Here is a 42,690-nt window from a genome sequence, read left to right as displayed (position 1 = left end):
CTGCATGACCTACTCCTCGTCTTTCCCCCGTACACTGTTCTGGTTGTGGGTTCACACCTACGGAGTAAATATACTCAGTTGTTCCACTTCCAATATCGATATGCATAATTTTGGAGTTCGTGAAATGTGAACCATCAACTTTCTTCATTCCATACTCTTTACAAAACTCTTTAAACATATCATTTGGTCCTTCAAAGATCGCATATAATGCCGGAATACCTTCTTTGGTAACCTTCACTTGTGAAAAGTTTAATTCTACGCTTACCTGTTCTTGTCCTACATACACAATGACCACATGAGAAGTTTCCATAAAACGCTCTTCTAACTGTCTTGCTGTCTCTATATTGTGTTGACTAGCTGGAATGGCACTACTCATACCCACCTCTGCTTTTATGGATTGAGGAAGGTTTCCTTCTGCATCGTAATGCTTTTGTACAGCTCTTCCTGCTACATAACCTAACGTATTAATTAAAGGTAAATCGCTGCTATGTTTTTCATGAACGGCAATATCCATATTGCTTACGCCTTCTGTTGTTTGAATTGCTCGTTCTCCAATCATATATAAACCATCACGACGAATCGATGAGCTTGAAATATGTACGAGTAATTGGTCAATGAGATTTGTTACGTTCTTTTGTACATCATTTTCATGAACCGAAGGTTTTCGATTAATTCTTTTATAAGCACTTGGAACTTTCACTACCTCTTCCATGCCTGGTTCAAGAATCTTCATTTTATCGTTTCCGATATCATTCGCAAGGATCATCTTCATTATTAAATCCCACTCCTCTTATATTTTATAATGAAATTATAACATTTTTATATAATAAAAGGATAAAAAACATATAAAAAATGTAATCAAATATAAAATACACCTTTTTCATACAATTTTATATTAAAAAAGGTTCCTTTTTTATAAACGGGAGATAAAAACAATCAAACATCTTAAAATAAAACAAAAACCAATCCTTAATTATATAAAAAACATATAAAATAGGTATGGTTTTTGTTTTAAATAATAAAAATATAAAAATTCATTTGCTTAGGGACCACTTGGACTCCACTAATTCTATATAGAGCACAAATTTCTCCTTACAATAGAAAATGTTATTAGATCGTTAAACTCTATTACTGCTTTATATACGAATATAGTAGAACATGCAAATATAATATTTAATAAGATTTTTATATATCTAATCTTAATCTAAGAAATTCAAAAGAAGCTATTTCCTGTATTTATACAATGGCTGCAATTTTCACAAATAACATCTCAATTACTTATGTTTACATACCTCTCTATTATTACTGACGCATTTAGATAAAAATCTACTCTAAAACATTTATCTGCTATTCCCATATATATCTTGTACACCATATGTTCTCTACAAAACAGAATAGAATTTACAGGTATGATTATATAAAGGATTCATTATTTATCGGTTGCATAGACAATAAGGTACAAATTTCATCTTGTAGACCATATAGAGAGTTAGCTCTATATGAATATTGAAATCTCTCTTTTTTATATTCTTAAACACAATAGAAATCATAATTTAGGTAAAGTAATAAAATATGTACTCTACTTATAATGGGCTAAGATAGCTCTCATTTGAGCCATTTCAGTTTCTTCGGATTTATCCTCTATTTTAGAAACTTCTTGTTCTGCTACTTCTTGTGTTTCTTTGAACCAGGCAGGTAACATTTCTTTTCGTACAATTCGATATGGTACATTTTGGTCACCAGAAATCTCTTCACATTCTAATAAAGTATTAAATTTATTAAATGCAATACGATATACGAGTTTACATTGTTCTTCTAAGCTCATAGAGCTCGTTTTTAGGTATGTAAAAAGAGTATGTATAGATTCATAAGCTACAATATGGATTTCCTTAATAGAAAGCGAATGTGAAGTATTTCTAAGTACTTTATGATAAGCCATTCTAACTCGTAAATATAAATCTCTTAATGAATCTTTAAAAATATCTTTAAAAGTTTGATTAACTAATTTAGGAACACCTTTTATAAAAGGTATGGTTTTATACATAATATGATCTTTAATATTATTTTTAGGTAAATAATAGGTAGAAACTTTTTTTGCTTCTTCATTCTTACTTGCACAAGGTTTTTCGGCTTTTTCAGCTTGGACATCTGTTTGGACATTAAAGTTAAAATACTGGTCCCAAATAGAAAAGTAAGGGTGATCCACAAAGAAATATACAGCTGCTCCTCGACCATTATGTCTGGCTGAAGAACGATGCTTTTTAACTACTTTTCCTGCTTCTTGTAAAGTTTTCATCACACGACGAATAGTACGGGTAGAGAGGTTATGTAATTGAGCAAAATATGTGTCCTTAGCATAGATAAATCCTTTATCTGTTGCTAAAAAGCATAAAGTATCAATAGCATGTCTCGTTTCAGCTTTTAGTCGATTAAATGTTTCTCCATACGCTGCTTCAACAACATCTAATAATTTGTACTTCATTTGTTTCTGCTGTTGCTTAGATTTAATACAAGAGTCGTATTGCTGCATATAATTAAAATCAGAATTTAGAATCAACATTTTTCTCTCCCTTTCATTATGGGAAAACGAAAAAGGTATGTTTACCGTATTATTAAACGGTAAACATACCTCCCATAAAAAAAGAGAATTATGCAATAAACCCTTGAAATATCATAAAATATATCGTACAATACAGGTACAAAATTATGATAAGTAACAAGAGGTTTAAGGCAGGTTGTTTACCGTGGGTCTGTCACGGTGGACCGTCGTAGGATGTTGGCGCATCACTACGATTGTCTTGAGCCTTTTTTATTTTCCGAACTTATTTAGTTGGTGTTATTATAGCAAACCCTACCATTTTAAACAATCAATTTTTTAGATATTTTAATAGACTGTAATAAATTCTCTCTAAAACGGGTTGAATCACCTTAGTTACAAGTAAGTATGTTCTATTTATTCTTTAAGATCAATGTTCTAATTGAACATTGATCTGGCAATCGTGTCGGATTTGTTTTTTTTACTCATAAACGAAGGTTTCCTTGCTTACTTATAGAATTTAAGATGTAATATCCTTTCTTAAATGTGGTGTACATGTAGTTTGTGTTCTACTTATGGACTACAAACAAATATGCTATTATGCACTAAACATATGTACAAGCTATATTTTAGTCTGCATATGTGGACTACATTCCACAAGTGGATTACAATTGATAGTATAATTCAGATAAACTTATTTTCTATCCTTGTTGCTTATTAGAGTTTTATGGTTCACATGTGCAGCACGTGACACATGTAGAGCACAAAATATTATATTTATATTTTCAATATAATCAATCCTTTTTCTTTTCATATAGACTACATGTAGGCAACTGAATACATATGGACTGCATTTCAAAAGGAGGTTACCATGGATAATTATTGGAGAATCAGTGATTTTGCTAAACAAGTTAACAAACATACTAATACAGTAGATGGTTGGTTTAAAAACCTTGAAGACAAGAAAATTCATTTTATTAATCGTACAGATAATGGGGAAAAGGTCTATGATCAAACAGATTTAGATATAGCCTTATATATTAAAGATAAAAGGGACAATAAATGGTCTCTAGATGCTATATTTGACGATTTACATAACTACTTTGATTTAAGAGCTGCACCTTCAGATTATGAAACGAACTCTACAAGTGTTCCATATGTTGTTGACATAGAAGCTATAAAAAAAGAGATCTTAACTGCAGCAGAACAAATTGCTGTTACACAAACTGAAGAAATTAAGAGCTATTATAAAGAATTAATTAATCAATTACCTAAACCTAAAACAAGACAAGAGGAAAGGGAAGAGAGAATAGAGTTATTACTTCTTCAAAAGAAAGTGGAAAGATTTTTGACACAAGAGGCTAAAGATAAATGGAATCAAAAACCGGAGAGTGAACGTTTTAAAAGGGTAGGTTTTTTTCGAAAAGAGGAAGATACATTTAAACGAGAAGAATTTATCAAAGATTATATAAACGAACATTTCGAATCCAGATTAAAAGATTCTTTAGATACAAATAAATAAAGATCTCAATTTATATTATCAACTACATGTGGACTACAAAATATACTATTTGTTTAACATTAAACCAGGGACTTTTTCAGTCCCTGGTTTTTCTATTCTATGTCTTCTTTTATCAATACTTCTGCATTTACTTTATATTCTTGACACCAGGTTAGGATTCTTTCTTTCCTCACTTGAGTAGTCGTATAGAAGATTAATAAAGCTTGTTGTTCTCCTAGGGCTTGAAAGAGGGAACGATATAACCTAATTTTCTTCTTATTTTCGAGCATTTTCTGTTTGAGATCCACTTCCACAAAACAAATGACACCGTGAAGGAAAAAGCGAGCATCACTAATGAGCTTATAGGTTTCTCCCTGGATTCTCCATTCATTCGGTCGTTCCACTTTCCAATCCTTCGGACACCCATAATGCAAGTAAATATCATTCCGTCTCACTTTATGTTCTAACTGTGTTAAATGAGGTTTGTTCTTTTCCGATCCAATATGTTGGCGTCCTTTCTTCGATAGATAATAGACGTTTTCATGGAGACGTTTATGGTTTAAAAAAGGACTCATATTGTAGAGAACACGATTGGCATTTCGTACACTCTTTAATTGAAATAGGGCTTGTAATTGAGAGCGACTCATACATTCCAACTTATCCAAGGCGTACATAATCTTCTCCTGTCTTGTCTGGCACAGCTGTTTGTTTTGCAATTTCATACCCTCCAATCCGTTTCCAGATTTCCTCATGATTGAGGTAGGGGACTTGCACTTCTTTCACTTCATGCGTTTTAATCAACGCACGTCCTTTGATATCTGAAGGTAAGGTTTCGGCTCCATACGCATCAAGGGCTACCTTGGACGCATAATCACTTCCCAGCCGAAAACTAACCTTTAAATCCGCATTTTGCTTGATCGAGCCATTCAATACATTCGAGGTAGGGTATTGGGTTCCGTACACCAATCGAACGCCCAGAGCGCCTCCTAGGCGTGCTATTTCACTGAGGATCGATTGACACTGTGTTAACGTCTTCTTTTCTTCTTTCTCCATAAATTTTTCAGGTGTCAGTTGGGCGGCTTCATCAATCAACACAAACAGACGTTGAGAAAGGGGAGTGTCCACAATATTGGACCACCCTTGACGCTTAAAAAGGGCCATTCGTTCCTTCATGTCTTTCTGTACCTGTTTCAAGGCATATAAGGACTCTATTGGATCACTGGCTATACGTTTGACCTGTTGTAGGTTCTTATATCGGTCAAACTCTAATCCACCCTTTAAATCGATAATAACGAATTGAGCATCCCAGGGATGATGCTCAATCAGATAGGTCATCATGACTTTCATCATGACCGTTTTTCCAAAGCGAGTCGTCCCCGAAATCGTGGTATGCGGTGTATGGTCAAAATGATGAAAATGCCATCCCTGATGGTTTTTCCCTAATGGGACCATCCATCCTTTACGATAGGGGACGTCTTGGTACGAAACGTAGGAAGGCATTTTATGTTTTGAAATCTCAATGATGAGCCATTTCTTAAAGGATACGTTCACTGCTTGATCTAACATGAGGGATAAAACCTGTTGTAAGGTTCGCAGTGTTTTTTCTTCTAAGGCTAAAGGTGTGCGGTAAATCAACTTGATTTGTTTTGTACTTTTACATTCTCGAACAAGCTGAGGATATCGATTGTTTTTTCCATCTTTCACGTGGATATGGTATTGCTCAAATATTTGCTGTACGACTCGATGTTCCTCACTGGATGTATTCCTTCCAAACCACAAGGCAGCCGCACTCGTTACAATCGGAATCGCCATAAGCTCCCACATCGTTTTCACTCCTTCTTTTATCTTTTATAGATAGTTCCATAAAAAAGGAAGCTTCCAAATGTTATTCTGATCACCATGAACCTATTCCTTTTGCTCTTCTAGCCTGGTTGAAACCCTGGTCATAAGAAGGGAAGGAAAGAAGACAAGGTATACAAAAAATAGAGCAAGCTCCCCAAGATACCAACATTCATTCCAACCTGCATGATGACTCTTACCTTTTCTTTATCGACCCATCCTTTTCTCTCTGCATAAATCACCATGAATAACACCATGCTTGTTCCTAAGATTGTAGCCATTTAAACGCCTCCTCAATTGGTATAGTGGAGTGTATGTAGTATGGGTTGTTCAACTTATCTTGTCCTGTACAAAAACTTAAAGATTTCTGTATAAAAACTTAAAGAAATGGACATAAATGAAGCCATAGAGCCATAATATAGAGGTGTAAAGAATGGGAGTCAAAAAAACAAAGTTAAAAAAATGGTTAGCAAAAGAAGGAAGAACTCAAGTTTGGCTGGCGAGGAACTCAAAACTCTCGGAAACAGCAATGAGTCAAATTTGCTCAGGTAAACGAGAGCCCAACGTATCTACGGTTAAAAGGATTATGACAGCTATTAGAAAAGTGGATAAGAATGCAAAAGTTGATGATTTCTTTGATATTTGAATGAAGGTAGAATAATGTCGTGAAAAAGAGAATAGTTATATGTAATGAATATACATAAGACCGCCTTATACACTTATAGATAGTGGGCGGTCTTTGCTATCGGTATGCTTATTATTTTAAAAAGGCTTAAGCCTTTATCTATCGTCTTAAGGCTATATAACCATAAAAAAGGTTTTATCTATCAATCTCGTATTAAAAGCGTGAAAAAGGGGAATACTTTTGACAAAAGAGCAAAGATAAAGGGGTTGACGTTTGATGGAAAACAATTTGTCTAATGGAATGAACCAAGTTGAAATCCATATACATGACGAGGTAATAGCTGAATTGTTTTTGAATCAAGTGATGAAGGATTTCAAAAAAATTAAGGTCCTTGAGAAAATTGACCAATCATTAAAAAATAGAGATAAGGAAACTTTTTTACGTTTAACGGAAGAACTTAAATCGGTTTCTTGATAAGAGCCTACTATATAAAAGAATTTTTAAATAAAATATTATTTCATGTCTAAAAAATACGGACTTCAACCATGAATCAGTATCTGTCACCATTATCTAAAGTCTAGAGTAAGCATAGGTAGAACTTCACTAACCTTCATATAGCAAATAAAAAAGAAACCCTTTGCTTAGAACTAGCAAAGGGTTTTTACATATGGGGAATACATCAGTAGTATAAACAGTTTTGTAGATTGGTATATATCTATGTTTAAGTATCTTATTCTTTGTTAAAGGTATGACAAGGGTGATTGTGGTAGGTGTAGGGAGGTTTTCCATGTTAAAAGAAAGCATGAAAAGAGCATAAAAGGATTTCTTTTTATGTACAAGCGAAGTAAATGAGCAACAAGGGAAATTGTGGAAAATATAAGGAATACTCCCACAGGCATATACTAGTTATTATCATGAAAATAAAGTAATATAGGGCCTGATTTTGCATTTATCTTCTGTTTGATGGGTAATACCCCACTAAATGTAAAATTTGATTAGGGTATATAGTATATACAAAAAAGAATCACCTCGCCCTAGCTTGTTTGATTATTAATTTATTAGACAATAATGGGAAAAATTGAGGAATTTTGATACTATGTTTCTTCAAAAAGCTAAGAGTTTTTATGATATTGACATAAATCAACGAAGCTTATATAATCGTCTAGGACATTGCGGGGAATCAGTTTTCTTGAAGGATTTTCAAGGACGTTTTTTAACTAAAAATGATTTTATGAGGAAAGTAGAGAATAAACAATTATCGTAATTCTTTCGTCTTAGAAATTGATTGTGTTTTTAAAACAACAATTTCTAAGGCGTTTTTTATTTCATTTTCTATTTTTTAAAAAATAATCCTATTTATTAGGGGAGGAGATTCATATAATGAAAACTGCTTACAAAGATATCCTTTTAATTATTATTGGGACATTTCTAATAGCTGCATCTATTGAGTTTTTTGTTATTCCAAACAAATTAGGTGATGGAAGTACAGTTGGTATTGCTTTGGTTTTATTTTATCTATTTCATATTCCTACAAGTATAAGTACATTTCTAATTAACCTTATCTTTATCGCTGTAGCTTATAAATTTTTAACAAAGAAAACAATCATTTATACTGCAATTGGAACAATCATGACATCTATTTTCCTTAAAATCGCAAGCTTTATTCCATTTAGTATTAATGACATGATTTTAGGGATCGTGTTTGGTTCCTTATTGATGGGAGCAGGTTTAGCATTAATCTTTATTGCTGATGGTTCTACTGGAGGAACTACTCTTATGGCTTATTTATTAAACTACACCAAAGGATATAGTTTTTCAAAAAGTCTGTTTTACATGGATAGTTTGATTATACTGGCTTCTATATTTGCTATAGGATTAAATAACACATTATACACATTTATTTTTGTTTATTTATGCATTAAAATCGTTGATTTAATGATAGAAGGTTTTCACAATAAAAAAGCAATGACCATTATGTCTGATCAATATGAAAAAATTGCTCAGTTCATTACTCGTGAGTTCGGTAGCGCTGCAACTATATTTTATGGATATGGTTATTATGCTAGTAAGGATAAACGTATTATTTACGTAGTAATTAAAAAGAACGAACTTTTAAAAATTAAGAAGAGTGTGCAAGAAATTGATCCGAACTCATTTATTGTTATCCATGAGGTTAAGGAAGTTGTGGGTGGTAAATTTGGGTTTATGAGCAAGAAATTAATTAAAAAGGAACGAGGTTAAGGAATATTAACTATTTTTAAGTAGAATCAATTATAAAGAGAATGTTAATCAATATTCGCTAGATAATATATTTTTTAAAAAACGTAGCTATTTGTGATTAAGGTCCTTTTTATTCACATTATAATCACTACTATATAGTTCTTATCTTTGTGTAAGAATATATAAATAAAAAGAAAAAGCGCAAATTCGTTGTTAATGAACAGATTTGGGCTTTTTTACTTCCTTTAACTTTAACAAAATAAAAATTAAAATACACCATGTAAAATTACCAATGATAAAAATTTGAAATAGTGGAAATATTTTAGTAATTGAGGAGTTTTTTGATTTCCCAATAAGCAGCATTATAATAGCTACTCTTATTTATTTAATTAGAATTTATTATTTATCATATGAGCATCCTTCTTTTTTATAGGAATTTAAATCTTGCCTTTAAATTCTTTATAAAAATTTTATTTTATACCTTCGAAAACTATTGACTTTTCTGAAAATTATAACTATATTGGGTTTATGTCGACATTTATAAAATCGACAATAAGATGAAGGGGGAATTTTATATGGCAGCACCTAAAGCAGTGACTTTTGATAATTTTGGAACATTAATTGATTGGGAAGGCGAAATACAAAAGGAGTTTAGTAAAATCTTAGCGAAGCACGGGATTGTTGGTGTCGATGTTAAAGCTTTACAACGTCATTGGGAAAATCGTCAATTTGACTATATTCAAGAAAAGTATCGCCCATATAAAGAGGTCTTAAAAAATACTTTACCTATGGCCTTTAATGATTTTGGATACCCATTCACAGAAGAAGATTGTATTGAGTTCTCTGAATCTATGGGGAGATGGCAGCCCTTTGCTGATACAAAACAAGCATTATTAGAACTAAAGAAATACACTAAAATTGTGTTAATTACAAACACTGATGATGCAATTATTAAAGAATCTGTAAAACAAATTGGTGTGGAATTTGACGAAATTATTACTGCTGAGCAAGCAGGTGCTTATAAACCAAGCCATAAAGGTTTCCATTTAGCTTTAGAGCGTTTAGGATTAGATAAATCAGAAGTTTTACATGCCGGATTTGGCTTTAAATATGATGTGGTACCGGCTACTGAGCTCGGTTTTCAGACATGCTGGATCAACCGTCAGGGTGAAGTACGCCCAGTAGATGTTAAAGAGACCTATCTAGTGGGAGATATGAAAACCTTTACACTCCTTATAAAAGCTATGGCACAAACTGAAAGCATTAGATGGGAAAAAGAGATGGTTAAATAGGAATGGGCTTCTTTTATGAAGCCCATTTAACAAATTTAACACAGAGTAGTACATAAAAAGAAATGAAATACGATGAAGGAATAATTGATGACTACAACGATTAGTTTGCATTATACTATAATGGAAAAGGTTCAATTTCCAAAATTGAGGGCGATAATACTTTAAAGTTTTTAATCCTTGGAATAATGAAAAGTTAGTAATATTGGTAGAGCTAACTCAACAAGAAATTCAAGATTTGATTACAAATCCTGTACTGTAGAAACGTTTAAAAATAAAAGATTAACTCCTCAAGAACAATTAAACGCTTTAAATCCGTAATAAAGAGCTCTCTTTAATTTTTTTATTCTTATATAATGTGAAAGGTAGAACTAGAATGATTAAACCATCAAAAGTGAACATTGATTCCAGTATTAGTAAGGTTTCACCTAATATTTCATTAGGTATCATTACATACAAGGTTCAAGAACTAACTGAATCTAGTAATGATTTTAAGCAGAAGTTTGCATCTCTTAAGGAAACTTTAATTAATAAGTACTCTACAATTAAAGTTACAGATCAAGATGAAGTAAAAGCCTGGAGAGGACTCCTAAAACAATTAAAAATTGATCCTTCTCGCTATAAAGTATCATCTGAAGCACTTATCAAGAGAACTATTTCAGATAAACCCTTATTTTGGGTAAATGGTGCGGTGGATGTTAACAATTTCCTATCTATTTTACATGCTACTTCTATGGGGATATACGACATGGATCATATTCAAGGTAGTATATCCTATGGTTTGGGTAGCGATGAAGCTAGCTATGATGCATTAAATGGAAGAATAGTATCTATGCAAGGAAAACCACATCTCTCTGATGAGCTTGGTGGTTTTGGTAGTCCTATTGTTGATTCTCAACGAGCAAAGGTTACAATGGAAAGTAAAAATTTGATGCATGTTCTATATTTTCATCCAGGAATATCTCTCGATGAAAAAGCCTTGATTATAAATAAAACAGCTGAAACATTTTCAGAAGAATTAGGTGCTGAAATAACAAGTAATAATGTAGTTAATTAATTTATCAGATTTAAAAGTTAATTAGGACGGATACATTTTAAATAATGAAAAAAATTAAGCATTAATTACTACTATTTAATGAACTAAGTAAACTCCCCCTTAACTGATGCGGCAATGGGAACTGGTAATTGTGCGGATACTATTGCCGTTTTTTAAAATTAATATTTGCTGAATATTAACAGGAAAATTTTTATTTGTATTGTAAATCAACATAATATTTTTCAACCCGGATAAATAATAGCAGCCTCTTATATATTTAAAAATGACTCCTGACCATCATAAATCTATCGATACTTTTAATGTATCAGTATTTTCTAACTATTGACTCTACATGTCATTATGTTTAAAATTATCAGAAAGTACTTGTCGACATTCGGAAATTATACTTTTTAGAAAGAAGATCAAACTTTAAATGTATGATATTTCGTAGTGGTTAAGGAGGGATAGACTATGAATAAAAAATCAAATTTAATACAACCTCCGTTAAGTGAGATTGTTGCGAATGAATTAAAAAGAAGGATATGGGAAGGTGAAATTGAATTTGGTGATCGTCTAATGGAACCTGACCTTTCATCTAATTTAGGTGTCAGTCGTAGTTCTCTACGTGAAGCACTGCAATTACTTGAGCATGAAGGATTAGTTGTTAGTGCCCCAAGAAGAGGAACTTTTGTAAATAAATTCGAGAAAAAGGATTTAAAAGAAATCTATGAGGCTCGATTACTGATAGAGGTATATGCTTTTGAAAAAGCTGTACACAATATCAAAGAAGAAGATATAAAGGAACTAGAATCCAAAGTTCAACGTATGAAAGAAAGTATGCAAAGTGATAAATGGGATGAAATTCTCAATCTTGATTTAGAATTTCATGCATACGTGGTTAACTTATGCCATAATGCAACGATGATAAAGTTTTACAATTTAATCCTTGTTCAAATACGTACTTTCTTATCAAGGTTATCTCGCCATTATTCAAATCTTGAATCTCTTTATCAAGAGCATAAAGAAATGTTAGAGGCTATTAAGACACGAGATGAAAAAGTAGTAAAAGAAAAGGTTGTAGAGCACATTCAGGATGCTGGTTTGAGATTATTTGGTGAAAAGTAAAAAGAATAATGCTGTTTCTTCATTACTCAATAAAGGAACAGCGTTACCAGCATTAATTTTAAAACATCAATGTCGACAATCGACAAAAATATTTATAAGAACCCTTATGAAAGGAATTTTAGGTTTTGATTTTGATAAATGCCAAGTGAATATAACTGAATATTTTAAATAATAAAACCTTAAGTAATCATATTTCTCTTCCTAAGTTTATGATTACTTAATTAGAATTTTGAATAATATTGATTCAAAATTGAGTTTATCGTTAGGGGATATTTAGTATGAAGTATTGGCAAGCAATTTTATTATTTTCAATGGGGGCATCAAGCTTTGGAGCAACTCCTGTTTTTTCTAAATGGGGGTTTACTGCTGGATTTTCTCTTAGTGAAATCATTTGGATACAAATGTTACTAGCTTCAGCAATTCTCTGGAGTATAGCTTTAATTAAAAAGCCTAACTGGGGAAATATAAATCGAAAAAAGATTTTATCGTTAATGCTTTCTGGAACATTAGGGGGATTAACGAATGTACTTTACTATGCATCCATGCTGTATTTACCGGCATCAATTGCCGTCGTTTTAGTATTCCAATTTGTATGGATTGGAGTCTTATATGAATTTCTTTTCAGTAAGAAACTGCCTTCTAAGACAACACTTCTTTCAGTAATATTAACTTTAGTTGGAGTATTTCTAGCATCCAATGTCATAGAAGGTAACTTTTCCAATGTACCTATGATTGCAATAATATTAGGATTTGGTTCAGCTTTTTGTTTTGCGGGCTTTATTTATTCAAGTGGTCGAGTAGCCAAGGATGTAGATCCATTTCTACGTTCATCTTTTATGGTTTCAGGATCTCTTATTTTGATGACATTTCTATTCCCACCAACCTCTATTGCAGCAGAAACTATAACAAGCTCGGTTTGGTTTTATAGTCTGGGAGTAGCTGTTTTTGGCTCTATATTACCACCCTTACTATTCGCAATTAGTGCCCCTCATCTGCCTAACTCCTTATGTACAATTTTAGGCGCAATAGAATTGCCTGTGGCTATAATTATAGCCAAGTTAGTATTGAAGGAAAACGTAAGTCCTTTGCAGTGGATGGGTGTCATAATTATTATGATTTGTATGTCTATTAATGAAATTAAAGTTATGATTACTAGATTGTTTAATAAAAAATTGAACGAGAAAATTGATAGATCTATACCATAAGATTCTTGCTTATATGAAGGAATAGTTCTAAGTACTTTTTAAAGTTAGGTTCTCTTCACCCCTAAAAATCAATTAGTATCTCAACTTTAAAAGCGTAATATAAATAAAAAGAAAGAAAGGCAGAGGAATTTATATGAAAAAATTTAAAGTTGCTGTCATTGCGGGAGATGGAATTGGTCCTGAAGTAATTAATGAAGGCATAAAAGTATTAAAAGAAATAGCAAATTTAAGTAAAGAGTTCACAATTGATTTTAATCATTTTCCGTGGGGATGTGAATATTACTTAAAAAACGGAAAAATGATGGATGATGATGGAATAGATCAGTTGAAAAATTATGATGCCATTTATTTAGGCGCTGTTGGATACCCAGGAGTACCTGATCATATATCCCTATGGGATCTGCTTCTACGAATTAGAAAAGAATTTGATCAGTATGTGAATATACGTCCTATAACTCTTATGCAAGGAACTCAAAATGTTTTATCCGGGGCAAAGAGAGAAGATATTGACATGTTGTTTATCCGAGAAAATAGTGAAGGAGAATATGCAGGAGCAGGAGATTGGCTCTTTAAAGGTCAACCAGAGGAAGTAGTTTTACAAACTGGTGTTTTTTCTCGAAAGGGAACAGAAAGAATTATTCGTTATGCTTTTGAAACTTCTAGAAAACTAGGGAAATCCTTAACAAGTATCAGTAAAGGTAATGCACTAAACTATTCAATGGTTTTCTGGGATCAAATATTTGAAGAAGTAAGTAAAGAATATCCTGATGTGAAAACGCATTCTTACCTTGTGGATGCAGCAAGTATGTTTATGGTCAAACAACCTCAACGATTTGAAGTTGTGGTTACATCTAACTTATTTGGAGACATTCTCACTGATTTAGGAGCTGCTCTAGCTGGGGGATTAGGATTAGCAGCAGGGGCTAATATTAACCCTGAGAGAACTTATCCTTCTATGTTTGAACCAATACATGGTTCTGCACCAGACATCGCAGGGAAAGGAGTTGCAAATCCACTTGCGGCTATATGGTCAGCTAGTCAAATGATGGAATTTTTCGGATATAAAGAATTAGCTCAAAATATATTAAAAGCTATTGAATCTCTTTTAATTGAAGGAAAAGTACTAACACCAGATATGGGAGGAAAGGCATCAACTTCAGAAGTCGGAGATCGTATTATACAAATGTTAGCACAAATCATAGATCAAGGTAGAACGCCAGTATAAGTAAGATACACATTATTTGCATTGTAAAGCATCTATTTAAAATAGATGCTTTTTTTGATGAAATCATACCTTAGATAAAATTATGGTATATAAATATAACGAAATATTTTAAATGCTAAACGATAAAGTGTTTTTTAAGTGCCTTCAACTATTAGTTGGATATTAGCACACAAAAGGTTTACTCGATACGACAAACCATGTATAATGAGGACCGAAATTAAACTTGAGGTGAAATAAAATGTTCTTAGCTCCATTATTTGAAAATGATGTACCAGTAGCACTTCTCCGTCCTTAATGGAGTAAAGTGACTACTTCTCTCCGTTAGGGCATTCATTGACCTAATTTTTAAATACGGAGGGTACAAAAAATGAAAAACACCTTATTAGGTTCGATATATTTAGCGTTAGCTGCCAGCATTTGGGGTGGCATGTATGTTGTAGTAAAAGTGGTTGTAGATGTCATTCCACCATTAGAGTTGGTGTGGATGAGATATTTAGTGGCTCTTGTTGCTCTTCTCATCATTGGGCTCATAAAAAGACAGTCGTGGAAAGTCCATAGAAAAGATTTCCTAATAATTGCCCTTATTGGTATAGTGGGTAATACAATTTCTATTGTTACGCAAGAATATGGGACTATGTTGTCTTCGGCTCAGATGGGAGCGATTATTACATCTTCTACGCCAGCATTCATGGTAATCTTTGCTCGGCTCCTTCTTAAAGAACGATTAAATATGAAAAAAGGGATATCGGTTTGCTTAGCTACAATAGGAGTATTTCTCATTGTAGGGAACGGGCATATTGATATGTCTGGCCAGCTTGGCGGTATTTCACTTCTGGTGGCAGCTTTAACATGGGCTCTTATGTCTGTTCTTATCAAACGAGTTCCAAGCAGTTATTCACCAATAGTGATTACCACTTATTCTATCCTAATTGCTTTTGTCATCTTAACACCTTTTGTTCTAAAAGGATTAAGTAATATTTCTGTTCCACAATTAGCTCATCCAACGATTTGGGGCGGCCTTTTATATTTGGGCATTGTTTCAACAGCTTGTGCATTTATCCTTTGGAATCGTGGATTACAATTATTGAATGCTTCAAGTGGTGGGTTATTTTTCTTCTTTCAACCTTTAGTAGGAACATTGCTTGGATGGCTCCTGTTAGGAGAAAGTATAGGTGGAACGTTTTGGATAGGCTCATTCCTAATTCTTAGTGGTGTTTTATTAGTAATCAAAGAAAAAAACAACTAGTTCAAAATAAAAAAGCCTTTATTTAAAGGCTTTTTTATTTTTTATTAATATAAAGATCTTGATATAGTCAATTTGATGAGTGAGTCTGATTCATTCTTCACAACTATCATTTACTAGGAATGCATCCACAACGGCATAATTATCATCTGTAAAACTAATCACCTAATTGCTCAGTCAAAACTGCTTTTACAGTTGTTACAATCTTCTCAAAATCATCTTCTGTGATATTAAGTGGTGGGCAAATCTGCAAAATGTTATTGTAGCCTGCTACTGTATCAGCTGTCTTACCAATAATTAATCCCTGTTTTTTACACGCTGCTACGATGCTTTTGACCATACTTTCTTCAAGTGGTTTTTTTGTTTCTTTACTTTCAACTAACTCAATTCCAATAAGCAGTCCTTTTCCTCGTACGTCACCGACATTAGGTAGAAGCGTTTTTAACACTTTTAATTCAGCCAACATTCTTTCTCCTAATTCAGCAGAACGTTTGACTAGATTTTCTCTTTCCATAATTTCTAAGTTTTGTATTGCTGCAGCACAAGAAGCAGGGCTTCCACCGAAAGTGTTCACATGTCGGAAATGATCATATTGATCAGATCCTTGGAATGCCTCATATACTTCCTTTTTGACTGCCGTTACGGATAAAGGCATGTATCCACTTGTAATTCCTTTTGCCATCGTAATAATATCAGGCTTTACGTCATAGTGCATAAATCCAAATGGTTTACCTGTACGCCCAAACCCACAAATGACCTCATCTACAATCATTAGTACATCATTTTCATCACAAATTTCTCGTACTCTTTTTAGATAATTATCATGTGGAACAAGAATTCCCCCGCCTGTTATAATCGGTTCCATAATAACAGCAGCAATTGTTTCTTTCATCTCCCAAGTTATAACTTTATCAATTTCATCGGCACAAGCTAGATTATACTCAGCTTCATTCAAATAATCTGGACAACGATAGTTATCTGGAGGAGATACATGGATGAATCCTTGCGTTAAAGGCTCGTACTTAAACTTTCTTTGTGCCTGACCACCTGCAGATAGTGTTGCCATCGTATTGCCATGATAAGAGCGATAACGAGAAATAACCTTATTTCTACTTTGTTCACCTTTTTGATGGTGATATTGACGGGCGATTTTAAAGGCTGTTTCATTTGCTTCTGAGCCACTATTGGAGAAAAAGTAAACATAATCACCATCAAGCCACTCATTTAATTTTTCTGCAAGCTCAATTGCCGGTTTATGGCTTTGAGTTAAAGGATAAAAAGGCATTCCTAATAATTGTTGATATACCTTATCAGCAATCTCCTTTCGGCCATAACCAGCATTTACGCACCATATCCCTGACATGCCATCTAAATATTCATTTCCATCTATATCTGTAATCCAAGCACCACTTGCTTGCTCTACAATCATGGAAGGAAAAGTATTTGCTGGCCTCATGCCATGCCAAATTAATTCCTCATCTTTTTGCTGGATTGTTTGAATCTCTTTAACCTTCATCTTAATTCCTCCTCGAATAAAATTTGATGAGATAAATTCTGGAACTTTCTTTATTAAATAGATTAGACGTGGGTATTTTTTTGAGACTCTATTAAATTATTAGATACATCTCCTTCTAAAGTATATTTTCCGACATTCATAATGTCGACATTTGAACTTGAGTTTATTTACTCATAAATTTAAAAAATAGTCAATAATTTCTGTTAATTATTATTTTTTTGAAAAGTGAGTTGACAAATATAACGTTTGAATTTTATGATTATTTACAACATTATTAATGTCGACATTCGATTTTATAGTCTTCGAAAGGGGTTGTTTCATGTTAAAGTAAATTAGTTTCTGGAGGAATCTATAAAAATGTTTATTGAACAAAATCCATCACAGGCGATAAGAAAAAAGCCCCTTGGTCAATTCATAGCAGATGAATTAAGACAAAGAATTTGGCAAGGGAAGTTTCAATTAGGAGAAAAGGTCTCTGAAACAGAACTTTCAAATGAAATGGGAATTAGCCGTAGCTCATTACGTGAAGCATTGCAAATATTAGAGCATGAAGGTTTAGTTGTAAATAAAGCTAGAAAAGGTACATTTTTAGTGGAATTTACGAAAGAAGATATACAGGAAATAAATGAACTTCGTTTGCACATAGAGGTTCCTGCAATTATGAAAACAACTGAGATAATAGAAGACAATCAAATAAATGATTTAGAAGAAATGATTCAAGAAATGAAACGATGTATTGCCTCTGAAGATTGGTTTGAATTGTTTGCAGTGGATATAGCTTTTCATGTTTTTTTAGTGCAACTTTGCGGAAATTCAAGAATGATCAGGGTCTACAGTATTATGCAGAATCAGATTAGAACAGTTTTATCACAGCTAGTAAACTACTATGAAGATCATAAATATGAATTTTGTGAGGAGCACGAAGCATTATTAAAAGCAATTAAAACAAGAAATCCATTGAAAGTACAAGAGGTTGCAATCTCACATATTAATCACCTCTATCATCAAATCACTAGTACCTTATAAGATATACTATGTTTTTGGAAATTACGTAATTTATGTAAAAATTCTTGTGTTGCAAATTAAAGTTAATATCAAACCAAATAACGTAGAAAAAAGAATATAACTTCTAAATTAAGATTGAAAGGGTGTTCAAGATGGCTGTGACAATGAATCTAAAAGAATTAAATTATATTAATGGAAAGTGGGAAGGAGAAAATGCTGAAAAACTTCCAGTCTATAATCCCTCAACAGAAAGACTAATCGGCCATGTTCCAAAGTTAGGTAGGGCAGAAACTATAGAGGCAATTAATGCTGCTCATAATGCCTTAGAAGCCTGGTCTAATTTAACGGCATATGAAAGAAGCACTTATTTAAAAAGACTAAATGAGCTAATGTTAGAAAGTATAAATGAATTAGCTCAAATTATGACGATGGAAATGGGAAAACCGTTCCAAGAAGCATGTGGAGAAATCAGATATGCTGCGTCTTATATTGAATGGTTTGCTGAGGAGGGTAAACGGATTTATGGGGAAACGATTCCTTCTCATCATTCAAATAAACGACTGCAAGTATGGAAAAAACCAATTGGTGTTGTAGCTGCAATTACTCCTTGGAACTTTCCTGCAGCCATGATTACTAGGAAATTAGGGGCTGCACTTGCCGCCGGTTGTACTGTCGTTGTTAAGCCAGCGTTGGAAACTCCTTTTACCGCGATTAAACTAGTTGAGCTTTGTGAGAAAGCTGGTATCCCTGATGGGGTCATTAACTTAGTTACAGGAACCTCTTCAGAAATTGGAAAGGCCTTCATGAGTGATGAAAGAGTACGGAAAATCACATTTACCGGTTCAACGGAAATTGGAAAACTCTTAATGAAACAAGCAGCTGATCAAATGAAACGGGTATCCCTGGAACTAGGAGGCCATGCGCCAATTATTGTTCTTGATGATGCTAATTTAGAATTGGCTGTGAAACAGGTAATTGCCTCTAAATTCAGAAATGCCGGCCAAACTTGTGTTTGTGGAAACAGAATTTATGTTCAAGGAGGTATATATGAGGAATTCATTAAAAAATTGACAGCAGCTGTAGAAGATTTAACAATAGGCGATGGAATGGAACAGGGTGTACAGATAGGCCCATTAATTAATCATAAAGCTGTGGAAAAAGTAGATTATCATGTTAGAGATGCACTATCCAAAGGAGCCAAAGTACTCACTGGTGGTAAAAAGCCAGATATAGGTTCAGGAAGTTTTTATATGCCAACCGTTCTTGGAGAAGTAAATCATGAAATGGTTGTAATGAATGAGGAAACTTTTGGTCCTGTTGCTCCAGTTCAAAAAATCACGACAGATCAGGAAGCAATAGAACTGGCAAATCAATCTCCATATGGATTAGCTGCATATGTCTTTACCGAAAATGTATCAAGAGGGACTCGCATAATTGAAAAGCTTGATTGTGGAATTGTTGGATGGAATGACGGAGCTCCTGCTGCTGCACAGGCTCCCTTTGGTGGGATGAAAGAAAGTGGACTAGGACGAGAAGGCGGTCACCAAGGCTTAGAAGAATTTTTAGAAATTCAGTATGTGTCCATTGGAATATAAATACTGTAAACTCTAACGGGAGTTACTTGATTACATTAGATAATTTAATCAAAATAAAAGACGTTATTTTTATTGAACGTTTATCCTAATCATTATTTCAATCATTTTTATTATGCATACGGAAATAGCAAAACTGCCCCTTCACTTCATTATTTTTTGAATAACAAAGAGAATATTATGGTTTGATGAAACTGGGTAAGATTTTAATTTTGGGAGGATGATACCATCCTTCTGAAATTAAAATAGGCACAAGGCAAGGTCTGAAAGTTAAAAGAAATTTTGGTTCTGGTGTAAAAAGCATATGTCTTATAAAGTGCTAGAAACCAAATTAGTTTGGCTAGATCGGAACAACATATTTTATATTAGAAAATTACTTACTTTAGGAGGATGAGGAAAATGATTATTGGGGTACCGAAAGAGGTTAAAAATAATGAAAATCGAGTTGCTCTTACACCAGCTGGAATCGTTTCTTTTATAAATGCTGGGCATGAAGTTCTAGTTGAGAAAGATGCAGGAAGTGGAAGTGGGTTTACAAATGAAGATTACAAAGTTGTTGGAGCACAAATAATGACGAATGCCGAGGAAGTATGGAGTCGGGCTGAAATGATTATGAAAGTAAAAGAACCACTCCCAAGTGAATATCGTTATTTCCGTGAAGGACTAATTCTATTCACTTACCTACACTTAGCTGCTGAACCAGATCTAGCTCAAGCTCTTAAGGATACAGGGGTTATTGCCATTGCGTATGAAACAGTTGTAGAAAATGGTACTCTCCCTCTTCTTACTCCGATGAGTGAAGTGGCAGGACGGATGGCTGCACAAATTGGTTCTCAATTTTTACAGAAATCAAATGGAGGCAAAGGTATTCTTCTATCTGGGGTCCCAGGTGTTAATCGCGGTAAAGTAACCATTATTGGTGGAGGAGTCGTAGGTACAAATGCAGCGAAAATCGCAATAGGGTTAGGGGCGGATGTTACCATTCTAGATTTAAGTGCAAGTCGTTTACGTCAGCTAGATGATATTTTTGGTAATCAAATTAAAACACTAATGTCTAATCCATCTAACATCGCACAAGCGGTAGCAGAAGCTGACCTCTTAATTGGAGCTGTACTAATCCCAGGTGCAAAGGCTCCTAAGTTGGTAAAAGAACACATGGTAGAAGCTATGAAGCCAGGCTCTGTTATTGTAGATGTAGCCATTGATCAAGGTGGTATTGTCGAAACGGTCAATCAGATTACTACACATGACAATCCAACATACACAAAATACAATGTAGTTCATTATGCAGTAGCAAACATGCCTGGAGCAGTTCCAAGAACATCCACAATTGCTTTAACAAATGTGACGGTTCCTTACGCCTTACAGATTGCAAACAAAGGGGTATGCAAAGCAATCTTCGATAATGAATCGTTAAAACTTGGATTAAATACAGCAAAAGGTAAAATCACATACGAAGCTGTCGCAAAAGATCTCGGCTATAATTTTGTCTCACCGGAAAAAGTTTATGAAAAGGAACTTACAATCGTCTAAGAAGGATTTATAAACTAAAATTTCTTTTGAATAATGGTATGTAGAACTGATTTCTGTAGTGTTGATAAAAGAGGTGCAAAAATAAAAAATCAATAGAGATATTTTATAGCGTGCATCGGCCTTAGAGAAAAATAAGGATAACTTTTATCTTACTAAATAAAGAGAAAAAACAGCCAGGCATATATTCGAGAGACTTGGCTGTTTCTCTTACTTCTCGGATTATAATTGTTAATATTCAACCCTCACATAGGCAATGAAAACAGTACTATTGCAAAAACAATGTTGTTATCTTGAAATATTTGTACCACAACCTATTATGATGAAGATTTATAGTATGTTTTCCGATAAAATAATTGACTATTCTAAAAATTCACATTATATTTATGTTATGTCGACATTAAGAAAATCGACTTAAAAAGGGAGGAATTTTATATGGCAGCACCTAAAGCAGTGACTTTTGATAATTTTGGAACATTAATTGATTGGGAAGGCGAAATACAAAAGGAGTTTAGTAAAATCTTAGCGAAGCACGGGATTGTTGGTGTCGATGTTAAAGCTTTACAACGTCATTGGGAAAATCGTCAATTTGACTATATTCAAGAAAAGTATCGCCCATATAAAGAGGTCTTAAAAAATACTTTACCTATGGCCTTTAATGATTTTGGATACCCATTCACAGAAGAAGATTGTATTGAGTTCTCTGAATCTATGGGGAGATGGCAGCCCTTTGCTGATACAAAACAAGCATTATTAGAACTAAAGAAATACACTAAAATTGTGTTAATTACAAACACTGATGATGCAATTATTAAAGAATCTGTAAAACAAATTGGTGTGGAATTTGACGAAATTATTACTGCTGAGCAAGCAGGTGCTTATAAACCAAGCCATAAAGGTTTCCATTTAGCTTTAGAGCGTTTAGGATTAGATAAATCAGAAGTTTTACATGCCGGATTTGGCTTTAAATATGATGTGGTACCGGCTACTGAGCTCGGTTTTCAGACATGCTGGATCAACCGTCAGGGTGAAGTACGCCCAGTAGATGTTAAAGAGACCTATCTAGTGGGAGATATGAAAACCTTTACACTCCTTATAAAAGCTATGGCTCAAACTGAAAGCATTAAATGGGATAATAAGACGCATCAAACGTCGTAAAGCTGTTAATTCATCATAACTTGGTCTTAGGACATGTTCAATTATGAAATAACTAGTTAGTTAATAAGGATTGGGCTTTTTTTACAAAGCCCTCCTTACAAACTCAAGAGAAAAAACTAATAAAATAGCGATGAAATAGGATTATAAAATAATTTAGCTTTTGTAGAAGGAGATGGATGGATATAAATAAGGATCCAAATCTTAACAAGGTGCTTTCAAGACTAGACATTTTATTTTTATCCTTTGGAGCAATGATTGGTTGGGGATGGGTTGTTTTAACAGGAAATTGGATAACTACAGCTGGAACCATTGGTGCCATGGTAGCATTTGTTCTGGGAGGTCTATTAGTTACTTTTGTAGGCTTAACATATGCTGAATTAGCTTCATCTATGCCGAAGACAGGAGGAGCGCTAATTTATGTACTTAGAGGAATCGGTCCAAGAGCTGCATTTATTGCTTCATGGGCTTTAGCCTTGAGTTACATTTCAGTTGTAGGCTTCCAGGCGGTAGCTTTCCCCACTGTTATAGAATATGTTTTTCCAAATTATAAAGTAGGTTATATATACACAATTACTGGTTATGATGTGTATTTATCTTGGATGCTTGTGGGAGTATTAGGTTCTATATTTATTACTATTTTTAATTACTTTGGCGTCAAATCTGCAGCTATTCTTCAAATGGTTTTAACCATTGTCATAGCCATTACGGGTTTAATGTTAATATTTGGAGCAAGTTTTACTAGTAACTTCACTTATGTAGAACCCTTGTTTGCTGGTGGAACAGTAGGTATTATTAGCGTCCTCATCATGACACCATTCATGTTCTCAGGCTTTGATGTTATCCCGCAAACAGCAGAAGAAATGAATGTGGCGCCAAAATCAATAGGAAAGATTCTTATCTTATCTGTAGGATTAGCTGCAGTCTTTTATATAGGTATTATTTTTGCAGTAGGAATTTCTTTAGATAAGAGTGTAATCGGCAGTTCTATTCTACCCACGGCAGATGCTATGGCAAAAGTCTATGGTTCTAGTCTTTTTGCAAACATCTTAATTTTAGGTGGTATAGCAGGAATTTTGACAAGCTGGAATGCTTTTATTATTGGTGGAAGCCGCATTCTCTATACTATGGCAGAAAAAAAGATGATCCCAGCCTGGTTTGGTAAGTTACATCCCAAAAATAATACACCAATCAACTCCATTTTATTTATAGGTTCTTTAGCTACTGTAGCCCCGTTACTAGGAAGACCAATGTTAGTATGGCTGGTTAATGCCGGAGGAATCGCTATTGTAGTTGCTTATCTTTTTGTTGCAATAGCTTTTATTCAATTAAGAAGGAAAGAACCACAGATGGTACGACCTTTTCGTGCTGGTAAATCGAGTACTATAGGTTGGATCGCCTTAATATTGAGTATAGGGTTTATTTCCTTGTATTTACCAGGAATGCCTGCAGCATTAGTTTGGCCTTATGAATGGTTGATTTTTGCAGGATGGTGGATTATTGGTTTTTCCTTAATGTTTAAAATGAGATCTAACTATACCAAAGGGAAAATGATACGTATTACAGAAAAAGAGAAATTTATTAATCAAAATAATGATCGTTAACTTAGCCTTATGTGTTACGGTAAGTCTCTATTTTTGAAGAATCTTAAATAAACAGCTTATAGACTTGTAAAAGGACTTTGATAAACACTCATTTAAAGCTTATCCGGCAGTATATGAGTGGTTAAAAGAACTTCTTTGCTTATTAACTGTCCGTATTCCCATTAATGTGATAGAACGGTGATCTGATTCCCCTATATTATTGAGATAACTAGATGCCCTTAGTTGTATGCCTTTAGGTATACTTTTCTTTTAACTTTTGATTCACTTAGATAAAAAGCAATGGTATTCCACTCTGAATCGACTTCATAATATAAATATATCTATTAATCTTTTACTTTGACATACGTTTCATCGATTGTCTAAGAATCATTTGGTGTTTTAAGATAACCTTGTATTCTTTCACCTCATTCACATTTATATGGATGCATCAACGCATAATTGTGATATGAGCGAAGACACGCTTCATTGTTTTAATATTTCTCCAAGATCATCAATGCCTAGGTTGTACTGTAGATACCATCTTAATGTTAATAAAATAACAGTTAAATGATAACGCTTACAACGAGGTGAATTTTTCTTTTTCGTATCAATCATACATTTTTCAAAGTAATAGTATTAGCATCTTCAAAATTTAGAGATTATTTTCTTTATATAGGAGGGATAGATTTTGAATCATCAACAAACTGACTTAAAAAAAGAGTTAAAAGTTCGTCATATTACCATGATTTCTCTCGGAGGAGTAATTGGGGCGGGGTTGTTTGTTGGGAGTGGATCCCTAATTAATATGGCAGGACCAGCTTCGATCTTTTCATATGCATTAACAGGACTACTTGTGGTTTTAGTGATGCGTATGCTAGGAGAAATGGCTACAGTCAATCCATCCAGTGGTTCTTTTGCTACGTATGCCCGAGAAGCGATGGGACCGTGGGCTGGCTACACAATCGGCTGGCTATATTGGTTTTTCTGGGTAATTGTAATTGCAGTCGAAGCAATCGCAGGTGCGAACATTATTCAGTACTGGTTTCCTTCTTTACCTTCCTGGTCAGTTAGCCTTGTACTTACGTTTTTATTAACCCTTACCAACATGTATTCCGTTAAGTCATTTGGTGAGTTCGAGTACTGGTTTTCTCTTATTAAAGTAGTAAGTATTGTCCTATTTTTAATTATTGGAGGAGCCATAATCTTTGGCCTTATACCTGGTGTAGAATCACCTGGAACTTCAAACATTTTACATAGAGGAGGATTTCTCCCCAATGGAATAAGTTCTGTATTTTTAGGAATTACTCTCATTATGTTCTCGTTTATGGGGACTGAAATTGTAGCGACTGCAGCAGGGGAAACATCTCAACCTGAGAAAGCGATTGTCACTGCAACAAATAGTGTTATTTATCGCATCGTATTTTTTTACCTAGGTTCAATTGCTATTCTCGTGACTGTTCTTCCATGGAACTCTACTAATTTGATGAAAAGTCCTTTTGTTTCCGTCCTTGAACTTGTAAATATACCTGCTGCACCCCAAATTATGAACTTTATTGTTCTAACAGCTGTGCTTTCTTGCTTAAATTCTGGTCTTTACACAAGCTCCCGTATGTTGTTTTCTATGGCACAAACGGGTGATGCCCCCCACATGTTTTTAAAGGTAAACAAGAAAGGGGTACCACTTAATGCTATCTTAGGATGTACCGTTATTTCCTATATAAGCGTGATATTCAATTATCTATCTCCTGATAAAATATTTCTCTTTTTGCTCAATGCTTCTGGAGGAGTAGCACTTCTTGTTTATCTAGTAATTGCTATCTCTCAATTGCGTATGAGAAGAAAATATGAAAAAGAAAACCCTGAAGCATTAAAAATAAGAATGTGGTTATTTCCTTATTTAACCTATGCCACCATTATAGCAATCACATGTGGAATTGTATCAATGGCATTTATTAATTCACTACGTTCACAATTCTTTCTAACGCTAATTATCATTATAGTAGTGGTTGGTTCCTATTTTGTCACCAGGAATAAAAGATCAACGGGTTTACTATTAGAGGAGAACCAAACAACTCTTCATTATAAATCAAAAGGATAAAAACAAAGCTAAAAGGCTTGAACCCTGTACAATATAGAGTTCAAGCCTCAATAGCTGCTTAATAAATTAAATTACTTTATTGTTTTTCAAGAGAGCGTTTCTCCATTAATCGCTTCAATTTATTCTCCGTAGCTGTTTCTTCCCCAGGTGTGTAAATACTGCATCTTAAATCTATATCCCCTTGAACTTGAAGAGAAGTTAGATTAAATAACATTTTCCCTGCTTGGGCATGTCTAAATTCAATCATCATTTCTGGAGCTTTACTAACTTGACTTTCCTGCCATAAAGCTTGGAATTCAGGATGAGATTCACTCATTTCTTTAATGAACTGGTTATACCATTCATCGCCTAAATAATGACCGTAATAAGTACGGAAAATGGCGAGAAAGCCTTTAACAAAATGGTCCCAATTAACAGCTAATGTTCTTAATTCCTTTCGAGTAAAGACTAAACGAATCAAATTCCTCTCATTATCTGGTACTTGTTCAAAATCTAAAAATACGTGAGTAGCTGCAGGATTCCAGCCTACAATATGGCAATGTCGATCTGTAATAATAGTGGGACAGTAAGTTAGTTCGGATAATATATGTTCTAAAGAAGGCGTAAGCTTTGATTGTTCTTTTTTAGGATGGGTAATTTCTGTTTTTACTTCTAATGCTAAATCATAAAAATAGTCTCTTTCATCATTATTTAATTGCAGGGCTTTGGATATACATTCTAAAACAACTGAAGATACTTTTATATCCCTTCCCTGCTCCAACCAAGTATACCAAGTCGTACTCACTCCTGCTAATTGGGCAACCTCTTCTCTACGTAAACCAGGCGTTCTTCTCCGTACACCAGTAGGTAAACCTATAGACTCCGGCTTAATTTGGGCACGTTTAGATTTTAAAAATGTAGACAAAGCTTCAAGCCTCGTTTTCTCATTCATTTTTTAACCTCCTCCGTTATCTCAACTTAGCCTAGTACTAATTATAATAGGATAAACAATAACTTGTAATAGGATAAATTACATGTAAAATACAAGTATATTATTTATTTGGAGGGATGAAAAGTGGAACGTGTTGTAGTTACTGGTATGGGAGTGGTATCCCCTATAGGAAGCAATATAAAAACATTTTGGAACAACCTCATTGAAGGGAAATCTGGTATTTCCTCCATCAATACTTTTGATGTTAGTGATTATAAAACGAAAATTGCTGGTATAGTTCAAGATTTCAATGCGGATGAGATTCTTGGAAGAAAAGAAGCAAGACGTTTAGATCGCTTTTCGCAATTTGCTTTGGCTGCTGCTGAGCAAGCGTGGATAGATTCTAAATTAGATATTAATGATATAGATGAAGAAAGATTAAGTGTATACGTAGGTTCAGGTATAGGAGGGCTTGAGACCTTAATTGAAAACGTTGATGTGCTTCGCGAAAAGGGTCCAAGAAGAGTAAGCCCCACTCTAGTCCCAGCCATGATTTCTAATGCTGCTGCTGCACAAATTAGTATTAAATATAATGCCATGGGTCCCTCAATATCACCTGTTTCAGCTTGCGCCATTGGAAATACAGCCATCGGGGAGGCATTTCGTCTGATTCGTTCTGGAGAAGCTGATATTGTGTTTGCAGGTGGGACAGAAGCAGCTATAACAGACTTATCCATAGCCAGCTTCAGTAATGCTACAGCGTTATCAACAAGAAATGATTGTCCCACTGAAGCTAGTCGCCCATTTGATACAGATCGAGATGGATTTGTCATGTCAGAGGGAGCTGGAATTTTAATCTTAGAATCTTTATCTCATGCTTTACATAGAGAGGCAAAAATATATGCGGAAGTCTTTGGATATGGTGCAAGTTCTGATGCATATCATATGGTAGCTTCCCACCCGGAAGGTAAAGGTGCCTATCTCGCTATGAAAGCTGCTTTGAAAAATGCAGGTATTATTCCTGAAGAAATCGATATTATTAGTGCTCATGCAACAAGTACAAAAGTGGGGGACTTATCTGAGACAATGGCTATTAAAAAGTTGTTTGGAGATCAATCTTATAATATCCCCATAACGGCTAATAAATCTATGCTTGGTCACATGTTAGGTGCAGCTGGTGGAATTGAAGCAATTGCTCTGACAATGAGTTTAAAGGAAGGAATAATCCCTCCAACAATTAACTTAAAAACTCCTGATTCATTATGTGATTTAGATTATGTACCGGGTGTTGCTCGCCAGATGAAGATCAGTACTGGTTTATCTAATTCATTTGGCTTTGGAGGACATAATTCAGCTATTATCTTAAAAAAATATGAGTAAATGAATTAACACTCGTGTTCCTTTATTACAATTTGGTAAGTTATCGGAAGGTATTATAATCTGTTGTATAAATAATATTAACAGAGAGGCTTCAGCATCAAGTAGTATTACTTCTTTTTGAATCGTTTATTATAATCTAATAAAAGAAACAGGCTTCCTATGGAAAGCCTGTTTCTTTATTCTATATTCTTAATTAAAGGTATGAGAAAACCTCTAAGAAGCCTCAACTTATTTCTTATTAAAATGTTAATTGCTTCATTAAAGAGTTCGCTTCTGTAATTTGTTTCGGTCCCTTTTCGGTAATAATAAATGTATCAGAATGTCTAAATCCCCCTACTCCTGGAATATAAATACCAGGTTCAATAGTAATTACCATACCTGTTTCTAACTTATCGTAATTATCAAATCTAATAGAAGGAGCCTCATGTGCTTCTAAACCTATACCATGTCCAGTTCTGTGAATAGCATAATCCCCATATCCGGCTTTCCTTATAATAGAACGGGCTGCTTCATCAATGTCTTTAAGTAAATTCCCAGATATACATTTTTTCACAGCTGATTCTTTAGCCTCTACCATGATACTAAATACTTCAGCCTGTTCATTTGTAGGATGTCCAATAAAGAATGTTCGTTCACATTCAGCTCGGTATCCATGAAGACCAATTTGCCTAGTATGAATACCAATATCTTGTTCCTTAAAACGCCTTGTTGAGGATAAGAGATGGGGCATAGTACTACGTTCTATTCCGGAAGGAGTCATAGTAAAGAAGTCAACAGTTGAATCTGGATATGAACGAGAAGCTTGTTCTAAAACATACCTGTTCCCCGTATCCTCTACTTCTAATTCTGTTTTCCCTACTACTAAACTTGATAAGGTAGCTTGTACAGCACCACTCACCAGTTCACCTGCCTTTTGAAGCATAATAAATTCATTTTCATCTTTTATTAATCGCATTCTTAAAATAAAATCTGTAACTCCGGTAGTATCATATTTTGTTGACAATTGATCTCCCATACCATAAGAAAGAAACCCATCTTCAATCCCAATTTTTCGAATGGCTGGGGTGTTTAATAACTTCATCAATATATCATTTGCAGCTTTTTTATCTTCTTCCATACTTTCTGGATGTTCATAATAAACGTGTATATTGTCTACGTTTGCTTCTTTTATAGCATGAGTTTCTTCTATTCCGGGTACAATTATACTAACCTCATTACGAGTAATTACTGTAATAATAGGTCTAGAATACATAAGAGCACGAAAACCAGTTAAATAATATTGATTCTCTGGATTTGAAACGATTACACTATCTATACACTCTTTGTCCATATAATTTCTAAATTGATTAATTCGATTTTGAGTAAACATATTTATATTCTTCCCTTCTAGAATATATATTTTCTATTTAAAAATAGATTTTTTAAAACATATATTGGAATATAAATTCTTCAATAATAGTAAGGAGGTCCTTTAAAAAGCAGATACTCTTGTTCAGCTACTTAATTTTTAGATTCCCTTGACGATCTTCCATTACATCCGTAATTTCTTTTGTTTCTTCTCTATGTGTTATCTCCTCTAAAGCTTTTCCTTTAGTCTCTTTTCCAATAATCAGGATTACAATAGCACCCACCATAAGAACTGATGTAATTAAAGTAAAAACACCATCAAAACCGTAAATTGGTAGCATAAATCCAATGGTAATGGGAGCAATAATTCCCCCTATTCGACCAAAAGAAGAGGCTGCGCCAGTGCCAGTAGCTCGTATGACTGTAGGGTACTGTTCAGGTGTATAAGTGTAAATTCCAGCAGTTGCTCCATTCATAAAGAAAGACATCAAGGACCCAAATAATACAACAGAAAAAACTGTTTCTGAGCCACTCATAAAATAAGCTGAAATAGCTGCACCAATAAGGTAAAAAGAAATTACTTTTTTACGGCCAATTTTTTCATTTAAATAAGCGCCAGTAAAGTAACCAGGTATTTGAGAACAATAAATGATTAATGAGAATTCTAGAGACTTAGCAATTTCTAATCCTTGCTTATACATTAGAGTGGGAATCCATGTGAAAAATCCATAATAGGAAAAGACATAAGTAAACCAAAGAATCCAAAGCATAGAGGTCTTTTTTAAAAATGAACTTTTAAAGATATCGATAAATTTCCCTTGTGCTCCACTGTCATAAGATACACTAGTATCTAAAGGTGGATTTAATTTCTTACCTAAACTCTTTTCTACTTGCTTTTCTATTTCTAGCATGGCTATATTCGCTTCTTTATGTCTTCCTTTTGATTCGAGCCAACGAGGGGATTCAGGTAATGATCGACGCCACCATATAATTAAAAAAATAGGCAGAGCCGTTATAATAATCGCTATCCGCCAACCTATATCTGATATTGGAATAACGAAATAGGCCAATAAAGATGCCCCTACATATCCGAATGAGAAAAATGCGGCAAGAATACCAACGTATCTTCCTCTATACTTACTAGCAACCATCTCTGCTAAATATGGAGCTATGATAGCACTTTCCCCTCCTGTTCCAATTCCTGCTATCACTCTTAACCAGAAGAACTGATACCAATTTGAAGCTAGTGCACTAAAAAAAGTAGCAATACTGAAAACTAAAAGGGTCCATATGATAACTTTTTTTCTGCCAAATTTATCTCCAAAATAACCAGCTAATATTGCTCCTATGAAAAAACCTATAAGTAGTGAACTACCCAGAATACCTGTTTGTCCAGATGTTAATTCCCAAGGTCCAGCAATAGCAGTAAGAACAAATGCTACAATAGCTCCATCCATAGCATCAAATGTATAACCTAAGCCACACATTGTTAACAACTTCTTGTTATACCTGTTATCTGGTATCCTTTCAAATCTGGAACCAATACTCATACCTTCTCCCCTTTCGGAAAATATTAAATATTCCGAATATTTAATATATGATCCTTTCTTATTTATTAATATTATGTTAAAACAGAAGAAGAATATTGTCTAATATATAAAATGGACTACTTTAATATTTAAAAAGTATTAAGTTTGTTTATAAGCTATCTATTTTATCCTTTTCAAAAATTTAAAAGGAGGTATTATTTATATGGAGTTAAGGCATATTAAATATTTTATAGCTGTTGCAGAAGAACTAAATTTTAATCGGGCAGCTGAACGACTAAATATTTCTCAGCCCCCTTTGAGTCAACAAATCCGGAAACTAGAAGAAGAGCTAGATATCTTGTTATTTTATCGTACAAAACAAAAAGTACAATTGACAGATGGAGGGAAAATTTTCCTGAAACATGCTTATCAAATTCTCAAAGAAGTAGATATTTCTGTAAAAAATGCAAGAAGGGCAAGTCAAGGACAAACAGGTCAACTCTTAATTGGTTTCACTGGAACATTAACTTACGATATCTTTCCAAGAATATTAAAATCATTTCGAGAAAAGTATCCATCTGTAAATGTAATACCACGTCAATTAACTACTACGGACCAAGTTAAGGCCTTAGAGGATAAAAAGCTTGATGTTGGTATCGTCTGTACTCCTGTAGAAAGTACTGTCTTAGACTTTAAGGCTGTACATCAGCAGCCGTTCATTGTTGTTTTACCTGCCACACATCCCTTAGCTACATCCATTTCTCCCTGTGATGTCCGTAATTTAGCAAAAGATTCATTTATCATGACACCTAGAAAAAGTGGGCCAGGGTATTATGATCGCTTTATTAATATTTGCTATGAGGCAGGATTTAGTCCCAACATTACTCAAGAAGCCCATGAATTGCAAAATGTAATTTCACTTGTCGCCTCAGGCATGGGAGTAGCCCTTGTTCCTTCCTCAATGAAAAACTTGCAAATTAAGGGAGCATTATATAAAGAAATCTTGGATAATAACTTAGTAGTTGAAACCACATTTGTATGCAGAAAAGGTGAAAATTCGCAGGTCGTAAATGCTTTTTTCCTTATTGTAAATGACGTACTTTCTAATTTAAAAGATATAAGTAAAACTCTATAAGAACATACAAACAATTACCTTAATATTTACTTTTAATAATATATTTCACAGTCAATATTTCATCCTAATCATCTTCCATAAAAAATCCTTTACTTGTTCGTAGCAAAGGATTTTTTTATAATGTTAAAGTCTATATAAATAATAAAAAAAGGAGGTTATTGACTTATGTTCTCATGCTGTTTCCGGTGACCATGAATAAAATTTAACTCTGCTATCACATTCTTAATATAAGATTCCTCTTTGCGTAAGATAGTTATTTGTTGTCGAATTTCAGTCAGCTTCATTGTGCCTTTTTCAATTCCATTTCTTATACATGCATCTTTGCTTTCTTCGTTGATTTTGCAGTAAAATAATTCAGCAATTTCAGTCGTTTTCAACCCGATACTTAAGTAAAGTTGAATCATTCGAATTTGTTCAATATTAATTTCACTATACTGACGATAACCATTTTCCGACCGTTTTGGCTGTAACAGTTTCTTTTCTTCATAGTATCGCAGACAACGAAGGCTTACACCAGTTTTCCGAGCTAGTTCACTAATTTGAATCATAATCACCTGGTTCTGGTGCAAGGATTAAATTAACATTTTACTATATACCTTTCAAATGTCTCCTCATTCAGTTCAACTCCAAACCCCGGACCGTCAGGTACCTTAACACACCCATCTTCAATCTCGATCGTTTGTTTCAAAATATTGGCCTTTAGTAGTGTGAGTTCAGTAAATTCACTGGCTAACGGATGCTCTTTTAATGAAGCCGCAAAATGTAACTTTGCTATTAATGAAAAGCCAGGTTCAATTTCCGTACCTGCAATACAAGGAATTCCAACTGTTTCTGCTACAGTCTCTATCTTTTTGCCAAGATTTAATCCACATGATTTAGCTATTTTGATGTTGATGAGATCTGCTGCCTCATATTTTGCAATTTTTATGACATCCTGGGGTGTCCATATACTTTCATCGGCCATAAGGGGAATACTGATTGAGTTACGAATATGGGCCATCCCCTTTAAATCCCAACCAGGTATAGGCTGTTCAAGCAATTGGAGCTTGCAATCTTCTAACTGCTTCATAGTTTTTATCGTACCAATCGTTGTCCAAGCAGCGTTTGGATCTAGACGTAAATCAACTTCGCCACCAACAGCTTCACGAACAGAATAAATTCTTTTAATATCAAGATCCATGTCTTGAGAACCCTTAATTTTAATAACTTTGATTCCCATATTAACTACACGCAATGCATTTTTTGCCATTAATTCTGGGGTATCAATACCAATCTCAGAAGCAACTGGTATTTTATCTCGAAAACATCCGCCTAACAATGAATACACTGGAACACCAAGAAGTTTACCCACTAAATCATGCAAAGCAAGATCAATACCTTCTTTTACACAAGTTAATCTTGCGATTTTGGCATCTATAATTGACATAATGCGATTGATATTAAATGGATTTTGACCAATTATATGTTTCGATAAATATTTCTCAATTGTTGAACTAATTGATTCCATTGTTTCCCCGTAGAACTCAGGTTCCCAAGCACATGCTTCTCCGAATCCTATTGTTCCGTCTTCAGTTTGAAGTCTGACCAAAACAGCGTTGGAAGATGCAAAGCCAGTATAGGAATCTGCAAAACTATTAATTGGTACGCTAAAAGGGATCACTTCAACTTTGGTAATTTCCAATTTTCACTCCTCCAATAATTAGTTATTCATTCCTGCTACAATATTGATTTAAAAGCAACCAGACATAGTATTGCGATTATTACACCAATTATATATATCTTATTTCATGAATATTTAGTGTACACTTTTTCCTCTACCATCTTATTCTACATTTATAATTTGCCCAAGCCCTCCACAGATATCATTTGCCTTAAAAACACCTTCTTTTATTAAAACTAGCAAATCACCAATTTCTTATAGAGCTGCTTCATTTAAATCTGAATATATTTGTATACGCTTACAAATTTAACTTCTAATACAATCAGCAAATTTATGTGCTTTCTGTTCTGTTATATGTTACAAAGGAGAAGCTCTTCAATGTCCCGAACAGCTAGTATGGCTTCAACTAGACCTTTTGCTTGTTCTCCAATACCGATAATACATAACTTTTTTAAATCTTTAGGGTATAAATATTTCGTTGCTACACTTGATAGAGCGCCAGTTCTAAACATGGTTAAATAGGAGCCTTCCAAAAGAGCAATTGGTTCTTCCGTTTTAGGGTCCGATAGCATCACCACTCCTGTTATCGTTTTCTCATTTAATTCTTTGTTATTGGTTGCTACTGTTTCTAAGTTTAATCCAACACTACCAAGCCCTTTAGTTACAGAAGGCATGGTTAATATATATTTTGACCATTCCCAAAAGGAAGGGCTGCAGGAATAGGCATAATAGTTTTTTCGTCTGAAAATCCCTTCAAGGCAACAGCTACACATTCAATGATTTCATTTATATCTATTAAACTTCTTTGTTCATCAGTATTTGTAACTAATATAATTCTTCATCTTTTCCTGTTCTCGGCATACCCGCATCTTTTTCCCTTGAAAAATTGGAAGTTCTTTGATGGACGATTTGCGTTCCTGTTAAATCACCAGTGATATTGACAACCGTATTCCCCATATCCACAATTGGAGAAACCGCCGCAATGATTGGTATTAACGTAAGAGGAAGACCTAATGTAGAAAGTAATAGGGATGCAGTAACAACATCTGCTCCTTTTACCCCCGCGCAACCCATTGCAAGAACAACACCTAAAAAAGCAATTTGTAAAATCATCTCTAACGTAATAGTAAGTCCGTATAGATTTGCTGCGAATACGGATAGAACCCCCAATGTTGATGCTAAACCATTCATATTAATTGTAGCGCCTAGGGGAAGCGTGAAACCATATATATTTTCTGGTATTTTAAGTCCCTGTTTTGAAACCTCCATCGATGCAGGAAGTGTTGCGCTGCTTGATGTTGTACTACAGGCTACAAGCATAGCTGGACTTATTTGCTTATAAAAGAAGATTGGGCTGGTTTTTCCTAACCCTTTTAATAAAATCGGATATACAACTAGGAGAATAATTAAAAATCCAATAAAAGCAGATAATACGTATCGGCCAACTTCGATAAGCATCTCCAATCCAAGTGTTCCGACAACGTTTGCAATTAACGCCATAATTCCATAAGGGGCAAAGTTAATGACAATTTCGGCAAGTTTAATCATCAAATCAGCTCCTTCATGAGCTAATTTCCGGATTCTTTTAACTTTGTCCCCAAGAAGAACCATTGCAATTCCGATAAAAATAGAAAAGATAATAATTTGAAGCATATTTGTTTCTGACATTGATTGAAAAATATTTGACGGAAACCATTGAACTATATTATCAAGAAAGCTAAATTCCTCTCGTTCAACGGTTTCTCCTTTATCGAGAAGTCCCGCCTCCCCTTTACCCGGATTAATAAATAGGGCAGTAACAGCGCCAATAACTGTCGCTAGTAAAGTGGTTAATACATAAATAATCAATATTTTCCCGCCAATGGACCTTAACATTTTAATATCTTCAAGCTTAGTAATACCCGATACAATGCTTAAAAAGGTCAGTGGAACAATGAGCATTTGTAACAAGCGAATAAAAATATCTCCGATTGGTTGTAACACAGCAACTTTAGGACCAAAGACAAAACCTAACATAGCCCCAATTAATACGCCGATAAAAATTTTCACATACAGTTTTTGATTTCTCCACCATCTCATACAAACAACCCCCTTATACTCTTCCTTCTTATTTATAGGAAAGTGAATTTACTTTTTTGAAATGTACTCTTGCCGAACACTACTTCAATAAAAACCTTCTATTAAGTGGGTCTTTTAGATTTGCCATAAATCGATGGGAGTCCGTGATAAATGCCGCCCCTATGACTTTTGGAATAATAGCTCCATATTTGCCAACTTTTGTTAATAAAAGCATTTCACCAACAAATCGCCCATCCGTTATACTCTAATGGATAAAACCCCTACCTTCCCTTAGTACGCCATGTTCATATAAAGTAGCTACCCTTGCAGCAGTACCCGAACCACATGGAGAGTGATCGACCTGTTTATCAGCGAAGATTGTTACATTTCGTAAATCGACATTGCTGTTTTAGAGCTTGTGGGAGAAAATCACACCATAGATCCCTGTTATATTCTCATATCGATGCTTTACTTCCATTTGGGCTTTCAATGTAATTTTTAATTTTGTCCTCCCATGTATGGGGTATACATGAAATAATATAAAAAAAGACTTTGAAAAAGGAGTATTAGAATGAGAGAAATGAATTTTATTAATGTTAATCCAAACAATAAAACGACCGTTATCCTACACAACTCAGAAGGGGAGAGAACCCTCATCCTGATTGTTCTCTTGTTTGATTCGTTTTTTTAACTCCGTTACTATACCCATAAGCTGAGATTCCGCTTTGCGTAAGATAGCTATTTGTTCTCGGGTTTCAGTCAGCTTCATTTCGCCTTTTTCAATTCCATTTCGTATACATGCGTCTTTGTTTGCATCATTGATTTTGCAGTGAAATAATTCAGCAATCTCACTCGTTTTCAACCCCATACTTAAGTAAAGTTGAATTATTCGGATTTGTTCAATATTGATTTCACTATACTGACGATAACCATTTTCTAATCGTTTCGGCTTTAACAGTTTTTTCTCTTCGTAGTATCGTAGAGAACGAAGGCTTACACCGGTTTTTCGAGCTAGTTCACTAATTTGAATCATAATCACCCTTCTTCGAGACAGTTCTCTATCTGGTTTTGACTATAAAACATCACATTATATAAAGGACAATTTACCACGCTACGTCCTATTTTTGCACGTATCTTGGATTAATCCCAATATACTTCAATAAAAGGATTATCTAACAATCCAACTGTAGATGACTCAAAATTACCATGACTCAATTAAGCACTCATCATGAAGGTAAATCACTTCAGTAAGAATTTTACACCCCTGTATTCTCTTGAAAGTTTCTTTTGCTTCTTTTTCAGTGTCAAACTCAAACATTTTAATGTTGTTCTTCGAATGGACAGTAATTACCCACACACACACGAAAAATCCCCTCCAATTAAAAGATTATTTTTCAACTCTTTTTTTCTTACAGTGATAGAGGTTTGTCCATTTTATACCCATCCTCGGAATTGCGAGGCTTCAGCCGATTTGCTTATTCCAACCATGTAAGCGGCCAAACGCATATCAACTTTATGAGTCTGTGACATTTGATAAATAGTTTCGAAGGAATTGATCATTACTTTTCGTAATTTTTCAGCTACTTCTTCCTCAGACCAATAGTATCCTTGATTGTTTTGGACCCATTCAAAGTACGAAACAGTCACACCCCCTGCACTAGCCAGTATATCTGGCACAAGAAGAATCCCTCTTTCATCTAAAATTTTGGTAGCTTCTAGGGTTGTAGGTCCATTTGCTGCTTCTACTACAATGGATGCCTGAATGCGATCGGCATTTTCTAATGTGATTTGATTAGAAATGGCGGCTGGAACAAGAATTTCACATTCTTGCTCAAGTAATTCTTGATTGGTCATAACATTAGTAAATAAATTGGTTACAGTCCCAAAACTATCTCGTCGATCAAGTAAATAATCAATATCAAGCCCTGTTGGATCATAAAGAGCACCATGGGCATCTGAAATTCCAATCACTTTGGCTCCTGCCTCATGCATAAATTTAGCCAGAAAGCTTCCAGCATTCCCAAAGCCCTGAATCACAATGCGTGCCCCCTGTAACTCAATACCTTTTTTCCTGACGGCCTCTTCAATACAAATTGTTACACCACGCGCTGTTGCCGTTTCGCGACCTTGTGATCCCCCTAATACGATCGGTTTTCCTGTAATAAATCCAGGAGAGTCGAATTCCCGAAGGCGGCTGTACTCATCCATCATCCACGCCATAATCTGGGAATTCGTATAAACATCGGGAGCTGGAATATCCTTTGTCGGACCAACGATTTGGCTAATGGCCCGAACATATCCGCGACTTAATCTTTCTAATTCCCCAAGCGACATGTTCCTTGGATCGCAAACGATTCCCCCTTTTCCTCCTCCGTAAGGAAGATCAGCAATGCTACACTTTAAACTCATCCAAATAGACAAGGCTTTGACCTCTTCTTCATTTACTTCGGGATGGAATCGGACACCTCCCTTTGTAGGACCTACCGCATCGTTATGTTGAGAACGATAACCGGTAAAAATTTCAATAGATCCATTATCCATTCGAACTGGGATACGCACCGTTAAGGTTCTAAGTGGTTCTTTTAATAATTCGTACACCTTATTGTTATAACCTAACTTTCGAACCGCCTCTTTAACGATAGATTGAGTTGAGCCTAATAAATCTAGCGTTTCACTTTGCTTATTGTCTGGCTTTTGGACTGAACCACTATCAAAAGGAACTGTTGTTTTCATTCTCCACACCTCTTATATTATAAGTTGTTTACATTGGAAACATTGTGTGATGACCTATTTTCATATGTCTCTTATTTTCATCCCATCATAAACGTATTTTTTATATGGTTATTATAGTGTCAAAGGATGATGTATTCTTAAAAACAAGGCCAACTCTTTGCTTTTTTGTTTTCTTTACGCATTCTTGCCCTATCCGGCTCGGTTTCATGTAGTTTTTTCTCTTCTTCCGTCCCCGGAATGACTCGGGGAACTTGTGTTGGACGTTTATGTTGATCAAGTGCACCAAATGTTAATAGTGCAGTTGCTGCAATTCTACGCTCACCACTTTTTAAGTCTTCAGCAATGATTTTCACAAAAAACCTCCATGGAGGATGTGCCTGTCCATGTCACATATGATTCAAAACAGACCAAGTCTGTTGTTCGGACAGGATGTAAGAGGTCAACCGAATCAGTTGAAGCGGTTACACATTCCCTACGACTATGACGCGCTGCAGAAACAGAAGCTACCTGATTCACATCACTCAGTAATCGTTCCCCAATAACGTATTGTGATTGTTTGCGTCATTTGGAAATACGCGACTTGTTCGTATAACTTGTGATTCTCTACAATATTTTACTTCCATACATCCTTTTACCCCCAAAAAAACTAGACCTACAATCTATGACTTTACACTCTTAGTGAATAATCAGATGTTTTTAATTCCATAAAATATAAGAGAAAAAAACAATAAAGCATAAACATTGTCCCTTTCTCTTTTCATCTTCAATACGAAATTATACTGTTTGTTAATATCCTGAATTTACTGATAATTATCTTTAGGATCAATTACCTGTTAGCAACTGAGAATAGCATGGACTTTTTCTATTTGCAGTATATAAACTAAATAACGATAAACAGTAGGTAAGGTAAGCTAAACTTACCTACTTCTTTACCTTCCCCAATCATACTACTCTAGTAAGATAAATCTTTATCAAATACTATATTTCCTTACTATTGTTCCGTCATTCACTTGAAGAAGAGTCCTTTAAGAGCAAAAGCCACATTTTGTGGTCTTTCTGCCAACCGACGCATAAAATACCCAAACCAATCGTTGCCGAAAGGAATATACACCCGTATTTTATATCCTTCTTGAACTAAACTTAGTTGTACGTCTGTTCTGAATCCATATAACATTTGAAATTCAAATTGATCACGTGGAATATGATATTTTTGGACGAATTTTTTTACTTTGGCAATAATATGATGGTCATGAGACGCAATCGCCGTATAGCTTCCACTTAGCAAATGCTCTTCAATGATCCTCATATAATTTTCATCTACCTCTTCTTTCTTTTGATAAGCCACTGAAGGAGACTCTTGATAAGCTCCTTTGACTAAACGAAGGGGAATACCTTTTAATTCTTTTACGTCCTGTTCAGCTCGGAATAAATAGGATTGAATCACTGTTCCTACATTATCATAGGTTTGGCGTAATTCTCTCAAGATATCTAATGTGATTTGGCAATGCGCATAATCTTCCATATCGATTCGGACAAAATTGTTGTATTTTTTGGCTGTCTCAAGAATTTGACGCATATTTCCAACACAAAAATCTCGATCAATATCCAACCCGAGTTGGGTCATCTTAACAGATAAATTACTATTTACCCCAGCTTTAGCCATAGCCCCTAACGTTTTCACGTTATATTCTGTTGCTTCTATCGCTTCTTCTCTATTTGAAACGAATTCCCCTAAATGATCTAGTGTACAAACCATGCCCTTTTCATTTAACTCTTGAACTTTTTTAATGGCACTCTCAATTGTGTCTCCCGCCACAACTTGACCAGCTCCAAATCGAAGGCCCCATTTTTTAGCAGCCTTGTTTAGCACTTTATTTTGGGAAGCGTGAATAAAAATATTTTTTGAAACCTCTGCTAACATGGATTATTTCCCCCTAAATCAGATGTCCTTTTTTGATCATTTTTTAGACTGGGCAACTTTTTATAAGTTGCCCAATCTTTTCTTAAAGTGTTTCACTAGTTGTTTGCGCTTGCATGTGAAGAATAAGGTAATCCGGACCTCCTGCCTTCGAATCTGTTCCGGACATGTTAAACCCACCAAACGGATGGTACCCAACAATTGCTCCTGTACAACCGCGATTGAAATAAAGATTTCCTACATGGAATTCTTCCTTTGCTCTTTCAATATGGTCGGGAGTGTTAGAAAGTAACGCACCTGTTAATCCATAATCTGTGTTACTTGCAATTTCCATCATATGATCAAAATCACGAGCCTTACAGAAGGCTACAACAGGTCCAAAGATTTCTTCTTGCATTAGACGTGCTTTTTCATTGACATTTGCAAAGATAGTTGGTTGAATAAAATACCCTTTTGAGTCGTCAGCTTCTCCACCAGCCACCAATCTGCCTTCTTCTTTGCCAATCTCAATATATTTTGTGATTTTATTATAAGAAGCTTGATCAATAACAGGCCCCATATACGTATTCACATCTTTTGGATTTCCCATTGTTAATGTCCTTGTTAAAGCTACTGCTTTTTCAAGTACTTCCTCATATACGTCTTGATGTACTACTGCACGGGAACCAGCTGAACATTTCTGTCCTGAAAATCCAAATGCAGAATATACAATAGACGAAGCTGCTAGATCTAAATCTGCATCTTTATCAACAACCACTGTGTCTTTTCCACCCATTTCAGCAATGACACGTTTTAACCAAATCTGCCCTGGTTGAACTTTTGCAGCACGTTCATAAATACGACAACCAACTTCACGGGAACCAGTAAAAGAAACAAAACGCGTTTTAGGATGGTCAACAAGATAATCACCTATTTCTGCACCACTACCTGGGACATAGTTAAGAACACCTTCAGGAAGTCCTGCTTCTTTCATTACTTCTACAAATTTTGCTGCAACGACCGGTGTATTGTTTGCTGGTTTTAAAAGAATTGTGTTTCCAGCTACAATTGCAGCAGCAGCCGTACCAGCCATAATAGCTAATGGAAAGTTGAACGGAGAAATGATGACACCTACACCAAGCGGAATGTAATTAAATCCGTTTACTTCTCCCACACGGCTTTGTACCGGTATTCCATCTTTTAATTGCAACATTTGACGGGCATAGAACTCGAGAAAGTCAATAGCTTCTGCCGTATCTGCGTCAGCTTCCTTCCATGGCTTACCAGCCTCTTTAACTAGATAGCTTGAGAATTCATGTTTACGACGACGGATGATATCTGCTGCCCTAAATAAAATGTTTGCACGTACTTCCGGATCTTCTCTTTTCCATGTATTGAATGTAGATAGTGCTATTTGCATAGCCTTCTCAGCTAATTCTTGATCTGCTTTAGAGACTCGACCGATAACTTCTTCTTTATCGGCTGGGTTAATAGATACAATTTTTTCAGTTGTTGTAATGGATTCTCCCCCTATAACAAGTGGATAATCTTTTCCTAGTTCTGCCTGAACAACTTCTAAAGCCTCGTTAAATTCTCTTTTATTTTCCTCAAGTGTAAAATCTGTGAATGGCTCGTGCTTATATTCTTTAATATCCTTGTTAGTTGTTGTAGTCATATTATTCTCTCCCTTTAAAATAATAGATTTTAGAGTTAAACAT

At 34.6% G+C, this 42,690-nt stretch carries 36 protein-coding genes and 1 pseudogene; 18 read left to right on the top strand and 19 right to left on the bottom strand.

From position 1 onward, the window contains the following. On the bottom strand, positions 1-772 hold a 772-nt coding region (locus ACK3CR_RS04580), incomplete at its 3' end, for a ParM/StbA family protein (protein WP_488974935.1). Positions 773-1,579: 807 nt separating this feature from the next. Then, positions 1,580-2,560 (bottom strand): hypothetical protein, encoded by a 981-nt coding sequence (locus ACK3CR_RS04575; RefSeq protein ID WP_488974934.1) that lies wholly within the window; start codon positions 2,558-2,560, stop codon positions 1,580-1,582. An 847-nt stretch (positions 2,561-3,407) separates the two neighbouring features. On the opposite strand from ACK3CR_RS04575, the gene ACK3CR_RS04570 reads away from it, so the two are divergent. Beyond that, complete coding sequence (locus ACK3CR_RS04570) at positions 3,408-4,058, top strand: MerR family transcriptional regulator (RefSeq protein WP_488974933.1); 651 nt, start codon at positions 3,408-3,410, stop codon at positions 4,056-4,058. A gap of 92 nt (positions 4,059-4,150) precedes the next feature. Here the strand turns inward: ACK3CR_RS04570 and ACK3CR_RS04565 are convergent, their stop codons facing one another. The 3 genes from ACK3CR_RS04565 to ACK3CR_RS04555 form a co-directional block, all read right to left on the bottom strand. After that, positions 4,151-4,711: a replication-relaxation family protein gene (locus ACK3CR_RS04565; protein ID WP_488974932.1), complete on the bottom strand. Its 561-nt coding sequence runs from the start codon at positions 4,709-4,711 to the stop codon at positions 4,151-4,153. After that, positions 4,695-5,861 (bottom strand): FtsK/SpoIIIE domain-containing protein, encoded by a 1,167-nt coding sequence (locus ACK3CR_RS04560; RefSeq protein WP_488974931.1) that lies wholly within the window; start codon positions 5,859-5,861, stop codon positions 4,695-4,697. Before ACK3CR_RS04560 ends, ACK3CR_RS04565 begins: the two co-directional genes overlap by 17 nt. A 119-nt stretch (positions 5,862-5,980) precedes the next feature. Further along, complete coding sequence (locus ACK3CR_RS04555; RefSeq protein WP_430106772.1) at positions 5,981-6,157, bottom strand: hypothetical protein; 177 nt, start codon at positions 6,155-6,157, stop codon at positions 5,981-5,983. 152 nt (positions 6,158-6,309) lie between these two features. Between ACK3CR_RS04555 and ACK3CR_RS04550 the strand changes: the two genes are divergently transcribed. From ACK3CR_RS04550 to ACK3CR_RS04510, 9 genes are all read left to right on the top strand, one after another. Continuing rightward, positions 6,310-6,522, top strand: coding sequence for a helix-turn-helix domain-containing protein (locus ACK3CR_RS04550; RefSeq protein ID WP_113749910.1), 213 nt, complete (start codon positions 6,310-6,312; stop codon positions 6,520-6,522). Between the two features lie 255 nt (positions 6,523-6,777). After that, positions 6,778-6,975 (top strand): IDEAL domain-containing protein, encoded by a 198-nt coding sequence (locus tag ACK3CR_RS04545; protein WP_488974930.1) that lies wholly within the window; start codon positions 6,778-6,780, stop codon positions 6,973-6,975. 906 nt (positions 6,976-7,881) lie between these two features. Then, the gene (locus ACK3CR_RS04540) at positions 7,882-8,742 is read left to right on the top strand and encodes a YitT family protein (protein ID WP_488974929.1); all 861 of its coding nucleotides are present in this window, start codon (positions 7,882-7,884) and stop codon (positions 8,740-8,742) included. Between the two features lie 554 nt (positions 8,743-9,296). Next, on the top strand, positions 9,297-10,013 hold the full coding sequence (locus ACK3CR_RS04535; protein ID WP_488974928.1) for a haloacid dehalogenase type II: 717 nt from the start codon (positions 9,297-9,299) through the stop codon (positions 10,011-10,013). Between the two features lie 373 nt (positions 10,014-10,386). Then, the gene (locus ACK3CR_RS04530) at positions 10,387-11,067 is read left to right on the top strand and encodes a B3/B4 domain-containing protein (protein WP_488974927.1); all 681 of its coding nucleotides are present in this window, start codon (positions 10,387-10,389) and stop codon (positions 11,065-11,067) included. Between the two features lie 450 nt (positions 11,068-11,517). After that, on the top strand, positions 11,518-12,171 hold the full coding sequence (locus ACK3CR_RS04525; protein WP_488974926.1) for a GntR family transcriptional regulator: 654 nt from the start codon (positions 11,518-11,520) through the stop codon (positions 12,169-12,171). A gap of 278 nt (positions 12,172-12,449) precedes the next feature. After that, complete coding sequence (locus ACK3CR_RS04520) at positions 12,450-13,376, top strand: EamA family transporter (RefSeq protein WP_488974925.1); 927 nt, start codon at positions 12,450-12,452, stop codon at positions 13,374-13,376. Positions 13,377-13,509: 133 nt separating this feature from the next. Then, positions 13,510-14,601 (top strand): tartrate dehydrogenase, encoded by a 1,092-nt coding sequence (locus tag ACK3CR_RS04515; protein WP_488974924.1) that lies wholly within the window; start codon positions 13,510-13,512, stop codon positions 14,599-14,601. 367 nt (positions 14,602-14,968) lie between these two features. Continuing rightward, on the top strand, positions 14,969-15,847 hold the full coding sequence (locus ACK3CR_RS04510; RefSeq protein WP_488974923.1) for a DMT family transporter: 879 nt from the start codon (positions 14,969-14,971) through the stop codon (positions 15,845-15,847). A gap of 154 nt (positions 15,848-16,001) precedes the next feature. On the opposite strand, the gene ACK3CR_RS04505 is transcribed toward ACK3CR_RS04510, so the two are convergent. Beyond that, positions 16,002-17,360, bottom strand: coding sequence for an aspartate aminotransferase family protein (locus ACK3CR_RS04505; protein ID WP_488974922.1), 1,359 nt, complete (start codon positions 17,358-17,360; stop codon positions 16,002-16,004). A gap of 357 nt (positions 17,361-17,717) precedes the next feature. On the opposite strand from ACK3CR_RS04505, the gene ACK3CR_RS04500 reads away from it, so the two are divergent. The 6 genes from ACK3CR_RS04500 to ACK3CR_RS04475 all read left to right on the top strand — a co-directional run bounded on the left by ACK3CR_RS04500 (position 17,718) and on the right by ACK3CR_RS04475 (position 26,323). Next, positions 17,718-18,386 (top strand): GntR family transcriptional regulator, encoded by a 669-nt coding sequence (locus tag ACK3CR_RS04500; RefSeq protein ID WP_488974921.1) that lies wholly within the window; start codon positions 17,718-17,720, stop codon positions 18,384-18,386. 131 nt (positions 18,387-18,517) lie between these two features. Next, positions 18,518-19,960 carry an NAD-dependent succinate-semialdehyde dehydrogenase gene (locus tag ACK3CR_RS04495; RefSeq protein ID WP_488974920.1) on the top strand — a complete coding sequence of 481 codons (1,443 nt, stop codon included), beginning with the start codon at positions 18,518-18,520 and terminating at the stop codon, positions 19,958-19,960. 396 nt (positions 19,961-20,356) lie between these two features. Beyond that, the gene (ald, locus tag ACK3CR_RS04490) at positions 20,357-21,490 is read left to right on the top strand and encodes an alanine dehydrogenase (RefSeq protein ID WP_488974919.1); all 1,134 of its coding nucleotides are present in this window, start codon (positions 20,357-20,359) and stop codon (positions 21,488-21,490) included. A gap of 432 nt (positions 21,491-21,922) precedes the next feature. Further along, a complete protein-coding gene (locus tag ACK3CR_RS04485) occupies positions 21,923-22,645 on the top strand; it encodes a haloacid dehalogenase type II (RefSeq protein ID WP_488974918.1) in 723 nt (240 codons plus the stop codon). A gap of 176 nt (positions 22,646-22,821) precedes the next feature. Further along, on the top strand, positions 22,822-24,246 hold the full coding sequence (locus ACK3CR_RS04480) for an APC family permease (protein ID WP_488974917.1): 1,425 nt from the start codon (positions 22,822-22,824) through the stop codon (positions 24,244-24,246). Positions 24,247-24,967: 721 nt separating this feature from the next. Beyond that, the gene (locus ACK3CR_RS04475; protein ID WP_488974938.1) at positions 24,968-26,323 is read left to right on the top strand and encodes an amino acid permease; all 1,356 of its coding nucleotides are present in this window, start codon (positions 24,968-24,970) and stop codon (positions 26,321-26,323) included. 76 nt (positions 26,324-26,399) lie between these two features. Here ACK3CR_RS04475 and ACK3CR_RS04470 read toward each other — a convergent pair whose 3' ends face one another. Continuing rightward, positions 26,400-27,254, bottom strand: a complete 855-nt coding sequence (locus ACK3CR_RS04470) for a helix-turn-helix transcriptional regulator (protein ID WP_488974916.1) — start codon at positions 27,252-27,254, stop codon at positions 26,400-26,402. A gap of 123 nt (positions 27,255-27,377) precedes the next feature. Here ACK3CR_RS04470 and fabF point away from each other — a divergent pair, with 123 nt between their 5' ends. Further along, entirely contained in the window at positions 27,378-28,613 is a 1,236-nt protein-coding gene (gene fabF, locus ACK3CR_RS04465) for a beta-ketoacyl-ACP synthase II (protein ID WP_488974915.1), read from the top strand. A gap of 238 nt (positions 28,614-28,851) precedes the next feature. Here fabF and ACK3CR_RS04460 read toward each other — a convergent pair whose 3' ends face one another. Both ACK3CR_RS04460 and ACK3CR_RS04455 read right to left on the bottom strand, forming a co-directional pair. Beyond that, complete coding sequence (locus ACK3CR_RS04460) at positions 28,852-29,982, bottom strand: M24 family metallopeptidase (RefSeq protein ID WP_488974914.1); 1,131 nt, start codon at positions 29,980-29,982, stop codon at positions 28,852-28,854. A gap of 127 nt (positions 29,983-30,109) precedes the next feature. Then, the gene (locus ACK3CR_RS04455) at positions 30,110-31,510 is read right to left on the bottom strand and encodes an MFS transporter (protein WP_488974913.1); all 1,401 of its coding nucleotides are present in this window, start codon (positions 31,508-31,510) and stop codon (positions 30,110-30,112) included. A gap of 202 nt (positions 31,511-31,712) precedes the next feature. Here ACK3CR_RS04455 and ACK3CR_RS04450 point away from each other — a divergent pair, with 202 nt between their 5' ends. Next, the gene (locus ACK3CR_RS04450; protein WP_488974911.1) at positions 31,713-32,624 is read left to right on the top strand and encodes a LysR family transcriptional regulator; all 912 of its coding nucleotides are present in this window, start codon (positions 31,713-31,715) and stop codon (positions 32,622-32,624) included. 155 nt (positions 32,625-32,779) lie between these two features. Here the strand turns inward: ACK3CR_RS04450 and ACK3CR_RS04445 are convergent, their stop codons facing one another. From ACK3CR_RS04445 to pruA, 10 genes and pseudogenes are all read right to left on the bottom strand, one after another. After that, a complete protein-coding gene (locus tag ACK3CR_RS04445; protein ID WP_488974937.1) occupies positions 32,780-33,172 on the bottom strand; it encodes a MerR family transcriptional regulator in 393 nt (130 codons plus the stop codon). Positions 33,173-33,201: 29 nt separating this feature from the next. Continuing rightward, complete coding sequence (locus tag ACK3CR_RS04440) at positions 33,202-34,305, bottom strand: mandelate racemase/muconate lactonizing enzyme family protein (RefSeq protein WP_488974910.1); 1,104 nt, start codon at positions 34,303-34,305, stop codon at positions 33,202-33,204. Between the two features lie 329 nt (positions 34,306-34,634). Continuing rightward, complete coding sequence (locus ACK3CR_RS04435; protein WP_488974909.1) at positions 34,635-34,958, bottom strand: hypothetical protein; 324 nt, start codon at positions 34,956-34,958, stop codon at positions 34,635-34,637. A 151-nt stretch (positions 34,959-35,109) separates the two neighbouring features. Next, positions 35,110-36,363 carry a dicarboxylate/amino acid:cation symporter gene (locus ACK3CR_RS04430; RefSeq protein ID WP_488974908.1) on the bottom strand — a complete coding sequence of 418 codons (1,254 nt, stop codon included), beginning with the start codon at positions 36,361-36,363 and terminating at the stop codon, positions 35,110-35,112. A gap of 244 nt (positions 36,364-36,607) precedes the next feature. After that, the gene (locus tag ACK3CR_RS04425; protein ID WP_488974936.1) at positions 36,608-36,721 is read right to left on the bottom strand and encodes a proline racemase family protein; all 114 of its coding nucleotides are present in this window, start codon (positions 36,719-36,721) and stop codon (positions 36,608-36,610) included. Positions 36,722-36,976: 255 nt separating this feature from the next. Then, a complete protein-coding gene (locus ACK3CR_RS04420) occupies positions 36,977-37,375 on the bottom strand; it encodes a MerR family transcriptional regulator (protein WP_488974906.1) in 399 nt (132 codons plus the stop codon). A gap of 401 nt (positions 37,376-37,776) precedes the next feature. After that, complete coding sequence (locus ACK3CR_RS04415) at positions 37,777-39,075, bottom strand: Glu/Leu/Phe/Val family dehydrogenase (protein ID WP_488974905.1); 1,299 nt, start codon at positions 39,073-39,075, stop codon at positions 37,777-37,779. Positions 39,076-39,212: 137 nt separating this feature from the next. Next, positions 39,213-39,698 (bottom strand): annotated as a pseudogene (locus tag ACK3CR_RS04410) (acyl-CoA thioesterase). Positions 39,699-40,081: 383 nt separating this feature from the next. Further along, complete coding sequence (locus tag ACK3CR_RS04405; protein ID WP_488974904.1) at positions 40,082-40,996, bottom strand: proline dehydrogenase family protein; 915 nt, start codon at positions 40,994-40,996, stop codon at positions 40,082-40,084. A gap of 82 nt (positions 40,997-41,078) precedes the next feature. Beyond that, positions 41,079-42,647 carry an L-glutamate gamma-semialdehyde dehydrogenase gene (gene pruA / locus ACK3CR_RS04400; protein ID WP_488974903.1) on the bottom strand — a complete coding sequence of 523 codons (1,569 nt, stop codon included), beginning with the start codon at positions 42,645-42,647 and terminating at the stop codon, positions 41,079-41,081. Positions 42,648-42,690 lie beyond the last annotated feature (43 nt).

The organism is Priestia sp. TRM10, from assembly GCF_057808375.1.
The sequence above is the reverse complement of the archived record's forward strand: the minus strand, read 5'-3'. Positions and strand labels throughout refer to the sequence as shown.

Excerpts from the sequence above, each read along its gene's own strand:
- ACK3CR_RS04445 (WP_488974937.1), bottom strand. The coding sequence starts at position 33,172 with ATGATTCAAATTAGTGAACTAGCTCGGAAAACTGGTGTAAGCCTTCGT.
- ACK3CR_RS04450 (WP_488974911.1), top strand. The coding sequence starts at position 31,713 with ATGGAGTTAAGGCATATTAAATATTTTATAGCTGTTGCAGAAGAACTA.
- ACK3CR_RS04515 (WP_488974924.1), top strand. The coding sequence starts at position 13,510 with ATGAAAAAATTTAAAGTTGCTGTCATTGCGGGAGATGGAATTGGTCCT.
- ACK3CR_RS04505 (WP_488974922.1), bottom strand. The coding sequence starts at position 17,360 with ATGAAGGTTAAAGAGATTCAAACAATCCAGCAAAAAGATGAGGAATTA.
- ACK3CR_RS04415 (WP_488974905.1), bottom strand. The coding sequence starts at position 39,075 with ATGAAAACAACAGTTCCTTTTGATAGTGGTTCAGTCCAAAAGCCAGAC.
- ACK3CR_RS04500 (WP_488974921.1), top strand. The coding sequence starts at position 17,718 with ATGTTTATTGAACAAAATCCATCACAGGCGATAAGAAAAAAGCCCCTT.
- ACK3CR_RS04430 (WP_488974908.1), bottom strand. The coding sequence starts at position 36,363 with ATGAGATGGTGGAGAAATCAAAAACTGTATGTGAAAATTTTTATCGGC.
- ACK3CR_RS04565 (WP_488974932.1), bottom strand. The coding sequence starts at position 4,711 with ATGTACGCCTTGGATAAGTTGGAATGTATGAGTCGCTCTCAATTACAA.
- ACK3CR_RS04540 (WP_488974929.1), top strand. The coding sequence starts at position 7,882 with ATGAAAACTGCTTACAAAGATATCCTTTTAATTATTATTGGGACATTT.
- ACK3CR_RS04475 (WP_488974938.1), top strand. The coding sequence starts at position 24,968 with ATGATTTCTCTCGGAGGAGTAATTGGGGCGGGGTTGTTTGTTGGGAGT.
- ACK3CR_RS04545 (WP_488974930.1), top strand. The coding sequence starts at position 6,778 with ATGGAAAACAATTTGTCTAATGGAATGAACCAAGTTGAAATCCATATA.
- ACK3CR_RS04485 (WP_488974918.1), top strand. The coding sequence starts at position 21,923 with ATGGCAGCACCTAAAGCAGTGACTTTTGATAATTTTGGAACATTAATT.
- ACK3CR_RS04480 (WP_488974917.1), top strand. The coding sequence starts at position 22,822 with ATGGATATAAATAAGGATCCAAATCTTAACAAGGTGCTTTCAAGACTA.
- ACK3CR_RS04555 (WP_430106772.1), bottom strand. The coding sequence starts at position 6,157 with ATGGCTACAATCTTAGGAACAAGCATGGTGTTATTCATGGTGATTTAT.
- ald (WP_488974919.1), top strand. The coding sequence starts at position 20,357 with ATGATTATTGGGGTACCGAAAGAGGTTAAAAATAATGAAAATCGAGTT.
- ACK3CR_RS04405 (WP_488974904.1), bottom strand. The coding sequence starts at position 40,996 with ATGTTAGCAGAGGTTTCAAAAAATATTTTTATTCACGCTTCCCAAAAT.
- ACK3CR_RS04570 (WP_488974933.1), top strand. The coding sequence starts at position 3,408 with ATGGATAATTATTGGAGAATCAGTGATTTTGCTAAACAAGTTAACAAA.
- ACK3CR_RS04560 (WP_488974931.1), bottom strand. The coding sequence starts at position 5,861 with ATGTGGGAGCTTATGGCGATTCCGATTGTAACGAGTGCGGCTGCCTTG.
- ACK3CR_RS04530 (WP_488974927.1), top strand. The coding sequence starts at position 10,387 with ATGATTAAACCATCAAAAGTGAACATTGATTCCAGTATTAGTAAGGTT.
- ACK3CR_RS04550 (WP_113749910.1), top strand. The coding sequence starts at position 6,310 with ATGGGAGTCAAAAAAACAAAGTTAAAAAAATGGTTAGCAAAAGAAGGA.
- ACK3CR_RS04435 (WP_488974909.1), bottom strand. The coding sequence starts at position 34,958 with ATGCCTTCTGTAACTAAAGGGCTTGGTAGTGTTGGATTAAACTTAGAA.
- ACK3CR_RS04510 (WP_488974923.1), top strand. The coding sequence starts at position 14,969 with ATGAAAAACACCTTATTAGGTTCGATATATTTAGCGTTAGCTGCCAGC.
- ACK3CR_RS04420 (WP_488974906.1), bottom strand. The coding sequence starts at position 37,375 with ATGATTCAAATTAGTGAACTAGCTCGAAAAACCGGTGTAAGCCTTCGT.
- pruA (WP_488974903.1), bottom strand. The coding sequence starts at position 42,647 with ATGACTACAACAACTAACAAGGATATTAAAGAATATAAGCACGAGCCA.
- ACK3CR_RS04455 (WP_488974913.1), bottom strand. The coding sequence starts at position 31,510 with ATGAGTATTGGTTCCAGATTTGAAAGGATACCAGATAACAGGTATAAC.
- ACK3CR_RS04525 (WP_488974926.1), top strand. The coding sequence starts at position 11,518 with ATGAATAAAAAATCAAATTTAATACAACCTCCGTTAAGTGAGATTGTT.
- ACK3CR_RS04495 (WP_488974920.1), top strand. The coding sequence starts at position 18,518 with ATGGCTGTGACAATGAATCTAAAAGAATTAAATTATATTAATGGAAAG.
- ACK3CR_RS04535 (WP_488974928.1), top strand. The coding sequence starts at position 9,297 with ATGGCAGCACCTAAAGCAGTGACTTTTGATAATTTTGGAACATTAATT.
- ACK3CR_RS04575 (WP_488974934.1), bottom strand. The coding sequence starts at position 2,560 with ATGTTGATTCTAAATTCTGATTTTAATTATATGCAGCAATACGACTCT.
- ACK3CR_RS04520 (WP_488974925.1), top strand. The coding sequence starts at position 12,450 with ATGAAGTATTGGCAAGCAATTTTATTATTTTCAATGGGGGCATCAAGC.
- ACK3CR_RS04460 (WP_488974914.1), bottom strand. The coding sequence starts at position 29,982 with ATGTTTACTCAAAATCGAATTAATCAATTTAGAAATTATATGGACAAA.
- ACK3CR_RS04470 (WP_488974916.1), bottom strand. The coding sequence starts at position 27,254 with ATGAATGAGAAAACGAGGCTTGAAGCTTTGTCTACATTTTTAAAATCT.